Origin of the sequence: Curtobacterium poinsettiae (genome assembly GCF_025677645.1) — a bacterium.
GTDB lineage: Bacteria > Actinomycetota > Actinomycetes > Actinomycetales > Microbacteriaceae > Curtobacterium > Curtobacterium poinsettiae_A.
The window spans coordinates 2,393,137-2,449,425 of record NZ_CP106879.1; the positions used below are offsets into that span (position 1 = coordinate 2,393,137).

The following is a 56,289-nucleotide window of genomic DNA, read 5'->3' on the forward strand; positions in this document are numbered from 1 at the left end:
GGGCGCAGCCGCACGTCGAGCAGGGACCCGGGATGGTCGACCGAGGCCCCGGAGACCCGGGGGACCCCGGCCAGGCGCAGGAGGAGCGCGAGGGGCAGGGGCGACTGGTGGAAGGACGTCAGGACGACGGCCTCGTCGGGCTGTTCCTCGGCGACCAGCGCGCGGAACTCGGCGAGCAGGGGGTCGTCGATCGGGCGTGCGGTCTCAGTGACCCACGGTGCCGCCCACACCCGCACCCGGTCGATACCGGGCAGCAGGTCGGCGGCCGGCGCCCCCTGCGGTCCGCAGAGCATCGTCACGTGCGCGGCACCGGCGGCGACGGCGCGCACCGCCGGTCCGGCGACCAGGACGTCGCCGAAGGAGTCGAGTCGGGCGACGAGGACGCGCCGACCGGCGCTCACGCCCGGTCCGCCACGCTGCCGACGTGCTCGAGCACCAGGGTGACGGCCTCGTCCAGGTCCGCGGCGACGGTGTCGGCCTCGTCGATCTCCTGACGGCGGGTGCGCGGGGTGGGCACGAGGATCCCCTGCGCGCCGGCGTTCCGGGCGGCCTGCACGTCGGCGCCGATGTCACCGACGACGACGATCGACTCCGGCGGGATGCCGAGCCGCTCGGCGGCGTCGAGGACCATCCCGGGCCGGGGCTTCCGGCAGGCGCAGTCGTCACCGGCGTCGTGCGGGCAGACGCACCACACGTCGAACGGGCCGACGAGCTCGTCGACCCGGGCGTTGGTGGCGTCGACCTGTTCGCGCGTGGCCATGCCCTTCGCGATCACCGACTGGTTCGTGACGACACCGAGCCGCAACCCGGCGGCACGCGCCCGGTCGAGGGCGCGGCGGGCACCGGGGACGGGGACGACCAGGTGCGGGTCGGCGTTGTACGGGACGTCCACCACGAGGGTGTCGTCGCGGTCGAAGAGCAGACCGCGGATGACGCGGTCCGGTGCGAGGGCCATGCTCCCTGATTACCGGTCGACGGCCGGGGACCGCCCCAGGAAGAGCCGCGGAGCGCGTTCTCGGCAGGACCGTCAGCGTGCCGGGTCTACCGTCGCGGCGGTGACCGCCCTCGAGAACCTGCCCGACCCCGACGGACGCCCGGAACTGCTCGTCCTCCGTGCCATCAAGCTCGGCGACCTGCTCGTCGCCGTCCCCGCACTGCACGCGCTCCGCCGCGCCTTCCCCGACCACCGCATCACCCTGGCCACCACGGCATGGCTGGCACCGGTCGTCGAGCTCGTCCCGGCGGTGGACGTGCACCTGGCCCAGCACGGTCTCGACCACCCGATCGCGGTGCCGGACGGTGCGGTGGACGTCGCCGTCAACCTGCACGGCGCCGGCCCGGAGTCCTCGGACCTCGTCGCCGCGCTCGGCCCGCGGCGGGTCATCGGCCACGCCGACCCGACCCACGGCTACGAAGGCCCGGAGTGGCCCGACGACGTGCACGAGCGCGACCGCTGGGCGGACCTGCTGACGTGGCACGGCATCCAGGCGGACGCGACCGAGGTGCACATCGACCGCCCCGCCGAGCCGCCGGTGGTCGCCGACGCGGCCGTCGTGCACGTGGGTGCCTTCCACGGTGCGCGGCACTGGCCGACGGACCGCTTCGCCGACGTGGTGCGCGGACTGCAGGAGCGCGGTGCCGACGTGGTCCTGACGGGAGGCTCGGACGACGTCGTGCGTGCCCGTGCCGTCGCCGACGCGGCCGGTCTGGCGCCGGAGGCGGTGCTGGCCGGCACCCTGGACCTGCAGGCCTTCGCCGCGGTGATCGCCGCGGCGCGGCTCGTCGTCACGGTCGACACCGGCGCTGCGCACCTGGCGACCGCCTACGGGGTGCCCTCGGTGGTGCTGTTCGGCCCGGCACCGCCCGAGGCGTGGGGCCCGCCGTCGACCGGCCCGCACATCGTGCTCACCGACGCCTCGGTCCGTCGCGGCGACGTCTTCGCCGAGGACCCGGACCCGGCGATCCTGGCCGTGACCGCGGACGACGTCCTGGCCGCGGTGGACCGGCTCCGGGTGACCGCTCAGGCGGCCGGGCGGTAGCGTCGACCGAGAGCCACCCGGACCTGCCGGATGCTCGGAGGGAGTCCTTCGTGTTCGAAGCCGCGAACATCCGTGACTGGATCGGTCTGCCCGTCGTCGACGAGGCCGACGACAAGGTCGGCACGCTCGAGAGCATCTACTACGACACCGCCACGTCCGAGCCGGCGTTCGGTGCCCTGACCACCGGCGTGGTCGGGTTCCAGAAGCTCGTCTTCGTGCCGCTGTTCGGCGCCACCGTCGCCCCGAAGCACCTGCGTGTGACGTTCCCGAAGAAGCTCGTCAAGGACGCCCCGTCGATCCCGACCGACGGCGAGCTCGACGCAGCGACCGAGCCCGAGCTGTTCCAGCACTACGGGCTGGAGTACCGCACCGGCAGCGGTGGCGAACGCCGACTCGGACGCCGCTGAGCCCGTCACGCCCCACCGACCCTCCCGGTCCGACCGACCGATCCGCCGCACCCGCCCGGAGGCCGCAACTGCTCCGCACAGCCCGTACGACGCTGCTCGCTGCCCTGGCGACCGTCGCCGTCGTCGGGCTCGTGGTGGGGGGTGTCGCGGCTCCGGGGCCGGTGGGGGCCGCGTCGGCCGCGCCGATGTGGCCCGTCCCGCAGCCCTACCCGGTGCCGGACGACCCGACCGTATCGCTCGCCGACCTCCCGCCGGGCAGCGAGTACGTCGCCCTCGGTGACTCGTACTCGGCCGGCTACGGGCTCGGCGACCGGACCCGGCTGCCCACGAGCGCGTGCGTGCAGTCCGCCCGTGACTACCCGCACCGGCTCGCGGCGCGCTTCGGCCTCGACCTGACCGACGTCACGTGTGCGGGCGCCACCAGCGAGGACGTCACGACCGGACACCAGTTCAAGGGCGTCCCCCCGCAGATCGAGTCGCTGTCCTCGCGCACTCGGCTCGTGACCCTGACCATCGGCGGCAACGACGCGGACCTGTTCGGCACGGCCGCGTCGTGCCTGGCGATCTCGGCCGACGGCCCGGTGTTCTCCGGACGTGACGCGCCGTCGTGCAGGAGCACGCTCGTGCAGGACGGTGAGGACCAGCTCAGCGTGAAGATCCAGTCGCGGGTCGCGCTCGGCATCGCCGACACCCTCGCAGCGGTGCAACGGGCCGCGCCGAACGCCGTCGTCGTGTTCCTCGGGTACCCGGCGATCTTCCCGGACGCCGAGCACACCCCGGCGAAGGGCTGCTTCCGATCGGCGCTCGACCTCGGCACGCTCGCCGGGTCGTTCCCCTCGGACACCTTCCCCTTCACCGACGACGACGTGGCGTACCTGCACGGCGTGCAGGAGGAGCTCGATGCGGTGTCCGCGTCCGCCGCCGACGCCGCCGGGGTGCGGTTCGTCGACGTCCTCGAACGCACCGAGGCCCACTCGGCCTGCGCCCCGGCGGACGAGCGCTACGTCGCAGGCGTCAGCCTCACCGGCTCGAGCGACCTGCGGCGCATCGATCTGCAGGCCGGCGCCCTGCACCCCAACGGCCGCGGTGTCGCGTACCTCACCGACCAGATGGCCGACGCGATCCGGGAACTCGCCGGCTGACCCGTCCGGACCCCGCGGTGTCCGCGTGGGCCGCCGGTGGGACGACGCAGACCGGTGCCGCCGTCTCACGCACCACGTCGTGGAGCAGTGCGCCCGAGAGCACCCGCACGTGTCCCCGTCCGAGCACCACGAGCGACGCCCGCCGCGTGCGCGACGCGATGGCGTGCCCCGGGTGTCCCTCCACGAGCAGTGGCCGGACGCGTACCGCCGGGAACCGCGCGGTCAGGTCCTCGGTGACCCGCTGCAGCAGTTCGGCGTTCCGGGCGCGCCACCGCAGGGGGTCCTCGGCGAAGTCGGTGAGCCCGGTCCGGGTCAGCACGGGCATCTCCCACGCCCGGAGCAGCGTCAGTCGCCGGTGCAGCCGGACGGCTTCGGTGACGGCGATCGAGACGGCCCGTTCGTCGATCGGTTCCTCGACGGCCAACACCACGTCGCCGTCGATCGGGTGCGGGCCCTCGGGGACGACCACGGTCGGCACGGCCGCGTGGATCGCCACGCGCGCCGGATCGCCGCCGGCGGTCGAACCCCGTCGGCTCCGGAACGTCCCGATCACCAGCAGGTCGCCGCCGTCCGACTCCTCGACCAGGGCGGTGGCGAACGGCCCGGCGTGCCGGTGCACCTCGACGGTGGCTCCGGGCAGGGCTGCGCGAGCGGCCTCGGCGAGGCGGTCGGCGACGGGTCCGGGGCCCTCGATCGCCGGGTCGGCGCCGATGATCCGGACCCGCTCGATCCCGCTGTCCGCGCGGGCGACGATCCACCGCAGCGCCTCGTCGTGCGGCATCGCGGCGTCCGCGGCCAGCGTCACCGTCGTCCATCGTTCGTCCATCCCGATCGGCCTCCTCCATCGCAGGTCCTCCGGGGGCGTCACACGGCGCTCCGTGCGCCACACGGTACTCCCGGCGGGACGTGGGGAACCGGCGGTGGGGCCGGGCGCGTCGGGTGGTACGTGGCGCGCGTGTGGTGATCCGGGCCTCCCGGCCGGGTCTGCGTAGTCTCGGGGCGTGGTCGTGAGCGCCGGACTGTTGCTGCACCGGACCGGTCCGTCCGGGCCCGAGGTCTTCCTCGCGCACATGGGCGGGCCGTTCTGGCGGAACCGGGCGCGTGCCTGGTCGATCCCGAAGGGGCTGGTCGAGGCGGGCGAGGAGCCGGTCGGCGCCGCGCTGCGCGAGTTCGCCGAGGAGATCGGCGTGCCCGCCCCGGTGACCGCCGCCGACGTCACCGACCTGGGGGAGTTCCGGCAGGCGTCGGGCAAGCGCGTGCGGGTCTTCGCGGCCGAGGCGTCGGCGTTCTCGCTCGGCACCGTGCGGAGCAACACCGTGCGGCTCGAGCTGCCGCGCGGGTCGGGGCGGTTCGTCGAGGTGCCCGAGGTGGACGACGCACGGTGGGTCGGCCTCGACCACGCGCGGGAGCTGGTGGTGGCCGGGCAGGTCGCGGCGCTCGACGCCCTGGTCGCGCTCCGTCCTTGACGCGCCGTTCGATTTTGTCGCGGGGTCACGAACTGTCGTCCGGCGGCCCTGCAAGCGACACTTCTCGGCCCCTCGGGGATCGGCGCGCGGCAGGTCGTGACCGCTCGGCTGGACCGTCTTGCTCGTGTCGTGCCCCGGACACGAGCCGCGCCCGCTGGTGCGCAACCGCCGCCGCACGGACCACCTGCAGGACTGACCGAGCGGCGGGCGTGGCGGGCGGAGGCGGAGGTCGCACGACACGCCGCCCGCGTACGCCGAGGGGTCACGAACCGTCGCCAGACGAGCTCGCAAACGACAGTTCGTGCGACCCCGGCGCCCTGCCGACGGCATGTCCTGACCACTCGGCGACCGCGCCCGTGATCCGCGCCGGCGCTCGTGCAGCCCCTAGCGCGTCCGCGGCCGCCGCACCGAACCCGTGGCGACGCCGATCGACCCCGTGACCGTCTGGATCGCCCGCCCGACGACCGGCACCGACGTGGTGACGACCGCGAGCGACGACGTGATGGCCTCGATGGACGAGGTCGACAGGTGCTCCTGCGTGTGCGTGTGCACCGGGAACCCACGGCGCGCCAGCACGACGACCCCGAGCGCCCCGACCAGCACCGCGGCACCGGCGAACGGCAGGTACTGCAGCCCGACGATCCCGAGGGCCTGCCCACCGAACGCCGCCCCGCCGGCGATGCCGATGTTCGACGCCCCGTTGACCAGCGCGCCGGCGATGTCGGGGGAGACGCCCCCGGCACGGATCGCCGCGGCCATGAAGAGCGTGCCGGTCGTGCCGTTCGCGGCCATCCAGACGCCCGCGACGACCATCGTCCCGATCAGGGAGCCGTGCACGAACGGCATCGTCGCGAAGGCCACGGCCATCACGGCGACCGAGGCGATCAGCGTCTGCCGGGGCGCACGGTCGACGAACATGCCGGCGAGCCAGAGCCCGACGACACCGGTGCCACCGAGCACGAGCAGCGCACCGCTGACCATGCCGGCGTCGAGCCCGGCGTCGATCGCGTACGGCCCGATGTAGGTGTAGACGACGTAGTGCCCGCCGAACAGGAGCATGTCGGCGATCACGACGGACAGCAGTCCGGTGCGCGCCCAGGCCTTCGGCGACCCGATGTGCGGCGACGAGGCACCGCGGACGGCGGGCAGGAACAGCAGGGCGACGACCGCGAGTGCCGCCGCTGCGACACCGACGGAGAACACGGCCTGGCGCCAGCCGATGTGCTGCGCGACCCAGGTCGCAACCGGCACGCCGAGCACGAACCCGAGCGAGCTGCCCGAGTACACGAAGGCGATCGCCCGGCCGGCCAGCCGCGGCGGCACGATCCGGGTGGCGTACGCCGAGGCGACCGAGAAGAACAGCGCGTGCGCGATGCCGCCGACGACGCGTCCGGCGCAGACCACGGCGAACGACGGCGCGAGCGCGACCATCAGGTTCGACACGGTGTAGCCGACGAGCGTGGCGACGAGCACGGTCTTGCGGGGCAGCTTCGCGGTGAACGCGGTGAGCGGCAGCGCGAGGAGCGCGACGGCCGCGGCGTACACGGTGATGACGATGCCCATGGTGGCCTCGGTCACGCCGAGGTCGGCGCTCATCGTGCCGAGCAGCCCGACGGGCATGAGCTCGGTGGTGATGGCGAAGAACGTGGCCAGTCCGAGCACGGCGATGCCGACGATGGACTGACTGGTGACGGTGATCGGCCGCGTGTGGGTCGACACGGCCGAGGTGGTGGTGTTGGTGGACACGCTGCTGACCTCCTCCGAGGCACGGTGGAGCGCGCGACGATGCCGATCGTTCTGACGGCGGTGACCGGGAGGGTCTGCGGGGCGCGCTCGCTGGCGGATGTGGATGATGTGGGTACGACTCCACGACGAGTGCGCTCATCCAGTGTTGCACGACGGAACGGCTCTCGCGAGGGCATCCAGCAAAAACATCGGAGCGCTCCAACGAAACACTCAGCTACGCCGTCGCCGCTCAGTACTCGTTCGTCACGCGCCCCTGGACCCCGCCGCCGCGCAGCTCGATCGTCAACGTGCCGCTCCTGGACTGCGCCGACATCGACACCGATCCGTGCAGCGCCGCCTGCCGCGGGAAGCACGCCGTCGACGACTCGATGCGGTCCGCCGTCGCCACCAGGCAGATCGTCGACCGGTCCGTCCCGATGCCGGCCCAGACGTTCCAGGGCGTCTCGGCGGTCCCGCCGTCGAGCGCCCGGTTCGTGAAGACCAGTCGCGTCGTGTGGAGACTCACCGGGGCAGCGACCGGCCCCGGCAGCTGGTCGGCGTACGTCTGCGGGACGTCGAGCAGCTGTTCGAGCGTGATCGTCCCCGCCGTCGGCGTGACGCTCGGTGCCGCCGCGACGTCCGGTCGCGCGGTCCCGACGAGGGTCCCGGCGGCGAACGCGACGCCCACCGCCGCAGCCGCGCCGCCCGCGATCCAGGCCCGTGGCCGTTCCGTCCACAGCCACCGACGCCACCGGGTCCGTCCGGTCGGCTCGGCCTGGAGGCCCGGCTCGTCCCCGCCGCCGCCCCTCGCGTCGGAGACGTGGTCGTCCCCACCGCCGTCGGTCGCCTCCGACACGTCGGCTCCAGTCGGCACCGCCGCCGGACCGGCGGGCGAGGACACAACCGCCGCGTCAGCGGGCGAGGACACGGGAACCGGCACCGGCACCGGGACGGGCCCTGGATCCGATCGCGTCGCGGACGGGACCGACGTCCGGACCGGACCCGGGCCTCCCGGCAGTGGATCCCGCGCCGTCGACCCCGCACGCACGCGGGGTCGTCGTCCGCGTTCCAGGTCCTGCAGCGCGATCCGGGCGCGCGCCGCGTCCGCCGGGCTCGATCCTGCTCCCCAGGCGACGGCCTCGAGCCGTGCCCGTTCCGCTGCCACGTCGTCGTGGGCCATGCGCACTCCCGCTCTGCCGGTCGCGTGGACAGGTCCATCGTGGCACCGCCGAGCCGTGCGCGCGCACCCAGAACGAGGGAGTAGGGGTGGTGCATGAGCACCGATCCCATGCCGCAGCACGACGCCGACGCCGAGACCCTCGAACCGCTGAGCCACGACACCCAGTCCGGCGAGGCCGACTACGTCGCGACCAGCCCCGGCGGCGCCGGCACGGAACGTCACGTGCCGACCGCCGACGAGGAGCAGGGCCGCGGTACCGAGTACGACCCGGTCGACCAGGGACCGCAGCAGGAGGGCCAGGGCGGCTAGCGGACCACGCGTCGCAGCACGGCGCGTTCGCCGTACGTCCAGGTCGCACTCGTCACGACGTAGAGCGCGGCGGCCAGCGGTGCGATCGCCGCGAACACGACCGTGACGAACGGCACGTACCGACCCACGGCGGCGGTCGCGGCGGCGCCGGGGACGCCCGGTTCCGGTGCCGGCACCGGGTTCCAGTGGGCGTTCGACCGGCGGCTGAGCTCGACGACGACCGCCAGCACCGCCAGCAGGACCAGCACCACCCAGGCGTGCACCCACAGCGGCGTCGTCAGGGTGACGACGAGCGAGTGGCCGAGCGGGACCCCGACGAGCGTCGCCTCCAGCAGGGCGTTCGTGGTGCCGCCGATCGAGGCGTGCGTGAACAGGGCGTAGACGAGCGACACGACGGGCGCCTGCGCCAGGACGGGCAGGCAGCCGGCCAGCGGCGAGACCTTCTCGTCGGTGTACAGCTGCTGCACCGCTCGCTGCAGGCGCTGGGTGTCGCGGCCGTACCGCTTCCGCAGCGCCGCGAGCTGTGGTGCGAGGCGCCGGCGGTCCCGCTCGGCCCGCACCTGCAGCACGGACAGCGGGACGAGCACCAGGCGGACGGCCAGGGTGAGGAGCACGACGGCGATCGCCGCGGCGAACGAGCCGGCGACGGGGGAGAGCGCCGCGGTGAGGGCGGTGACGAGGTCCGCGCCGCCGTGCAGCAGCGGGCCGATGAGGGGCAGGGTGGACAGGTCCATGACGGTTCCGATCGGTGGTGGGTCAGCGGGGTGCGCGAGCGGCCCGGCCACCGGTCGGTGGTCAGGCCGGGGTCGCGACCCCCGGTGCCCGTGAGCGGACGTGGCCGTCGGCGTCGGGGTGGCTCCACCCGATCCGGGTGACCAGGTCGGGTACCGCCGACCGGTCCGACACGGACGCCGATCCGACCCCGAGGACGGCTGCCAGCACCGCGACGAGCAGCCGGGCGACGACGACGGCCACGGCGACCGCGGTCAGCCCGAGTGCCGCAACGGCCAGCAGAGGCAGCACCCCGGCGGCCGGGTCGCCGAGCACCAGCGCGGCGGTGGCGCGGAGCAGCAGCAGGACGGCGGTCATGGTCCGTTCAGCGTAACGCCCGCGTGCCGTCGAGGACCGGAAGGTGCGGCGGGGGAGGATCACGGCATGACCGCAGGTTCGCCGAGCACCCCAGCGACCGTCGCGCTCGAGGCGGCCGGGGTCCCGTACACGCCGCATGTGTACGAGCACCACGAGAGCGCCACCAACTTCGGAGAAGAGGCGGCCGCCGCCCTCGGGCTGCGCGAGGAGCAGGTCTTCAAGACCCTCGTCGTCTCCGTCGACGGCACCCTCGCCGTCGCGATCGTGCCGGTGGCGAACCGGCTCGACCTCAAGGCGATCGCCGCAGCCGTCGGGGGCAAGAAGGCGACGCTGGCCGATCCCGCCCTCGCCGAGAAGCGCACGGGCTACGTGGTCGGCGGGATCAGCCCGGTCGGCCAGAAGACCCGGCTCCGCACCGTGCTCGACGAGTCGGCGCTGTCGTACGCGAGCATCTTCGTGTCCGGCGGACGTCGAGGCTTCGACGTCGAGGTGGCACCGACGGACCTCGCGCGGATCACCCAGGCGGTCGCAGCACCCATCGCGCGGACCTGAGTCGGGTCGCCGCAAGTTTTTTCGGCACCCGGGAATGACCCGGGCCCTCCTGCGTTGCATTGAGTCGAAGGCACTCAAGTTCTCCAGGAGGTCCCTTTGCCAGAGACGTTCGGCCCGACCGGTAGCAACGACTCGTTCGACGAGTTCCTCGCCCGCCTGCTCGCGGCACAGCGCACCGGTGACCAGCAGCGCGTCCGCGCGTTCGGTCGACCGGTCGACATCACCCGGCTGCTCAGCCGCCGGACCCACGAGCTGCTCCAGCACACCGCCGAGTACGCGGTCGCGCAGGGGCAGCGCGAGATCGACGCACTGCACATCCTGCAGGTGCTCGTCCGCACCGAACCGTTCGACGCCGTCGTGCGTTCCGCCGGGGTCGACCCTCAGCGACTCGCCGAGGAGATCGAGCAGCGCCTGCCGATGGCGCACGAGCCGCTGGCCGAGCAGACCGGACGCCCGGCACTGACCGGCACCGCCCAGCGCATCCTCGTCGAGGCGACGCAGGCAGCGCGGGGCTTCGGCAGCACCTACACCGACCCCGAGCACGTCTTCTTCGCGCTCGTGATGGACCAGGAGACCGTGACCGGCCAGCTGCTCGCCAGCGCCGGGATCACCCCGCAGGTCATGCAGGACTACGCGGCACAGGCTGCCGCCGCCGCGAGAGAGGGGCGCCCCATGCCCGGAACACCCGATGCCGTCGGTACCGACCAGGCCACCGACAGCGACACCCCGACGCTCGACCAGTTCGGCACCGACCTCACCGAGCGCGCCCGTGACGGGCACGTCGACCCGGTGATCGGCCGCGCCGACGAGATCGAGCAGACCGTCGAGATCCTGCTCCGTCGTACCAAGAACAACCCGGTGCTGATCGGTGAGCCCGGCGTGGGCAAGACCGCGATCGTCGAGGGCCTCGCCCAGCGCATCGTCGACGGTGACGTCCCCGCCCTGCTGCAGGGCAAGCGGGTCGTCGCGCTCGACCTGCCCGGCATGCTCTCCGGCACCCGCTACCGCGGCGACTTCGAGGAGCGCCTCACCAAGGCGATGGACGAGATCGCGGCGCACGCCGACGAGCTCATCGTCTTCGTCGACGAGCTCCACACCGTCGTCGGCGCCGGTGGCGGCGGCGAGGGCGGCTCGATGGACGCCGGCAACATCCTCAAGCCCCGGCTCGCCCGCGGCGACCTGCACCTGGTCGGCGCGACGACACTCAACGAGTACCGCCGGATCGAGAAGGACGCCGCGCTCGAGCGCCGGTTCCAGCCCGTCACGGTGGGGGAGCCGACCGTCGAGGACGCCGTCGCGATCCTGACCGGCCTCGCCCCGCGCTACGAGGAGCACCACGGCGTCGCCTACACGCCCGAGGCACTCCGCGCCGCCGTCGAGCTCTCGCACCGCTACGTGACCGACCGGCACCTGCCGGACAAGGCCATCGACCTCATCGACCAGGCCGGTGCACGCCGTCGCCTCGCCCTGTCGGGCGACGTCGACGTCGAGGCACTGCGTGCCCAGGTCGCCGACCTGACGGCCCGCAAGGACCGCGCGGTCGCCGAGGAGCACTACGAGGAAGCGTCCGACCTGCGTGACGAGATCGTCGGACTGGAGGCCCGGATCACCGCCGCCTCGTCGGCGGACGCAACCCGCCCCTCCCGTCAGGAATCCGCGGACACGTCGATCACGGAGGCCGACATCGCCGCCGTGGTGTCACGTGCCACCGGGATCCCGGTGACCCGCCTCGGCTCGGCCGACAAGACGCGGCTCGCAGCGCTCGAGTCCGAGCTGCACGACCGCGTCGTCGGCCAGGACGACGCCGTGCGGGCGATCGCCAAGGCGGTACGGCGCAGCCGGACCGGCATGGGCGACCCGCGTCGTCCGGTGGGCAGTTTCCTGTTCCTCGGCCCGACGGGTGTCGGCAAGACCGAACTCGCGAAGGCCCTGGCGTCGTCGCTGTTCGGTGACGAGTCCGCCATGCTCCGCTTCGACATGAGCGAGTTCGGCGAACGCCACACCGTCTCCCGCCTGGTCGGTGCCCCTCCCGGGTACGTCGGCTACGACGAGGCCGGCCAGCTCACCGAGCGTGTCCGTCGCAACCCGTACTCGGTGATCCTGCTCGACGAGGTCGAGAAGGCCCACCCGGACGTCTTCAACCTGCTGCTGCAGGTCCTCGACGACGGCCGGCTCACCGACGGGCAGGGGCGGACGGTCGACTTCCGGAACACCGTGGTCATCATGACGTCGAACATCGGCTCGGAGTTCCTGGCCTCCCGCTCGGGAGCGCTCGGGTTCTCCCCGGTCGGTGCGACGGAGGGCTACGCCGAAGACGACCTGCGGGCCCGCGTGATGGGCAAGCTGCGCGAGGCGATGCGGCCCGAGTTCATCAACCGCATCGACGAGATCGTGCTGTTCCGCAAGCTCGACCGGTCCCAGATCGCGTCGATCGTGTCGCTGCTGCTGCAGGACACGGCGCTCCGGCTGGTCGCACAGGACATGCTCCTGTCGGTGTCCGACGCGGCGGTCGACTGGCTCGCCGAGAACGGGTACGAGCCGGAGTACGGCGCCCGCCCGCTCCGTCGGCTCATCCAGCGCGAGGTCGACGACCGCATCGCGACCCTGGTGGTCGAGGGTGGGGTCGCCGCGGGTGACAGCGTGCGGATCGACGTCGAGGGCGACTCCCTGACGGCGAGCGTCGCGGAACACGCGGCGGTCTAGTCCGGTCGCACACGCAGACGAGGGCCCGGTACCGATTCGGTACCGGGCCTTCGGCGTGCGCGGACCGCCGCGGTGCGCGCCGCCGCCGCGCACCGTGCATGCTCCGTCACACGGTGCGAGGTTTCTCGCACCGTGCGCGCCTGCGATCCGGCACCGAGCGCGCAGGCTGCCACCGGTCCGCCGGCGGCGCACGGTGCAGCCGGGAGGCCCGGCGCCGGAGCACGACGGGAACTCGGCACGCAGCCTGCTCGTCGCCACGAGAACACCAACCTCGCACCGTGATCACCCTGTTCGGGAATGCAATTCCGGATGTTTTCCGGAAAAGGGGTTGCGCTCCGAATTGCGGTGCCGATAGTGTTCACTCGTCGCGAACGGTCGAACATTCGACCCGGACGACTCCGCCAGCTCGAGACCGAAAGGGGGCCGACCATGATGATCTCCGCAACCACTCCGTTCCGTGGAATCCGAGGACGCGTCGGTACCCCGTTCCGCGTCCGCTGACCCGGAGCGTCCCACTCTCCTGACACCCGTGCCTCCGGGCACCGTGCGCTGAGCCGATCAGGCCCGCGCAGCACCGGTTCGTTCATCCGCTGAACGGCTCGACGGCTCGTTGACACGTGCCGCCCGATCTGCGCGGACGACGCCGGAAGAATGTCGGTGGACAGTGTGACGCTCTCGGTGTCGTCGAGCATTCCGCGATCGTTGTCCGAACATTTCCGGACCATCCCGGAATGCATTCTCACGCAATCAATTCCTGCTGCCCGCAACCCGGGCGGATTCGTCTGCCCGACACCCGGGCAGCTCTGCCGTGCCCTGAAGGGGAACACCGTGTCCACGAAGACCACCACCCGTCCACCCGATACCCGCGCGGTGCGCCGCCGGGTCTCACTCGCCGACCGCATCGCACTCCGAGTCGGGATGTCGCTCATCATCTGGAGCCGTCGCACCCGCAATGAGCGGGCCGAGGTCGACCTCGCCACGCTGGCTCGCCTCGAGCGCGAACGCCGGCAGCGCGAGGCCGACTGGATCACCCAGGGCGCCGCCATGCGGATGTGGCGCTGACCCGCGGCGCTGCGTCGCCGGCACTGTCGTCGGCGTCACGCCGGCGCCGGCGCCAAGCACGCACAGTGCGTCGTTCCGGAGCCCGTGCGGACTGAACGGCTCGGTGCGAGGAAACGACCTCGCACCGAGCCGCCTTCGGCGGACCGTCCGATGGAACCCGCACGGTGCAGCGAACGGTCGACCCCGCACGAGGAGACCACCCTCGCACCGTGCGGGGCGTCCGGACGCACCCCGGGCCTCCCGTACCGTTGGTGGGTGACCGAAACCGCTGCTGCACTCGTCGAACGACTCACCGCCCTCGTGCCGGACTTCCCGAAGCCGGGGGTGCTCTTCCGTGACGTGACGCCGGTGTTCTCCGACGCCGTCGCGTTCGGCCGCGTGTGCGAAGCACTCGCGGCACCGTTCGCGGTCGGGGCCGGGTTCGACGCCGTCGCCGGCATCGAGGCCCGGGGCTTCGCACTGGCCGGGGGCATCGCCGCCCAGCACCAGGTCGGCGTGCTCACCGTGCGCAAGGCAGGCAAGCTCCCCGGCGAGGTCCTCAGCGAGCAGTACGCGCTCGAGTACGGCGAGGCCGAACTCGAACTGCGCCCCGGCCAGCTGCCCGCCGGCACGCGGGTGCTCGTCGTCGACGACGTCCTGGCCACCGGCGGGACCGGCGCGGCGACCATCACCCTGCTCGAACGGGCCGGGTACCAGGCCATCGGGTTCGCCGCCCTGCTCGAGCTCGACGGCCTGAACGGTCGTGAGCGCCTCGAGCCGCGCCTGCCCGTCGCGACGCTCGGCGCCGTCCCGGCCTGATCGCGGGCAACTGCGCGGTCGGGGCCGCATCCGTTCTCTCCACAGGCGCGTCCCGGCGTCCGCGCGCGAGCACGTCTCGCACTAGTCTTGACGCACCATTTCGATCGAGGAGTCCCATCATCGTGACCGAGTCAGTCGCACCCGCGCCCGCCGAGCTTCCCCAGGCACCCGAGCCCCGGACCGCGACGACGACCACGACCGGCACCGAGCTCTTCGACGGTGAGCGCGGCGTCGTCGCGATCCGCGTCGACGGTGTCCTCAAGGACCTCGCGGCCGACGTGCAGGCCGGCGAGACCGCCGAGGCCGTCACCCTGCAGGAACAGGATGGGCTCGACATCCTCCGGCACTCGGCCGCCCACGTGCTGGCCCAGGCCGTGCAGCAGATCAACCCGGACGCGAAGCTCGGCATCGGTCCGCCCGTCACCGACGGCTTCTACTACGACTTCGACGTCGCCGAGCCCTTCACCCCCGAAGACCTCAAGGCGATCGAGAAGGGCATGGACCGCATCGTCAAGCAGGCCCAGCGCTTCCGACGCGTGGTCGTCACCGACGAGCAGGCGCGCGAGCTGATGGCGGGGGAGCCCTACAAGCAGGAACTCATCGGCCTCAAGGGTGCGGCGTCCGACGGCGACTCCGGCGAGAGCGTCGAAGTCGGTGCCGGCGAGCTCACCGTCTACGAGAACGTCGACCCGAAGTCGGGCGAGGTGCTCTGGCAGGACCTCTGCCGCGGCCCGCACGTCCCGCACACCCGCTGGATCGGCAACGCCGCCAAGCTCATGCGCGTCGCCGCTGCGTACTGGCGCGGCTCCGAGAAGAACCCGCAGCTGCAGCGCATCTACGGCACCGCCTGGCCCGACAAGGACCAGCTCAAGGCGTACCTCGTGCGCCTCGAGGAAGCCGCCAAGCGCGACCACCGCAAGCTCGGCGCCGAACTCGACCTGTTCTCGTTCCCCGACGAGATCGGTTCCGGCCTGGCGATCTTCCACCCGAAGGGCGGCATCATCCGCCGCGAGATGGAGGACTACTCGCGCCGTCGGCACGAGGAGAACGGCTACTCGTTCGTCTACACGCCCCACATCACCAAGGGCGACCTGTTCGAGACCTCCGGGCACCTCGGCTGGTACAAGGACGGCATGTTCCCGGCCATGCACATGGACGAGGCGAGGGACGAGGACGGCAACGTCACGCGGCAGGGTGCCGACTACTACCTCAAGCCGATGAACTGCCCGATGCACATCCTGGCGTACCGGTCGCAGCCCCGCTCCTACCGCGACCTGCCGCTCCGGATGTTCGAGTTCGGCACGGTGTACCGCAACGAGAAGTCCGGCGTGATCCACGGGCTGACCCGGGTGCGCGGCCTGACCCAGGACGACGCGCACATCTTCACCACGCAGGAGAAGATGAAGGAGGAGCTCACCACGACCCTCGCGTTCGTGCTCTCGCTCCTGCGCGACTACGGCCTCGACGACTTCTACCTCGAGCTGTCGACGAAGGACCCGGAGAAGTACGTCGGCGACGACGAGGTCTGGGACGTCGCGACGGAGACCCTGCGTCAGGTCGCCGAGGAGTCTGGCCTCGAGCTCGTGCCGGACCCCGCCGGTGCGGCGTTCTACGGCCCGAAGATCTCGGTCCAGGCCCGCGACGCCATCGGTCGCACCTGGCAGATGTCGACCGTGCAGCTCGACTTCAACCTGCCCGAGCGCTTCGGCATCGACTACACCGCGGCCGACGGCTCCCGCCAGCGTCCGGTGATGATCCACCGCGCGCTGTTCGGCTCGATCGAGCGCTTCTTCGGGGTCCTCACCGAGCACTACGCGGGCGCGTTCCCGGCGTGGCTGTCACCCGTCCAGGTCGTCGGCATCCCGGTTGCGGCCGAGTACGGCGACTACCTCGACGAGGTCATCGCGAAGCTCCGCGCCCACGGCGTCCGCGCCGAGGTCGACCACTCGGACGACCGCATGCAGAAGAAGATCCGCACCCACACCAAGGCGAAGGTGCCGTTCCAGCTCATCGCCGGTGGCGACGACCGTGACGCCGGTGCCGTCAGCTTCCGCTTCCGTGACGGCCGCCAGGACAACGCGGTGCCCGTCGACGAGGCCGTGGACCGCATCCTCACCGCGATCCGCGAGCGCGCACAGGTCTGATGCCCGACGAGCAGGACCCGCTGGTCATCCGGGACGCCGCCACCGCGGCGGCCGTCCCGGATGCCTTCCAGCGTCTGTGGAACCCGCACCGGATGGCGTACATCGACGCCGGCCGCGAGGGCGAGGGCCGCGGCCACCGCGACGACTGCCCGTTCTGCGAGGCGCCGCACAAGACCGACGAGGACGCCCTCATCGTCGCGCGCGGCGAGCACGCCTACGTCCTACTCAACCTGTTCCCGTACAACAACGGCCACCTGCTCGTCTGCCCGTACCGGCACGTCCCGCTCTACGACGAGGCGACCCCGGACGAGCTGCGCGAGATGGGCGAGCTCACGCAGACCGCGATGCGCGTGCTCCGGCAGGTGTCCCACTGCGACGGCTTCAACATCGGCATGAACCAGGGCGAGGTCGCCGGAGCGGGCATCGCCGCGCACCTGCACCAGCACATCGTGCCGCGGTGGGCGTCCGACGCGAACTTCTTCCCGATCATCGCCCGGACGAAGTCGATGTCGCAGATGCTCGGCGAGACCCGCCGACTCGTCGCCGAGGGCTGGCCCGCACAGCACTAGACTGTCGGCATCATGAGCGACAGCAGCAGCACCCCGAGCACCCCCGGCACCTCGATCACCGGCTCCGACCGCGTCAAGCGCGGACTCGCGGAGATGCTCAAGGGCGGCGTCATCATGGACGTCGTCGACGCAGAGCAGGCCCGCATCGCGGAAGAGGCCGGCGCGACCGCCGTCATGGCCCTCGAGCGCGTCCCCGCCGACATCCGCGCCCAGGGCGGCGTGGCCCGCATGTCCGACCCGTCGATGATCGAGGAGATCATCGCCGCCGTGTCGATCCCGGTCATGGCGAAGGCCCGCATCGGTCACTTCGTCGAGGCCCAGGTCCTGCAGGAGCTCGGCGTCGACTACATCGACGAGTCCGAGGTCCTGTCGCCGGCCGACTACGTCAACCACATCGACAAGTGGAAGTTCACCACCCCCTTCGTCTGCGGTGCCACCAACCTGGGCGAGGCACTCCGTCGCATCACCGAGGGCGCGGCCATGATCCGTTCCAAGGGCGAGGCCGGCACGGGTGACGTGTCCGAGGCCACGAAGCACATCCGCACGATCAGCAAGGAGATCGCGGCGCTGCGCAACCTGCGTGACGACGAGCTCTACGTCGCCGCGAAGGAGCTCCAGGCCCCGATCGACGTCGTGCAGGAGGTCGCCCGCACCGGCAAGCTCCCCGTCGTGCTCTTCACCGCCGGTGGTGTCGCCACCCCGGCCGACGCCGCGATGATGATGCAGCTCGGTGCCGACGGCGTGTTCGTCGGGTCCGGCATCTTCAAGTCCGGCGACCCGGCCAAGCGTGCCGCGGCGATCGTCAAGGCCGTCACCTTCCACGACGACCCGAAGGTCATCGCCGAGGTGTCCCGTGGGCTGGGCGAGGCGATGGTCGGCATCAACGTCGCCGACGTCCCCGCGCCGCACCGCCTCGCCGAGCGCGGCTGGTGAGTGCTCGGCCCCGGATCGGGGTCCTCGCGCTGCAGGGCGACTTCCGTGAGCACATCGCGTCGCTGACCGAGCTCGGCGCCGACGTGGTGCCGCTCCGTCGACCGGAGGAGATCGCGTCGATCGACGGCGTCGTGATCCCCGGCGGCGAGTCGAGCGTGATGGACAAGCTGTCCCGCGCGTTCGGCGTCGCCGCGCCGCTGTCCGAGGCGATCCGCGGGGGACTGCCGACGTACGGCACGTGTGCCGGCATGATCATGCTGTCGTCGCGGATCGCCGCCGGGATCCCGGGGCAGCAGACGCTCGACGTGCTCGACACCACCGTGCGGCGCAACGCGTTCGGCGCACAGAACGACTCGTTCGAGACCGACATCCCGATGCCCGACCTCGGCGATGCGCCGGTACACGCGGTCTTCATCCGCGCACCGGTGGTCGAGCAGCACGGCGACGACGTGCACGTGCTCGGTGCCCTGCCGGACGGCCAGGTGGTGGCGGTGCAACAGGGCAACGTCATCGCGAGTGCGTTCCACCCGGAGGTCGCGGGCGAGGACCGCTTCCACCGGCGCTTCCTGGACCTGGTGCGCAGCGCCTGAGGCGTGACCATCCACCCGCCGCACCGGCGGGACGGGAGCCGCGCCGCGCCTCCAGGCCGGTGTTCGGCCCACAGGGCCGCTAAACTGAGCGGGACTTTCCGCAAGACGCAAGGAGAACCGTGTCCGGGCATTCCAAGTGGGCAACGACCAAGCACAAGAAGGCGGTCATCGACCAGCGCCGTGCCAAGTCGTTCGCCAAGCTGATCAAGAACATCGAGGTCGCCGCGAAGATGGGCGGTGCCGACATGTCCGGCAACCCGACCCTGGTCGACGCCGTGCAGAAGGCGAAGAAGACCTCGGTCCCCAACGACAACATCGACCGCGCGGTCAAGCGCGGTGCAGGTCTCACGGGCGAGACCATCGAGTACACGACGATCATGTACGAGGGCTACGGCCCCAACGGCGTCGCGATGCTCATCGAGTGCCTCACGGACAACAAGAACCGTGCCGCGGCCGAGGTCCGGACCGCGATGTCGCGCAACGGCGGCACCATGGCCGACCCGGGCAGCGTCGCCTACAACTTCTCGCGCAAGGGCGTCATCTCGGTCACGAAGACCGACGGCCTCGACGAGGACACCGTGATGACCGCGGTGCTGGACGCCGGCGTCGAGGACGTCATCGACCAGGGCGGCGGCTTCGAGATCATCACCGAGGCGAGCGACCTGGTCGCCGCCCGCACCGCACTGCAGGACGCCGGCATCGACTACGACTCCGCCGACGCCGAGTTCGTCCCCGGCCTCAAGGTCCCGGTCGACGCCGAGACCGCCCGCAAGGTGTTCCGCCTGATCGACGCGCTCGAGGACTCGGACGACGTGCAGAACGTCTACTCGAACTTCGACATCCCCGCGGACGTCCAGGCCGAGCTCGACGAGGACGAGGGCGAGTAGCCGTGCTCCGTGTGCTCGGGGTGGACCCCGGGCTCACCCGGTGCGGCGTCGGCGTCGTCGAGGTCGCACCGAACCGGCGCGCACGACTCGTCCACGTGACGGTCGTGCGCACCCCACCGGACATGCCGCTCGAGCAGCGGCTGCTCCGGATCGCCGACGGCATCGCCGCCGAGATCGACGAGCACCACCCGGATGCGGTCGCCGTCGAGCGGGTGTTCGCGCAGGCGAACGTCCGCACCGTGATGGGCACCGCGCAGGCTGCCGGCCTGGCGCTGCACGCCGCGGCCGCCCGCGGGCTGCCCGTCGGGCTGCACACCCCGTCCGAGGTCAAGGCCGCCGTCACTGGCTACGGCAACGCCGACAAGCGTCAGGTGCAGACCATGATCGCGCGAGTACTCGGGCTGGACGAGGCCCCGAAGCCGGCCGACGCCGCCGACGCGCTCGCGTTGGCCGTGTGCCATGCCTGGAGGCTCGGATCACCCGACGCCGCCGGCTCGCGTGCCACGAACCTCACCCCGGCACAGCGCGCCTGGCGGGACGCCCAGGGCGGCACCGTCGACTCGCCGCTGGCCCGTGCGGCCGCCGCCGCGGCCCGCCCGCAGCGTGGCAGGACGGCGTCGTCGGTGGGCGGCCCTAGGCTCGGAGCATGATCGCGAGTCTCCGGGGTACCTGCATCGACATCGCCGGTTCGGCCGTGGTGATCGAGGTCGGGGGAGTCGGGTACGCCGTCACCGTGACCCCTGCGCACGCGCTGACGATGCGCCACGGTTCCGAGGTGTTCGTGCGGACGGCGATGATCGTGCGCGAGGACGAGCACCTGCTCTTCGGCTTCGAGTCGACCGACGCGCTGCAGGTGTTCGACCTGCTCCGCGGCGTCTCCGGCGTCGGCCCGAAGTCCGCGATGGGCGTCCTGGCCCACATGGACCCGGTACAGATCGCGAACGCCGTCGCGAACGAGGACGACGGCGCGTTCCGCAAGGTCTCCGGCATCGGCCCGAAGACCGCCAAGCTCATCATCGTCGCGCTCTCCGGCAAGCTCGTGGCCTTCGAGCAGGCCGCTGTGGTCGCTGCAGCACGTGGAACCGCAGTCCACCCCGCCGCGGTGGACGTCGTCTCGGCGCTCATCGGCCTCGGCTGGCGCGAAGACGCGGCACGGACCGCGGTCGACGACGCCGTGGCCAACGAGCCGGGTGCCGCCGCGATGGGCACCCAGGCCCTGCTCCGCGCCGCCCTCGGCGCCCTGCGACCCGCGGCAGCCGGCCGGTGAGCGGCATCACGTCCGCCGGCGCCGAGTCGCAGGAGGAACTCGCCTTCGAAGGTGCGCTCCGTCCGCGCTCGCTCGACGAGTTCGTCGGGCAGCGCAAGGTCCGTGGGCAGCTCGACCTGCTCCTCAAGGCCGCGGGCATGCAGGAGCGCACGCCCGACCACATCCTGATGGCGGGTCCTCCCGGCCTCGGCAAGACCACGCTCGCGATGATCGTCGCGCACGAGACCGGGCGACCGCTGCGCATGTCGAGCGGGCCGGCGATCCAGCACGCCGGTGACCTCGCAGCCGTGCTGTCGTCGCTCGTGCCGGGCGAAGTGCTGTTCATCGACGAGATCCACCGCATGGCCCGCTCGGCAGAAGAGATGCTCTACCTGGCGATGGAGGACTTCCGCATCGACGTGATGGTGGGGAAGGGTGCCGGTGCCACGAGCATCCCGCTCGACCTCGCACCGTTCACGCTCGTCGGTGCCACCACCCGGGCCGGCCTGCTGCCGAACCCGCTGCGCGACCGCTTCGGGTTCACCGCCCACCTCGAGTTCTACGAGAAGGACGAGCTCGAGCAGGTCCTGATCCGTGCGGCTCACCTGCTCGAACTCGACATCGACCGGACCGCCCTGCGTGAGATCGCCGGACGCTCCCGTGGCACCCCGCGCATCGCGAACCGCCTGCTCCGCCGGGTGCGCGACTACGCCCTCGTGCACCGCACCACCGACGGCATGGCCGCGGTCCGGGGTGCGCTCGACCTGTACGACGTCGACGAGCTCGGCCTCGACCGGCTCGACCGAGCCGTCGTCGAGACCATGCTGACCCGGTTCGACGGGGGCCCGGTCGGCCTCAACACCCTCGCCGTCAGCGTCGGCGAGGAATCCGAGACGATCGAATCGGTCGTCGAACCGTTCCTCGTCCGTGTCGGCCTGGTGACCCGCACCCCCCGCGGGCGCATCGCGACACCGCGGGCCTGGCGACACCTCGGCCTCACCCCGGGGCAGGGCGACGGGGCGCAGCCGGGGCTCTTCGACGACCCGGAACCCACCGCCTGACCGCCGATCAGTCGGGTGACATGCCACGGACACCGGCGTGCCCTAGACTGCTACGGCCCGAAACCGAGCAACCAGAGAAGGCAACGCATCATGGGTCAAGAAGTCATCCTCATCGTCATCGTCGTGGCGTTCGCGGCCTTCATGTTCTACAACAGCCGCAAGCGCAAGAAGCAGCAGGCCGAACTCGTGGACAAGATGGTCCCGGGCGCCAAGGTCATGCTGTCCTTCGGCCTCTACGGCACGCTCCTCTCCGTGAACGAGGAGAAGGTCACCGCTGACGTCGAGATCGCGCCGGGGACCATCGTCACCGTGCACCGTCAGACCCTGTCGCGCGTCGTCGACGACAACGCGTCCGACGTCGAGACCACCACGACCACCGAGGACGAGCCGAAGCCGGTGGCCGAGCTCAACGGCGAGCCGGTCTACGGCGAGCGGGTCGACACCGACCGTGTCGACGAGACCGACGCCACGAAGCGCAAGTCCGACGACTGACGCCCTCGGCCGCCGGGTCGTCTGACCCGGCGGCTTCCCTCTGCCGTCGCACGGTGTGCCGACGGTCCTGAACAGAAAGACGAGACGACCGGTGGCACGATCGACACCCGTCAAGAAGGCGCTGCGCTCGCTCACCTGGTTGGTGATCCTGATGGCGATCCTCGCCGGCCTGAACACCGCCGCGTCGATCCTCGCCGGCTCTTCGAAGGACGACAGCGACAAGTGGTACCAGGGCGCGAGCTGGGTCCCCGAGCTGGCTCTGGACCTGCAGGGCGGCACGCAGCTGACGCTGGCGGCGCAGAACACCGAGGGTGACTCCGTCACCTCGCAGCAGCTGCAGCAGGCGGTGAACATCATCCGCCAGCGCATCGACGCCACCGGTGTCTCCGAGTCGGAGATCAACACGCAGGGTGCGAACAACATCGTCGTCTCGATCCCGGGCCGCCCGGACAAGGCAACGATCGACCGGATCGAGGCGGCCGCCAAGCTGACCTTCCGCCCGGTGCTCTTCACCGAGGCCGCGACGAACTCCGCGGTCGGTGACGACGGCAAGGGCACCGCATCGCCGACGCCGTACTCGCCGCCGGCCTCGCTCGCCGCGACGCCGAGCGCGAAGCCGACCAACGCGAGCGACCTGAACTGGGTCACGCCGAAGCTGCAGGACCTGTACACCAACTACAACTGCGCGGCGCCGGACGACGTCACCACGGCGCCCGACGACGAGCCCCTGGTCACCTGCGACCAGGACGGCGCGGGGAAGTACATCCTCGGCCCGGTCGAGGTCTCCGGTGCCGACATCAGCAACGCCACCTCGGGTCTCGCCACCGACTCGCAGGGCACGTCGACGGGCCAGTGGGCCGTCAACCTGACGTTCAACGGGGAGGGCTCGAAGGACTTCCGCACCGTCACGAACCGTCTCGTCTCGCTCCAGCAGCCGCAGAACCAGTTCGCGATCGTGCTCGACGGTTCGGTCATCACCGCTCCGACGACGAACTCCGCGATCACGAACGGCAAGGCGCAGATCACCGGCTCGTTCACGGCCGAGTCGTCGAAGACCCTGGCGGACCAGCTCAAGTACGGTGCGCTGCCGATCAACTTCCAGGTGCAGTCGAACGAGAACATCTCCGCGACGCTCGGCACCGCGCAGCTCATCGGTGGGCTCGTCGCCGGCCTGATCGGGCTGATCCTGGTCATCATCTACTCGGTCATCCAGTACCGGGCACTGGCCTTCGTCACCGTGCTGTCGCTCGGGATCGCCGCGGTACTCACCTACCTGGTGATCGCGATCATGTCGTGGCGCGTCGACTACCGCCTGTCCTTGGCGGGTGTGGCGGGTCTGATCGTCGCGATCGGCATCACGGCGGACTCGTTCATCGTCTACTTCGAGCGCATCCGCGACGAACTCCGTGACGGCCGGGCCCTCGAGAGTGCGGTCGAGTCCGGCTGGAAGCGTGCCCTCCGGACGATCCTGGCGTCCGACGCGGTGAACTTCCTCGCCGCCGTCACGCTCTACGTGCTCGCGGTCGCCGACGTGAAGGGCTTCGCGTTCACGCTGCTCCTCACGACGCTCATCGACATCGTGGTGGTCGCGCTCTTCACCCACCCGATGATGCAGCTCATCGCCCGCAGCCGGTTCTTCGGCGAGGGGCACCGGTTCAGTGGTCTCGACCCGGCAGCACTCGGTGCCGTCTACCGGGGGCGCGCGCAGTTCCGCGCACCCGTCGTGGACGGCAAGCGCCAGCGCAGTGCCGGTGAGGCACAGCGCCGACAGACGATCGCGGAGCGGAAGGCCCAGCAGGCCTCCGGCGACAACGGCTCGACGCCGGACGGGAAGGACGACTGATGGCCAGCTTCAGCCAGTTCGGCAGCGACCTCTACACGGGGAAGCGGTCGTACGACATCATCGGGCGCCGCAAGACCTGGTACCTCATCGCCCTCGCGATGATCGTGATCTCGCTCGTCACCCCGTGGCTCCGAGGCGGGTACCAGCTCGGCATCGAGTTCACCGGCGGCTCGGAGTTCACCATCTCCGACGTCAAGACGCTCGACCAGAACATCGCCACCGAGACCGTCGAGGACGTCGTCCCGGAGTCGATCCCGCGCGTCTCGCAGCTCGGCACGCACGGCATCCGAGTCCAGACCGGGCAGCTCACCGACCGGCAGACGACCGAGGTGCAGGACGCCCTCGCGAAGGCCTACGACGTCCCGGAGAGCCAGGTCGCCGCGACCTTCATCGGCGCAACGTGGGGTGCCGACGTGCTCGCGCAGGCCATCCGTGGTCTCGTGATCTTCCTCGCCCTCGCCGCGGTCTTCATGACGCTGTACTTCCGCACCTGGAAGATGTCGCTGTCCGCGATGGCGGCGCTGCTGCACGACCTGCTCATCACGGCCGGCGTGTACGGCATCGTCGGGCTCGAGGTCACGCCTGCGGCGGTCATCGGGTTCCTGACGATCCTCGGGTACTCGCTCTACGACACCGTGGTGGTCTTCGACAAGGTGCGTGAGAACACCGCGCAGGAATCGATCCGGACGTTCAAGCAGTCGGTCAACCTCGCGGTGAACCAGACCCTCGTCCGATCGATCAACACCTCGGTCGTGGCACTGCTGCCGGTCGCGGCGATCCTCTTCATCGGGTCGTACGTGCTCGGCGCCGGTACCCTGCGCGACATCTCGCTCGCGCTGTTCATCGGCATCATCGTCGGCACCTACTCGACGATCTTCATCGCGTCGCCGATGTACGCGCAGCTGCGCGAGAACGAGCCGAAGATCAAGGAGTCGGACGCCAAGAAGACCGCGGCGGCCGAGAAGCGCCAGCGTGAGGTCGACGCGGCTGAGGCGAACGTCTGATGCCCATCGAGATCCAGGAGATCGACGTCGCCGAGGCCCAGCGCCGCATCGAGGCCGGAGCCCGCCTGTTCGACGTCCGCGAGCAGGGGGAGTGGGACGAAGTCCACGCTCCCCAGGCCACGCTCGTGCCGATGTCGGAGTTCGTGGACCGCTGGCAGGAGATCGACGGTGGCGACCAGCCGGCCATCGTCGTCTGCCACTCGGGCGGCCGTTCGTCGCGCATCGTCGCGGCGCTCGAGCAGTCGGGGGTCCCGGCAGTCAACCTCTCCGGCGGCATGCTCGCCTGGGAGCAGGCGGGGGCACCGGTGGAACGCGACGCCCAGGGCGAACCGCGTCACGGGCACTGACCAGGGACGCGTAGTCTTGTCGGATCGAGCTCGGATCGAGCTCTCGGACCGAGTCCTGGGAGGCGCATCATGACGGACACCCGCGAAGAGCCGTCCGCGCCGAGCCGCCCGGGATCCGCCCCGCGGCCGTCGAGCCCGATCGGTCCGAACACCACCGGCAACCTCGGTTCCCTCCGCTCGCTGCTGCCGCGCCTGTTCTCGCGTGCGCAGCCGGCCGGTGCCGTGGACACGTTGATCCGCACGGTCCGCTCGCACCACCCCAAGGCCGACGTGACGCTCATCGAGCGGGCGTACTCGGTCGCCGAGCGCGCGCACGACGGGCAGAAGCGCAAGTCCGGTGAGCCGTACATCACGCACCCCGTCGCGGTCGCGCAGATCCTGGCCGACCTCGGCATCGGCACGATCACCATCGCGGCCGCGCTCCTGCACGACACCGTGGAGGACACCGACTACCAGCTCGACCAGCTGCGGGCCGACTTCGGCGACGAGATCGCGATGCTCGTCGACGGCGTCACGAAGCTCGACAAGGTCAAGTACGGCGACAGCGCGCAGGCCGAGACCGTCCGCAAGATGGTCATCGCCATGTCGAAGGACATCCGCGTCCTCGTCATCAAGCTCGCCGACCGCCTGCACAACGCCCGTACGTGGGGCTTCGTCGAGTCGACCTCCGCCACGCGCAAGGCGAAGGAGACGCTCGAGATCTACGCGCCGCTCGCACACCGGCTCGGCATCCAGATGATCAAGCTCGAGCTCGAGGACCTGTCGTTCGCGGTCCTGCACCCGAAGCTCTACGTCGAGATCGACAGCCTGGTCAAGGAACGCCAGCCGAAGCGCGAGCAGTTCGTCCAGAACGTCATCGGGACCCTGAAGAAGGACCTGAAGGCCGCCAAGGTCCGTGGTGACGTCATGGGCCGGCCGAAGCAGTACTACTCGATCTACCAGAAGATGATCGTGCGGGGTCGTGAGTTCGACGAGATCTACGACCTCGTCGGCATCCGCGTGCTCGTGCCGACCGTGCGCGACTGCTACGCCATGCTCGGATCGGTGCACGCCCGGTGGACCCCGCTGCCCGGTCGCTTCAAGGACTACATCGCGACCCCCAAGTTCAACCTGTACCAGTCGCTGCACACCACGGTGCTCGGACCGCAGGGTCGCGCGGTCGAGATCCAGATCCGCACGCACGAGATGCACCAGCGCGCCGAGTTCGGTGTCGCCGCCCACTGGAAGTACAAACAGCGCGCTGCCGGCCGTGACGCCGGCACCTCGTCGACCACGGACGACCAGGACATGGCGTGGCTCGCCCACATCACCGACTGGCAGGCCGAGACCAGCGACCCTGGTGAGTTCCTGGACTCGCTGCGCTACGAGATCGGAGCCAAGGAGACCTACGTCTTCACGCCGCAGGGCAAGGTCATCGGTCTCCCCGCCGGAGCCACCCCGGTCGACTTCGCCTACGCGGTGCACACCGAGATCGGCCACCGCACCATGGGTGCGAAGGTCAACGGCCGCCTCGTCCCGCTCGAGAGCCAGCTGTCGAGCGGCGACGTCGTCGAGATCTTCACGTCGAAGAACCCCGACTCCGGCCCCTCGCAGGACTGGCTGCAGTTCGTCCGCAGCCCCCGCGCGCGCAACAAGATCAAGCAGTGGTTCACCAAGGAGCGCCGCGAAGAAGCGATCGAGCAGGGTCGCGACGCCATCGCCCGGGCCATGCGCAAGCAGAACCTACCGCTCCAGCGCATCATGAGCCAGGACAGCATCGCCGAGGTCGCCTCGTCGATGCGGTACGAGGACGTCTCCGCCCTGTACGCCGCCATCGGCGAAGGACACGTCTCGACCCAGTCGGTGATCGAGAAGGTCCTCGGCAACGTCCAGACCGAAACCGAGACGGACGAACCGGAACTCGCGTTCCCGCGCCAGGTCACCAGTCGACAGCTGCGCACGAGTGACAGCGGCGTGCTGGTCCGCGGTGCGCCCGACATCCTCGTCAAGCTCGCGAAGTGCTGCACGCCGGTACCGGGCGACCAGATCGTGGGCTTCATCACCCGCGGCCAGGGCGTCTCGGTGCACCAATCGTCGTGCACCAACGTGAAGTCGCTCATGAACGAACCCGACCGGATGATCGAGGTCGAGTGGGCCCCGTCGTCGAAGTCGGTGTTCCTGGTGCAGATCCAGATCGAGGCGCTCGATCGGTCGGGCCTGCTCAGCGACGTCACCCGGGTGCTGACCGACCACCACGTGAACATCCTGTCCGCGACGGTGTCGACCTCGTCCGACCGTCTCGCGCTCAGCCGGTTCGTGTTCGAGATGGGCGACACCATCCACCTCGACCGTGTGCTCAACGCGGTGCGACGCATCGACGCCGTCTACGACGTCTACCGCGTCAGCGCCGGCTAGCGGCGGGGCCGCGCGCGGCCCGTCCGTCGACCGGTCACGCACCGTCGGCTGCGGCCCCGCCAACCGACGGTCCGCGACCACTCGGCGAACGCGAGCGGGGTGTCCTGGCCGCCCCCACGCGCCCGGCCGGAGGCCCGTGGCAGCCCCGACCCGCGCCTCCCGCCCGTCGACCGGTCACGACCCGTCGCACGGGAACCGTCGACCGGTCACGAACCGTCGGCCGCGGCCCCGCCAACCGACAGTTTGTGACCGTCCGGCGAACGTGAGCGGGGTGTTGTGACCACCCGCGCCCCCAACCCCCAGCCCGCAACCCCCGACCACCGCACTACCGGACCGCACCCCCAGCCGCGTCCTGCAGCCCCTGCAGGCCCCGCAACCGCCGCTCGGCCTGCCGCACCATCGGGATCGTCCCGAGGGACCGCAGGCGCGTCTGCAGCTCAGCAGCGGTGACTGCCCCGATCGCGAGCAGCCCGTGCACGGCCATCGCCTCGGCCACCCCGAACGCACCAGCCGAGGGGCCCGGCGTCCGGAGCAGGTCGACCGCGGTCCGCGCCGGCAGCGTGACCCGCAGCCGCGAGAGCTCGGCGGTGTCGGCGACGTCGATCCGCACCTCCCGCAGGCGGACGTCCGGACCGACGTGCACGCGGACCTGCGGCGGGATGCAAGCCTCGAGCGGCGCCGACGGCCGGGACACCGCACCCCAGATCCACGCGGCGGTCAGGCTGCAGGCGATCAGGCGCGCGTCCCGCAGGACCCAGGCGGCAGCGGCGGCACGCAACGACGGCGTCTGCGGTTCGGCAGGGGAGGCCCAGCAGGGACCGACGGCGACCAGTTCGCCGGCCAGGACGGCCGCACGCAGCTCGGGTTCCGGCCAGTCGTCACTGGTCAGGAGTCGCGGGCGGGGCACCCGCACATCCTGCCCGACCTGCGGACGCGGCCGACAGGCCTGTGGACAAGCCACGGACCGGCCGGGAGGCGCGTGGCAGCCCGCACCGCGCCTCCCGGCCGTCGTCGGTCATGTCCAGGGCGTGAGCCGCGTCGACGACGCGACCACCCGCCGGCCGCGCGCCGGACCGGGCCCGGCCGGGAGCGACGCGCGCGCTCAGCGCAGGACGTCGGCGCGGTGCACGAGCGCCGCCGCACCGATGAGCGGACCGTCCTGGGACAACCCCGTCGGCACGATCTGCACCTTCGTCACGAACCCGAACTCGACGCGCTCCGCCACGGCCTGCCGGGCGTACTCGAACAGGTCCGGCGTGACGTGCGAGAACCCGCCGCCGATGGCGACGATCTCGAGGTCGACCAGGCTCGTGGCGGCGGCGATGGCCTGCCCGAGGGCACGGCCGCTCCGCTTGACCGCGGCGACGGCGATCTCGTCGCCGGCGGCGTACGCGGCCGAGAGCTCCTCGCCGGTCGTGCCGGCGAAGCCCTGACGACGTGCCCAGGCCACGGTCTTCGGGCCGCTGGCGATCGCCTCGAGGCAACCGGTGCCCCCGCAGGCGCAGGGGTCGTCGTAGCCGCCGCACTCGACGTGGCCGATGTGTCCGGCGTTGCCCGTCGGTCCGCTGACGGTGCGACCGTGCAGGATGAGCCCGCCGCCGACACCGGTGGACACGATCATGCCCATGACGTGGTCCGAGCCCTGGGCCGCGCCGACCCAGTGCTCGGCGAGGGTGATCGCCAGGCCGTCCATGCGGAGCGTCACCGGGACGCCGCCGGGCACGAGCGCCGCGATCCGGTCGCGCAGCGGGTGGCCGCGCCAGACCGGCATGTTGAGCGGGGAGACGAGGCCGTGCTCCTCGTCGACGGGCCCGGCGGAACCGATGCCCACGCCGACGAGCGTCGCGTCGGCCGGCAGCGCGCCGAGCGCGGCCGTGACGACCTCGTCGACGGCGGCCTGCAGCTCGTCGGAGGTGCGCTGCGGCCCGGTGGGGCTGCGGAACCGGGTCGCCGGGAGCACGACGCCCTGGTCGGTGACGAGCGCGGCCTCGACCTTCGTGCCGCCGAGGTCGACGGCCAGGGCGAGGGCGGGGGACTGGGGTGCGGTGCTGGACATGCGCGCTCCGATGCGGCGGTCTGGAGGCACGGTGCGGGTCGCCGACGCGTCGTCGCGTCCGGTGGGCACCGGCCTGGTCGTGGTGGGTCGTGCTGGGTGGGGTGGGTCAGGTGGGCTGGACGCGCCGGGTCAGCTCGGTCCGCTCAGCTCGGTCGGCCCAGCCCGGTCCGTTCAGTAGGACGTCGTGTCGTCGCCGAGCGCCGAGGCGGCACCCGTCTCGGCGCGGTGCGCGACCTCGTCGAGGATGCGGGCGGATGCGCTCGTGCCGATGCGGTCGGCACCCGCCTCGACCATCTCGAGCAGGGTGTCGAGCCCGCGGACGCCGCCGGACGCCTTCACGCCGGTGTCGGCACCGACCGTGCGGCGCATGAGGGCGATGTGCTCGGCCGTCGCGCCGCCGCCGGCGAACCCGGTCGAGGTCTTCACGAAGGCGGCCCCGGCGGTCTGTGCCGCACGCGACGCCGCGACGATCTCGTCGTCGGTCAGGAACGCGGTCTCGAGGATCACCTTGACGACGGTGTCGCCGGCGGCGTCGACGACCGCGCGGACGTCCTGCTCGACGCGCTGCCAGTCACCCGACTTCGCGGCACCGATGTTCTGCACCATGTCGAGCTCGAACGCGCCGTCGGCCAGGGCCTGCAGCGACTCGGCGACCTTCGCGGCGGTGGACGTGGTGCCGTGCGGGAAGCCGATCACGGTGCCGACGCCGACGCCGGTGCCCGTGAGACGCTCGACGGCGTGGGCGACGTCGCTCGGACGGACGCAGACGCTGAAGACGCGGTGAGCGGCGGCTTCGTCGAGCTGGGCGTCGACGTCCGCGCGGGTGAGTTCGGGCTTCAGGATCGCGTGGTCGATGAGGCCGCGGACGGCATCGACGGTGACGGGGAAGGCTGCGTTGTCCACCCGGCAAGCCTACCCGTCAGGCGTGCCGCGTAGCGTGCAGGGCATGCAGGTCCTCGTCACCGGCGCCACCGGGTACATCGGTGGTCGTCTCGTCCCTCGTCTCCTCGAAGCCGGCCACTCCGTCCGGGTGTTCGTGCGCAACCCCCGGAAGCTCCAGGACGTCCCGTGGAGCAGCGACGTCGACGTCGCGGAGGGTGATCTCCAGGACGCCGACGCGGTGCGCGCCGCCGTCGACGGGATCGAGGCGGTCTACTACCTGGCCCACGCGATGGGGGCCGACGGCGACTTCGAGTCGGCCGAGCGCGAAGCCGCCGAGACCATGGCGAGCGAGGCGAACGCGGCTGGTGTCAGCCGGTTCGTCTACCTGGGCGGGCTCCACCCCGACGGCGAGCTGTCCAAGCACCTCCGCAGCCGCAAGGAGGTGGGCGAGATCCTCCTCGGCTCCGGCGTGCCGACGGTCGCGTACCAGGCGGGCGTCGTGATCGGCTCGGGCAGCACCTCGTTCGAGATGATCCGGCACCTGACCGACGTCCTGCCGTGGATGCCCGCGCCGCGCTGGGTCCGCAACCACATCCAGCCGATCGCCGTGCGCGACGTCCTGTACTACCTGGTGGCCGCGCTCGACGTCCCCGCCGACGTCAACCGCACCTTCGACATCGGCGGCCCCGACGTCCTGCGGTACGGCCAGATGCTGAACGGCTACGCGGTCGAGGCGAAGCTGCCCCAGCGCCCGATCACGGTCCTGCCGGTGCTCACCCCGCGTCTCGCCGCGCACTGGTTCAACGCCGTCACCCCGATCCCGCGCAAGCTCGCGACGCCGATCATCGAGTCGCTGCAGTTCGAGTGCGTGCAGCGCGAGCACGACATCGACGACGTCGTGCCGCAGCCCGAGGGCGGGCTCACCTCGTACCGGCGGGCCGTCCGTCTGGCGCTCAACAAGATGCGGTCCGGTCAGGTCGAGACGAGCTGGCGCAGCGCGACGCTCTCGAGCGCCTCGGCCGACCCGATGCCGAACGACCCCGACTGGGCCGGGCACACGGTCTACGTCGACGACCGGAAGCGGCACTCCAGTGCGTCCGCCGAGGACGTCTGGCGCGTCGTCGAGTCGATCGGCGGCGAGAACGGCTGGTACTCGTTCCCGCTCGCCTGGGTGGCCCGTGGCTGGATGGACAAGATCGCCGGCGGTGTGGGGCTGAACCGCGGTCGTCGTGACCAGCAGCGCCTCGAGCAGGGCGACGCGCTCGACTGGTGGCGCGTCGAACGCCTGGAGCGCGGCCGCTACCTGCGGCTCCGCGCCGAGTTCAAGTCGCCCGGCCGTGCGTGGCTCGAGATGACCGTCACGCCGAACCCCGACGGTGGCAGTGACTACCACCAGCGGGCGATCTACTTCCCGCAGGGGCTCGCCGGGCGGCTGTACTGGTACGGCATCCTGCCGTTCCACGGCATCATCTTCCCCGGTATGGTCGAGCGCATCACCGCCGCCGCCGAGCGGGAGTCCGACCACACCGAATCCACGCAGCGCAACCGGACGCAGCAGACCGGGACCCCTGAGCCGGCGCACGAGGAGGCAGCATGACCGACGACCGCAGCCCCGTCCTCTTCCTGGGGGACAGCATCACCGAACAGGGCGACTGGGACACGTGGCTCCCCGACGAGCACACGCTGAACCAGGGCATCGGTGGCGACACGACCGACGGCGTGCTGACGCGCCTCGACGCCGTCGTCGCCGAACAGCCCGAGGTGATCGTGCTGCTCATCGGCACGAACGACTTCGGCAACCACCGCGCCAGCGCCGAGCACGTGGTCCGCAACGTCGAGACCATCCTCGTCACGCTCCGCCGCGAGCTGCCGGGCGTGCGCCTGCTGCTCGTGTCGATCCTGCCCAGGCAGGCCGAGTACGCCGCGAAGATCGAGCAGGCCAACCGGCACCTCCGTCAGTTCGTCGCGACGTGTCACGCGCAGTACCTCGACGCCTGGCCAGCCCTGGCCGACGGCGACCACCTCGACGCCCGTTTCACCGAAGACGGCCTGCACCTGACCGAAGAGGGCTACCGCGCGCTGGTCGGTGAACTGGTGCCGGCGCTCGAGCGTGTCCGTGACCTGCCGCCGATGTCGCGGTCGATCCAGGCGATCGACCTCGACGGCTCCGCGGACTGATGGCCGCACGCAAGGGGCGGCCCCCGGTGGGGTCGTCCCAGCACGGCGTGCCCGCCGGGTCCCCTCGACCCGCAGCCGCCGCACCGGCCAACGGCGCCCGGACCACGCCACCCTTCACCCGCCCCGCACTGGCGCCGTCGATGATCGCGGCGATCGTGCTGCTCGCGTGTGTCGCCATCGTGGACTCGTCGGGCTTCGTCTTCGCCCGCTGGGGTGTCACGGTGCTCGCGCTCATCGTGCTCGTCTTCAGCGTGCGCGGGAAGGCCTGGTGGGCTGCCCTGCTCATGGCCGCCGTCGCCGTCTGCTGGAACCCGCTCGTCACGGTGCCGATCCCCGGACAGGTGTGGGCAGCACTGCAGCTGGTGGCAGCCGCGCTGTTCATCGTGGTGGGCATCGTCGTCAAGGTGCCCCGCGAGTCGGACGGACGGTAGGATCGGCAGGTCGGGTACAGGACCCGACCGCACGACCCGAAGGGCATGGATGAACGACGAGACCGAGCCGGTGACCGAGAGTCCTCTGCTGAACCCTCGACCGTCCTCCGGCGGTCTCGACCGATCCGACGTCGTCGTCCGCAAGGGGCGCCTGACGCTCATCAACGGACACCTCACACCGCAGCAGTCGATGATCGAGGACCTGCTGTTCCTCGACGACGCGCTCACCGGGGCTGACGTCGACCACCTGCTCATCCGCGGCAACGACCAGCGTCCGGTGATCGCCCTCGACGAGCGTGACCGTCAGCGCGCCGAGAGCGCCGTGATGTCCGCGGCCGTCAACGAGCCCTTCTACGCGAAGCCCCCGGGCAAGCCTGCCGTGCTCGTGCAGGACGACGGACTCGGCTCCGTCGAGGAACCCGTGCTCCGCGTGTTCCGACCGCGGCTCGAGCCCCTCGGGCGTCTGCGGTACGGCGCAGAGACGAGCGTCCAGCTCGAGTTCTGGCGGGTCACCGACACCGAGGTCCTCGCACCCGTCGAGAACGCCCTGATGCGGCGCAGTCTGCCGATCGAGGAGTTCGTCCTCGTCGACATCGAGCGCTACGGCCGCACCTGGCGCACCGTCGAGCACATGTTCGACGACCACGTCTCGGACATCCGCTTCCCGATCGACATCGTCTTCTCGTGGGTCGACGGCAACGCCATCGAGTACCAGCGTGCCCGCCAGGCCGCGCAGTCGAACGCCGTCCTGGGGGAGGGCGACGATGCCCCGGCCCGGTTCCGGCAGATCGACGAGCTGAAGTACGCGCTCCGCTCGGTGCACACCTTCGCGCCGTGGATCCGCCAGATCTACATCGCGACGGACTCCCCGGCACCGCACTGGCTCGCCGAGCACCCGAAGGTCCGGATCGTCCGCAGCGAGGAGTTCTTCGCTGACCCGTCGGTGCTGCCGACCCACAACTCGCAGGCCGTCGAGTCGCAGCTGCACCACATCCCGGGCATCAGCGAGCACTTCATCTACTCGAACGACGACATGTTCTTCGGGCGCCTGACGGACCCGTCGATGTTCTTCAGCCCCGGATCCGTGACGAAGTTCATCCTCGCCACCACCCGCATCGGGCTCGGGTCGAACAACCCCGCACGCAGCGGTTTCGAGAACTCCGCCCGCGTGAACCGTCGCCTGCTGCAGCAGCGCTTCGGTGCGGTGACGACCCGGCACCTCGAGCACGCTCCGACGCCCCTGCGTGCCTCGATCATGACCGAGATGGAGCACGAGTTCGCTGACGAGTTCGCGTCGACGGCAGCCTCGCGCTTCCGGGCCGCGGACAACATCTCGGTGACGAACTCGTTGTACCACTACTACTCGCTGCTCACCGGGCGCGCCATCGTGCAGGAGAACGCCGACGTCCGGTACATCGACACGACGATGCAGTCCGGGCTCCGGTCGCTCGACGAGCTGCTGAAGAAGCGGAACGCCGACTTCTTCTGCCTCAACGACGGCAGCTTCCCGGAGGTCAGCGACGACGAGCGCACGCAGCGCGTGACGGACTTCCTGGAGCGCTACTTCCCGTTCCCCGCACCGTGGGAGCGCCCCAGCGATCAGGACGCGCCAGCGGCCTGCTGAGGCGCTCCGGGCGAGCCTGCGAGCCCGGTCCCACGGGGCGATCAGGAGGCGCCAGCGGCCTGCTGGGGCGCTCCGGGCGAGCCTGCGAGCCCGGTCCCACGCCGGAACCCAGCCACCGGGTTGGGCCCTCCATCGGCCTCGACCGGTCGCCACATCCCGCCACCCCCACGCCGACCGGTCACAGACCGTCCCCTCCAACCAACGGAACGTGACCACGCGTCGCAGGCCGAGCGGTGTGTCCCGACCACCCCGTGTGTCGGGTGGCGCGAGTCGGCGCCGCCACGAGCCTCCCGGCCGTCCTGCGTGCCGTCGGGACGTACACGCCGGCGCGCGGTCAGGGCACCCCGCCGGTTGCCCGCCGAACGGTCACGAACCGTTGCGTGCGGTGCCGCCAGACGACGCATCGTGACCACGCGACGTTGCACGCGTGGGGAGTCGTGACCGCTCGTCGCTCGGGGCCTAGGACGCCCGCACCCGCCTGGTGAGCAGAAGAGGTCGGGTCCGCATGACGGACCCGACCTCTTCTGCACTCGTGGTGCGCGACTCCTCGCGCGCGGCGCTACCGGTGAACGGGGGAGACGGGCACCGAGTCGAGCGTGAACACCGGGATGCTCGAGGTGACCGGTGCCGGCTCGACAGCCGCCGGGATCGTCACGCCGTGCGCGGCGAGTTTCGCTTCGGTTTCGAGCGCAGACACGGGCTGTCCGACGGTGGCGTAGTGGCCGATCGGCACCACCGAGTGGACGACGTTGCGCCCGTAGACGTGCACGAGGTTGAACGACTGCGCACCGTCGCGGCCGCGGGTACCGCCCTGGTACTCGGTGAGGTCCTGGGTGTAGCAGGTGGCGCTGGCGACGGACACCGGGATGCCGGCGAACACGGCACTGGTCGAGTAGTGCAGGTGACCGGCGATGATGGCGAGGACGTCGCTGCCCTCGACGACTTCGGCAAGGGCCTGCTGGTCGCGCAACTCGACGAGGACGGTGAGGTCTTGGACGCTCGGCACCGGCGGGTGGTGCATCGCCAGGATGGTGCCGTGCGGCGCTGCCTCGGACAGGACCTCGGCGAGCCAGTCGAGCTGGTCGGGGGAGACCTCGCCGTGGTGGTGACCGGGCACGCTCGTGTCGAGCGTGATCACACGGAGACCGTTGACGTCGTACACGAAGTCGACCGGGCGATCGGTGGGCTGCAGGCCGAAGAGCTCCTGACGGAAGGCGCCGCGCTCATCGTGGTTGCCCATCGCCCAGATGATCTGCGCACCGATCCGCCGGGCGGCCGGCTCGAGGATCTCGCGCACACGGGCGTACGCGCCCGGCTCGCCCTTGTCGGCCACGTCGCCGGTGACGACGATCGCTTCGGGACGCGTGCCCGAGGCTTCGATGTCAGCGACGATCTGCGTGAGCCGGGCGGCGGAGTCGACGTCGCCGTACAGGTCGCGGTCCCCGGAGACGAGGTGCGTGTCGCTGAGGTGGAGGAGGAAGTGGTTCGGCCTGGGGTGTTCGGCCGTCCGGCTGTCCATCGGGGTCTCATTCCGTTGGCGGATGCGTGGTGCAACACGTTGCCACACCGTCCTGGACGAGTCCAGCACGCGAGGGTGAACCAGCCGTGAACTGGGGGCGGCGTGTTGCCCTGCGCACGAAGAAACCCCCGCCACTTCGTGACGGGGGTTGCTTCGTGCGCTACCGATCAGTGATCGCCGGGGCCGACCTGGGGAGCCTGGTGACCACCCTCGAGGTTCGGGCCGTGGTGCGCGGCGTGCGCTGCTTCGAGCTCGGCCTTCGAGACCGGCTCGATGCGGTCTTCGAAGAAGAAGCGGGACACGCCGGCGCGGACCTTCTGCAGACCCGTGATCTTGCCCTTGGCGTTCGGGCGGATCATGAGCGGCTTGTACTCGTTGAACTGCAGGAGCTTCCACCGCTCGTACTCGTCGAGCTGCTCGTGCACCTCGATGTACTCGCCGTGGGGGAGTCGGACGATGCGCCCCGACTCGTAGCCGTGCAGGACGATCTCGCGGTCCTTCTTCTGGAGGGCGAGGCACACGCGCTTGGTGATCCAGAAGGCGATGAACGGACCGAGGACCGTCGTTGCCTGGATCACGTGGATCACGTGTTCGATCGACACCAGGAAGTGCGTCGCGATGATGTCCGACGAGGCTGCCGCCCAGAGGCTGGCGTAGAGCGTGATGCCAGCGGCACCGAACGCCGTGCGCGTCGGGGCGTTGCGCGGACGGTCGAGGATGTGGTGCTCACGCTTGTCGCCCGTGACCCACGCCTCGATGAAGGGGTAGAGCAGGATCGCCAGGATGAGCAGCACCAGGACCGCGATCGGCGCCAGGATGTTGAACGACACCGTGTAGCCGAACCACACGACCTCCCAGTGCGGCGGGACCAGTCGGAGCGCGCCGTCGGCGAAGCCGATGTACCAGTCGGGCTGGGTACCGGCGGAGACCGGGGAGGGGTCGTACGGGCCGTAGTTCCAGATCGGGTTGATCGTGAACAGCGACGCGATGAGGGCCAGGATGCCCGCGACGATGAAGAAGAACCCACCGGCCTTCGCGGCGAACGCCGGGAGGATCGGGACACCGACGACGTTCTCGTTGGTCTTGCCGGGACCCGCGAACTGCGTGTGCTTGTTGATCACGACGAGCACGAGGTGGACACCGAGCACCGCGACGAGGATCGCCGGCAGCAGCAGGATGTGCAGCGTGTACAGGCGGCCGACGATGTCGGTCCCCGGGAACTCGCCACCGAACAACAGGTAGGCGATCCAGACGCCGATCACCGGGACGCCCTCGATCATGCCGACGATGATCCGCAGCCCGTTCCCGGAGAGCAGGTCGTCGGGGAGCGAGTAGCCGGTGAAGCCCTCGGCCATGGCGAGGACCCAGAGCAGGAACCCGAAGACCCAGTTGAGCTCACGCGGCTTGCGGAAGGCACCGGTGAAGAACACTCGGGCCATGTGCAGCATGATCGACGCCACGAACAGCAGGGCCGCCCAGTGGTGGACCTGTCGGACGAAGAGCCCGCCGCGGATGTCGAACGAGATGTCGAGCGTGGACTGCAGGGCCGTCGACATCGCCACACCCTTGAGGGGGACGTACGAGCCGTTGTAGACGACCTCGGTCATGGACGCCTGGAAGAAGAACGTCAGGAAGGTCCCGGAGAGCAGCACGACGACGAAGCTGTACAACGCCACCTCGCCGAGCATGAAGCTCCAGTGGTCCGGGAAGATCTTGCGGCCGACTTCCTTGACGAGGCCCGAGATGCTGGTGCGCTCGTCGATGTAGTTGGCGACCCCGCCGATGATGCGGGATCCGCGCTCCGGCGCCGGCTTGTTCGTCGACGTGTTCGGTGCGGTGGTGGTGGTGCTGGTCATCAGCGTTCACGCTCCCAGAAGGACGGTCCGACCGGCTCGTGGAAGTCGCTCTGGGCAACCAGGTAGCCGTCGTCGTCGATCGCGATCGGAAGTTGGGGGAGGGGGCGTGCTGCCGGACCGAAGATGACCTCGCAGTTGTTCGAGACATCGAAGGTGGACTGGTGGCACGGGCACAGCAGGTGGTGCGTCTGCTGTTCGTAGAGCGCGACGGGGCAACCGACGTGAGTGCAGATCTTGGAGTACGCGACGATGCCGTCGTAGCCCCAGTTCTCGTGACCCTTGGACGGGTTGAGGTCCTTCGGGTCGAGACGCATGAGGAGGACGGAGGCCTTGGCCTTCTCCTCCAGCATGTGCTCGGACTCGAGCATGCCCTCGGGGATGACGTGGAACACCGAACCGATGGTGACGTCGGAGGCCTTGATCGGCAGACCCGTCGGGTCCTTCGTCAGGCGCAGGCCCTGCTTCCAGAAGGTGTGGCGGAGCAGTTCGTTGGGGTCCTCGGCCGGAGCGAGGTCACGGACCAGGACGATGCCGGGGAGCGGGAACGCGGCCAGGGCACCGATCATCGAGTTGCGGATCAGCTTGCGACGGCTGAAACCCGACTCCTTGTCGGCGAGCTGGAACGCCTCGACCGCCTTGGCACGGGTCGCATCGGTGCCGCGGGTCCCGTGGCGGAGCTCGGTGATCTCGCGGTCGACGACGAGCGACTTCGACCAGTAGACGGCACCGAGGCCGAGGGCGAGGAGCGCGAGGGCGATCGACAGGCCCAGGAAGAGGTTCGCAGTACGGACCGTTCCGAAGTCGCTCGGGTCGATCGGGAAGGCGACGTAGGCCGCGATCGACAGGACGCTGCCGACGATCGACAGGTAGAAGTACGCGGCGACCTGGCGCTCGGCCAGACGCTGCTTCTTCGGGTCGACGTCGGTGCGACGCGGGCGGTGCGGCGGCTCGCCCGGGTTCTCGAACGGGTCGACGGGGAGGACCGCGATCCCGGGGGAGGTGGTCGTGCCGTGCTTCTCGACAGCCGAGGACGAGTTCAGCGTCTCGTCGTCGTGCTCTGCCATGGTGTTCCCTTCAGTGTCGTTCGACACGGACGATCAGTTGGACTTCGCGGTCAGCCAGACGGTCATCGCGACGACCGCGCCGAGTCCGAAGATCCAGATGAACAGACCCTCGGCGACCGGCCCCAGGGAGCCGAGTGCGAAGCCACCGGGGGACTTGTTGTCCTGCACGTACTTGAGGTACGTGATGATGTCGGCCTTCTGCTCCGGCGTCAGGTTCAGGTCGTTGAAGACCGGCATGTTCTGCGGGCCGGTGAGCATGGCCTCGTAGATGTGCTTGCCGGAGACCGTCTCGAGGTTCGGGGCGTACTTGCCCTCGGTCAGCGCACCGCCGGCGCCGGCCACGTTGTGGCACATGGCGCAGTTGATGCGGAACAGCTCGGCGCCTTCGGCAGCGTCGCCGTCCTCACCGTTGGTGAGCTCGGTGGACGGGACCGACGGGCCGGGGCCGAGGGAAGCGACGTACTGCGCGAGCGCGTCGACCTGCTCGTCCGTGAACTGCGCGGGCTTCTCTTCTGCCTGCGGGCCCTGAGCGGCCATCGGCATGCGGCCGGTGCCGACCTGGAAGTCGACCGAGGCGGCACCGACACCGATGAGGGACGGGCCCTCGCTCGTGCCCTGCGCGGAGAGACCGTGGCAGGTGGCGCAGTTCGAGGCGAAGAGCTTCTCGCCCTCGTTCACCTGCGACTGGCTCGACGCGGCGACGGTGCTCGTGCTGTCGTCGGCGTTCGCCGTGGAGCTGAACAGTGCGTACGCGCCACCGGTGGTCATGAGACCCACGACGATGAGCGACACGGTCGCCATCGGTGAACGGCGGCCCTTCTTGGACTTGGTTCTGTTGAACATGTGCTGGGGGGTGTCCAGTTCCTACTTGAGAAGGTAGATGACGGCGAAGAGGAAGATCCACACGACGTCGACGAAGTGCCAGTAGTACGACACGACGATGGCGGTGGTCGCTTCCTTGTGACCGAAGTTCTTGGCGGCGAAACCGCGGCCGAGCGTCAGCAGGAAGGCGATGAGGCCACCGGTCACGTGGAGTCCGTGGAACCCGGTGGTCATGTAGAACGCCGAGCCGTAGGCGCTGGAGGAGAGCGTCACGCCCTCGTGCCAGAGGTTGGCGTACTCGAAGATCTGGCCGCAGACGAAGATCGCGCCCATCGCGTAGGTGACGAAGAACCACTCCGTCATGCCCCAGTGGCGCGGGTTCCAGCTCGTCCGGTGCACCTGGAAGCGCTCCGCAGCGAACACCGCGAACTGGCAAGCGAAGCTGGACAGCACCAGGATGATCGTGTTCACGGAGGCGAAGGGCACCTCGAGCTTCGCGGTCTCGGTCGCCCAGAGCTCAGGGGACGTGCTGCGGAGCGTGAAGTAGATCGCGAACAGGCCGGCGAAGAACATGACCTCGCTGCCCAGCCACACGATCGTCCCCACGGCCACGGCGTTCGGCCTGTTGAGGGCCGGACCGCTGGCTGATCTGGAGAGAGAGGTGCTAGTCACGTCCTCCATTATGGCCGAAACCCCCGACAGTGTTTTCGCAGGAGACTGGCGGGTCTCTCGAATTCACTACGATCGAGCCATGCCTGACGCACTTTCTTGGCCAGCGGTGATCAGCGCGCTCATGGCGCGCGAAGACCTGACGATCAGGCAATCCACATGGGCCATGGAGGAGATCGTGCACGGGCGGGCCACCCAGGCACAGATCGCAGCCTTCGCCGTGACGCTCCGCGCGAAGGGCGAGACCGTCGACGAGGTCGTCGGGTTCCGCGACGCGATCCTGGACGCCGCGGTTCCGCTCGACGTCGACCCGATGGCGCTCGACATCGTGGGCACCGGTGGCGACGTGGTCGGCACCGTGAACGTCTCGACCATGGCGGCCATCGTGATCGCGGCTGCCGGGGTCCCGGTCGTCAAGCACGGCAACAAGGCCAGCTCGTCGAAGTCCGGCTCGAGCGACGTGCTCGCCGCCCTCGGACTCGATCTCACGATGGACGCCGCGCGTGTCGCGGACACCTTCCGGCGTGTCGGGCTGACGTTCGCCTTCGCCAACGCGTTCCACCCCGGTTTCGCCCACGCAGGCCCGGTCCGGCGCGAGATCGGCGTGCCGACGGTGTTCAACTTCCTCGGTCCGCTCGTCAACCCCGCGCGGTGTGAGGCCAACGCCGTGGGCGTCGCCCAGCTCGATCTCGTCCCGATCATCACGGGCGTGTTCCAGACGCGTGGCGCGACGGCCCTCGTGTTCCGCGGCGACGACGGTCTCGACGAGCTGACCACCACGGGGCACAGCCACATCTGGGAGGTCACCGGCGGCCGCGTGACCGAGCACGACCTCGACCCGCGCGACCTCGGCATCGCCCGGGCACGCACCGAGGACCTGCTCGGCGGCGACCCGGAGCACAACGCCGCCGTCGTCCACCGGGTGCTCGCGGGGGAGACCGGACCCGTCCGCGACATCGTCCTGCTGAACGCCGCGGCCGGCCTCGTCTCGTTCCGGCTGGCACAGGACCCGAACGAGTCCGACCGGCCGATCCTGCAGCGCTTCCGCGAACAGCTCGTCGTCGCAGCCGAGGCGATCGACTCGGGCGCCGGTGCGCGCAAACTGGCTGATTGGGTCGGCGTAGCTCCCGCCGCGTAGTCCGCGCCGCTTCCGCCCGGCTCGCACCATGCGCGGTGCGTCGCCCGGTGCGAGCCTGGCGGCTCGGTGCTGCGCTGCGAGCGCGCACCGATCGGTCAGCGCTGCACCCGGTGAACAACCGCGCACCGCGCCGTACCGTCGACCACCCGAACACCCGACCACTCGACGCCCGGCCGACCGCGACCGGCCCGCAGGAGACGCAACGCACAGGAGGCCCGGTGCCGGTTCCTGGAACCGGCACCGGGCCTCCCGTCGGTGCGATCAGTGCACGCGGTCAGCGTGCGCCTGCAGTGTCACTGCACGTCGTTACTGGACGTCCTCGTCGACCCAGTCGAAGGTCTTCGTGACGGCCTTCTTCCACAGACGGAGCGTGCGCTCGCGCTCGGCGTCGTCGAGCTGGGGCTCCCAGCGCTTGTCCTCCTGCCAGTTGGCACGGAGCTCGTCGAGGTTGGCCCAGAAGCCGACCGCGAGACCGGCAGCGTAGGCCGCACCGAGCGCGGTCGTCTCCGCGACGACCGGACGGACGACCGGCACGTTGAGGATGTCGGCCTGGAACTGCATGAGCTCGCTGTTCGCGGTCATGCCGCCGTCGACCTTGAGCTCGGTCAGGTCCACGCCGGAGTCGGCGTTGACCGCGTCGAGCACCTCGCGGGTCTGCAGCGCCGTGGCCTCGAGGGCGGCACGGGCGATGTGGCCCTTGTTGACGTAGCGGGTGAGGCCGACGATGGCACCGCGGGCGTCCGGGCGCCAGTACGGCGCGAAGAGCCCGGAGAACGCCGGTACGAAGTACACGCCACCGTTGTCCTCGACGGTCTTGGCCAGGGCCTCGACCTCCGGGGCGCTCCCGATCAGACCGAGGTTGTCGCGGAGCCACTGGATGAGCGAGCCCGTGACGGCGATCGAACCCTCGAGGGCGTAGTGCGTCTCCTGGTCGCCGAGCTTGTAGCCGACGGTGGTGAGCAGGCCGTTCTCGGAGCGGACGATCTCGGTACCGGTGTTGAAGATCAGGAAGTTGCCGGTGCCGTAGGTGTTCTTCGACTCGCCCTGGTCGAACGCGGCCTGACCGAAGGTCGCGGCCTGCTGGTCGCCGAGGATGCCGGCGATCGGGACCTCGCGCAGCAGGCTCGAGGACTCGACGTGGCCGTAGACCTCGGAGGAGCTGACGATCTCGGGGAGCATCGACTTCGGCACGCCGAAGTCGGCGAGGATGTCGTCGCGCCACTGCAGCGTCTCGAGGTCCATGAACAGCGTGCGGGACGCGTTCGTGACGTCGGTCTTGTGGACGCCGCCGTCGACGCCACCGGTCAGGTTCCAGAGGACCCAGGTGTCGGTGGTGCCGAAGAGCAGGTCGCCCGCCTCGGCCTTCTCACGAGCACCCTCGACGTTCTCGAGGATCCACATGATCTTGGTCCCGGCGAAGTACGTCGCGAGCGGCAGGCCGACGATGGCCTTGTACTTGTCGGTGTCGCCGTCGGCGAGCTTGTCGACGAGCGCCTGCGTGCGGGTGTCCTGCCAGACGATCGCGTTGTAGATCGGCTTGCCGGTGGTCTTGTCCCACACGACGGCGGTCTCGCGCTGGTTGGTGATGCCGACGGCTGCAACGTCGTGGCGCGTGATGTCGGCACGCGACAGTGCCTGACCGATCACCTCGCGGGTGTTGTCCCAGATCTCGGCGGGGTCGTGCTCGACCCACCCGGCGCGCGGGAAGATCTGCTCGTGTTCCTTCTGCCCGGTCGAGATGATCGAACCGGAGTGGTCGAACACGATTGCTCGGGTCGAGGTCGTGCCCTGGTCGATGGCGACGATGTAGTCGGCCATTGGTGCTCCTTACGGGTGTGTTCGGTGCGGGTGCGTGTTCGGTCGTGCGGAACGGCCGTCCACGCCTTCGGGGTGGGGGTGGGTCAGCTGACGACGGGCAGCAGGGCGTAGGACAGCCCGGCGGCGAGGGCGCCACCGATCAGCGGTCCGACGACCGGCACCCAGGCGTAGGCCCAGTCGCTCGAGCCCTTGCCCTTGATGGGCAGGAAGGCGTGCGCGATGCGGGGGCCGAGGTCACGGGCCGGGTTGATGGCGTAGCCGGTGGGGCCACCGAGGCTGACACCGATCGCGATCACGAGGAACGCGACGGGGATCGCACCGAGCTCCGACGGGGTCTGCCCGTTGGTGAACGCGATGACGACGAAGACCAGCACGAAGGTGCCGATGATCTCCGTGACGAGGTTCCAGCCGTACGAGCGGATCGCGGGGCCGGTCGAGAAGACGCCGAGCTTGGCGGCCGCGTCGGGCTCCTCGTCGAAGTGCTGCTTGTAGGCGAGCCAGACGATGACCGCACCGATGATCGCGCCGATCAGCTGGGCGAGCCAGTAGAGGAACATCTCGCCGACGGTGATGTTGCCGAGGATCGCCTGCGCGAGGCTGACCGCGGGGTTGAGCTGTCCGCCGGACTTGTAGGACACGGTGACACCGGCGAAGACCGCGAAGCCCCAGCCGATCGTGACCATCAGGAACCCGGCTCCGAAGCCCTTGGACTTCGCCAGCGAGACGGCGGCGACGACGCCGCCACCCAGGATGATGAGCATCGCCGTACCGACGAGCTCGGACAGGAAATTGACGCCGATGCCGTCCATCGGTGACCTCCAGTGCGTGAGGGTGGGGGTCCGGCCGTGCTGCGCCGCACTCCCCGTTGAGTGATTGAGGCCAACCATAGTGATGCGGTTCACGGCCCGGCGATGAATTCGTGAGCGAAGTGCGGCATCGTGCACGAACGTGCAGGACGAGTGTCCCCAGCACGATCCTGACCCGGTGACGCGTCCTCGGCACGCTGCACGAACGTGCATCGTGACCGGACGGCCGCTCGTGCCGCCGATGTAGATTGGGCGCACTCCGGTCGACGACGCGCGGTGTGACCGCCACGGTTCGACCCCGTACCCGTGGAGGCACCGCATGAAGAAGCTCATCAACGACCCGCAGGCCGTGGTCGAGGAGACCGTCCGGGGCTTCGCCCGGGCACACGCCGGGCACGTCGTCCTGGTCGAGGACCCGATCCACCTGCACCGCGCTGACGCACCCGTCGCCGGCAAGGTCGGGATCGTCAGCGGCGGTGGCAGCGGCCACGAGCCGCTGCACGCCGGCTTCGTCGGGTACGGCATGCTCGACGCCGCGGTGCCCGGCCCGGTGTTCACGAGCCCGACGCCCGACCCGATCGTCGCCGCGACGAAGGCCGTCGACGGCGGTGCGGGCGTGCTGCACATCGTGAAGAACTACACCGGCAACGTGCTCAACTTCGAGACGGCCGCCGAGCTCGCGGCGATGGACGACGTCCGCGTCGAGTCCGTCGTGGTGGATGACGACGTCGCGGTGCAGGACTCCCTGTTCACCGCCGGCCGTCGCGGTGTCGCCGGGACCGTCGTGGTGGAGAAGTGCGCCGGCGCCGCCGCCGAGCGCGGGGACGACCTGGACGCGGTCGCCGCGGTGGCCCGGCACGTCAACGACGTCACGCGGTCGATGGGGCTCGCGCTGGCGTCTGGCACCGTCCCGCACGCCGGGGAGCCGTCCTTCGTGCTGGCCGACGACGAGGTCGAGCTCGGCATCGGCATCCACGGCGAGCCGGGCCGCGAGCGGATCGCGATGGCACCGGCGGACGAGCTGGTCGACCGCGTGCTGGAACCGATCCTGACCGACCTCGACGCCCCGGCCGGCTCGTCGCTGCTGCTCCTGGTGAACGGCATGGGCGGCACCCCGCTGTCCGAGCTCTACATCGCCTACCGACGCGCCGCCGAGGTCCTCTCCGACCGCGGCTACCAGGTCGCGCGTAGTTCGCGCGTCGGCGACTACGTCACGTCCCTCGAGATGCAGGGGTTCTCGCTCACCGTCACGGTGCTCGACGACGAACTCACTGCCCTCTGGGACGCCCCGGTGGAGACCCCGGCCCTGCGCTGGGGACGCTGACCGACCGCGACTGCGGCCGACCACAGTCACTCGACCACCGGACCACGACACCGGGCCCGCCGGGCCGGACACACGAAGGGAACCGCATTGGCGCTCGACACCGCATGGGCCATCGACTGGGTCCGTCGCACCGCCGCGACGATCGACGAACACCGCGCCGAGCTCGTCACGCTCGACCGCGAGATCGGGGACGGCGACCACGGCGAGAACCTCGACCGCGGGTTCCGGGCCGTGCTCGAGGCCGTCGACTCCGGGTCCTTCGACACCCCGGGTGCCGTGCTCAAGACCGTGGCGACGAAGCTCATCTCCACCGTGGGCGGGGCGGCCGGCCCGCTCTTCGGCACCGCCTACCTGAAGGCGGCGCAGGCCGCCGGTGACGCGGCCGAACTCGACGCGGACACCCTCGTCGCCGTCCTCACCGCCGCCCGCGACGGAGTCGTGTCCCGCGGCAAGGCCACGGTCGGCGACAAGACGATGGTCGACGCGTGGAGCCCCGCGGTCGACGCCGCAGCAGCGGCTGCCGGCGCCGGCGACGACCCGAAGGCCGTCCTCACCGCGGCAGCCGACGCCGCCGCGCAGGGTGCGGCGGACACCGAGCCGCTCGTCGCCCACAAGGGCCGCGCGAGCTACCTCGGCGACCGCGCGATCGGGTACCGCGACCCCGGTGCGCAGTCGACCGCGTACATCCTGCGCGCAGCGGTGGACGCAGCGTGACCGTCGGCATCCTGGTCGTCTCGCACAGCGCGGCGATCGCGACCGGCACCGTCGAGCTGGCCCGGCAGATGGCGGCGGACGTGCCGCTCGTCGCCGCGGGCGGCACGGACGACGGCGGCATCGGTACCTCGTTCGAGGCGATCTCCGCGGGCATCGAGGAACTCGCCCAGGCGGACGCCGTCGTGGTGCTGTGCGACCTCGGCTCCGCCTACCTGACGACCGACACCGCGCTCGACTTCCTGGACGACGACGTCCGAGCCCGCGTCCACGTGTCGCCGGCCCCGCTGGTCGAGGGCACGGTGGCGGCTGCGGTCGCCGCCCAGACGGGTGGCGACGCCGACGCGGTGCTGGCCGCCGCGGCATCGGCCGCGGGTTCCGAGGCGGACGCGAGCAGCGCCTCCCTTCCGACCGGTGACCAGCCTGGAGGCGCGGGGCCGGCCGACGGGGCTGCTCCCGTCGACGGCGCGTCCGGCGCCGACCGCGTCAGCGCGTCGGTCGAGCTGGTGAACGAGACCGGGCTGCACGCCCGGCCCGCCGCGGAGTTCGTGAAGACGGCGGCGAAGTACGACGCGAGCGTGCACGTCAACGGCGTGGACGCGAAGAGCCTGCTGGCGATCATGGCCCTGGCGCTGCCGAAGGGTGCGACGGTGTCGGTCGACGCGACCGGGCAGGACGCGCAGGCCGCGGTCGACGCCCTGGTGGAACTGGTCCGGTCCGGCTTCGGCGAGTGACGCCGCCGCCGGGGGAGACCCCGGCGGCGGTGCCCGCCCGGTCACCGGATCGAGATCGTCCCCGCCAGGTCGAGGTCCGAGGGGCCGCCGGTGACCCCGGCGTCCGCGAGCAGGGTGGCACCGAACACGGCGCTCCAGAACGTGCGGGCGTCGCGGGCGACGCCGCTCGGGCTCGTCCAGCCCTGATCGTCGACGACGCGTTCCAGGTAGCGCTCGGACTGCCGGAACAGCACGGCGAGCAGCAGTCGCACGCGCTCACGCTGCGCCGGGTCGTCCCCGGCGGCCCCGAGCGCCCGGACCACGAGCGGGGTCGACGGCATCGCGAGGGCGGTGCGAGCGAGGACTTCCCGGAACGACTCCGGCGAGCGGGCTCGCCGGCCGGCCGCCTGCAGTCGCGTGGTGTCGCGGAGGAACAGCGCGAACGCGGCGTCGAGCACCAGGCGGTCCTTCGAGCCGTAGTGGTGCGTGATCTGGTTCGGGTAGACACCCGCGGCCCGGGCGACCTCGCTGACGGTGACGCTCCGAGTGCCCGCACTGAGCAGTCCGGCCGTCGCCGCGAGGATCTTCGCCCGTGTCGCCGCGCCGCGTGCCGTTCCGGGGCCGTCCGCCGTGGTTGCCATGTCGGAATTGTACGTGGTACAACTCAACTTGCTCAACGTACAAGAGGAGTTCCCGTGGACATCGTCATCACCGGCTACGGCGCGGTCTCACCCTTCGGCCACGGCGTCACGCCACTCTGGGACGCCCTGGTGGCCGGTCGCTCCGGCGTCCGCGCCCTGCACCGCGACGGAGCGCTCTGGCAACAGGTGCCGATCCGGGTCGGCGCCGATGCCGCCCTCGACGCCGACGGAGCGCTCGGGCGGGTCCGTGCGAACCGTCTCGACCGCAGTCAGCAGCTGGCACTCGTCGCCGCGGACGAGGCCTGGGCCGACGCCGGTGCCCCCGCGGTGGAGGGCGACCGACTCGCCGTGGTCATCGGCACCGGGATCGGGGGAGTGGAGACGCTCCTGGACGCCCACGACGTGCTCGGTGCGTCCGGTGCCCGGCGGGTCTCACCGCGCACGGTGCCGATGCTCATGGCGAACGGTGCCGCCGCGCAGATCAGCATCGCGTACGGGGCGCGAGGCGGCGCCTACACGACGGTGTCGGCCTGCGCCTCGGGGGCCGAGGCCATCGCCACCGCCGCACGACTCATCGCCACCGGTGAGGCCGACGTGGTCATCACCGGCGGGACCGAGGCCGCCGTCACCCCGGTGACGATGGCATCGTTCGCCCAGTCACAGGCCCTCGCGAAGCCCGACGGCGACGACCCCACCACCCTGTCACGGCCGTTCGACGCCGACCGCCGCGGCTTCGTCCTCGGCGAGGGCGCCGGCATCGTCGTGCTCGAGCGTGCCGACCACGCCGCGGCCCGAGGACAGCGGTCGCACGGCTCGCTCGCCGGATGGGGGATCACCTCGGACGCGCACCACATCACCGCACCGCTGGCGGACGGCAGCGAGCAGGAGCGGGCCATGCGCGCCGCGATCCGGATGGCGGGACTCACCGGCGGCGACGTCGACCACGTGAACGCGCACGCCACCGGCACCCCCGTCGGCGACGTCGGCGAGGCGGCCGCCATCAGCCGTGCTGTGGGGACCGGCGCGCTGGTCACCGCGCCGAAGAGCGCGATCGGGCACATGTTCGGCGCCGCCGGAGCCGTCGAGGCGATCCTGACCCTGCGGGCGCTCGAGACCGGCACCGTGCCGCCGACCCTGAACCTCGACCGGCTCGACCCCGCGGTGGACCTCGACGTCGTCTCCGGCGCAGCTCGGACCGCGCCGCTCCGTGCCGCGTTGAACAACTCGTTCGGGTTCGGCGGTCAGAACGCGTCGCTGGTGTTCACCGCGGCGTGAGCTCCTGCAGGCCCGTGACCCGGAGCAGGTCGAGCTTCGCGGCGTCCTCGGAGCCCGGCACGACCGTGTAGACGACGATCCGCAGGTCACCGCCGGGAACGCTCAGCACGTCGCAGTCGATCTCCACCGGCCCGACGGGCGTGTGCACGACCTTGCGGCTCGCACGGTGCTCGGCGATCCGGCCGGTCTCCCAGCGGCGGGCGAACTCGGGGGACTCCCGCAGCAGCCGTTCGACCAGGTCCGCGAGGTCACGGTCCGCCGGGTAGCGGCCGTACGCCTGCCGCAGGTCGGCGGCGAGGTCGCTCGAGAACTCCTCCTGGTGCTCGTCGTCCCAGTCCACCCCGTCGCGCTCCTGCATGAAGTGCCGCCAGACCAGGTTGCGATCGAGCCCGACGTACCGCGAGGGGTCGCCGTTCACCGCGGCCCACAGCTCGTTCCAGAGCACGATGTCGTGGGTCGCCGTGAACACCGCGAGCGGGACGTCGCCGAGCCGGTCCACCAACCGCTGCACGCCCGGCGTGATGTGCCGCGGCACCACCTGATGCGACGGCGGGGCGACGCCGGCCACCCGGCACAGGTGGTCCCGCTCCTCGGACGACAGCCGGAGCGCCGTCGCGAGGGCGGCGAGCAGCTGCGGCGACGGGTTCGTCGCCCGGCCCTGCTCGAGGCGGACGACGTAGTCGACGCTCACGCCCGCCAGCGCGGCGAGCTCCTCGCGGCGGAGCCCCGGGGTCCGTCTGCCGGGGCCGGCCGGCAGGCCGACCGCCTCGGGACGCACCCGGTCACGCCAGGAACGCAACACGTTCGCGAACTCGCTCATGTCCACCATCATCACCCCGCGCCTCCTGTCCGTCCTGGTACTGCCGGTCCCACCGTCGCACCGTGCCTGGGGGAGCCGGGTCGGCGGGGGCAGGCTGGACGCATGACAACGACACTGATCACCGGGGCCAACCGCAGCCTCGGACTCGAGACCGCACGCCGACTGCTCGAAGCCGGCCACACCGTCTACGCCGGCATGCGCGACCCGGCCAACGGCGACGACGCCCGCGCCCTCGGCGCACACGTCGTGCAGCTGGACGTCACCGACCAGGCCAGCATCGACGCGGCGATCGCGACGATCCCCGAACTCGACGTCCTCGTGAACAACGCCGGGATCCTCGGCACCTCGTTCGGGGTCGACGACCTCGACGCGAGCGCGATGGCGACCGTGCTCGACACCAACGTCACCGGGATCGTGCGGGTGACCCAGGCCGCGCTGCCCCTGCTGCGACGCTCGGCAGCACCCGTCATCGTGAACGTCTCGTCGGGGGTGGGGTTCCCGCGCTGGCTGACGACGCCGGGGCACGACGAGTACGGGGTGCCGGCGGTGCCGTACGCGGCGTCGAAGGCGGCCGTGATCGCGCTGACCGTGCAGTACGCGAAGAACCTGCCCGGGTTCCGGGTGAACGCGAGCGACCCGGGCTACACGGCGACGGAGTTCAACGGGTTCGGCGGACACCAGACGATCACCGAGGGCACCGATGCCACGGTCATGCTCGCGACGATCGGCACCGACGGGCCGACGGGGGAGTTCCACAACCGCGAGGGCCGGATCGAGTACTGACGGACAGCGCCGGCGTCAGTCGTGCACGTCGGCACCGAACCCCGGCCCGGGGCGCATCATCCAGCCGTCCGGGTCGGGCAGCGGGCGGAACCCGAACCGTTCGTACAGCCCGTGGGCATCCGCGGTGAACAGGGCGAAGCGCTTCAGGCCGAGCGGCTCGACCGCCTCGGTCACGCCGCGCACGAGTTCGATCCCGACGCCGCGGCCCCGGGCATCGGGGTCCACGAACACGTCGGCGAGCCACCCGAAGGTCACGCCGTCGGTGATCAGCCGCGCGTAGCCGAGCTGCTCGCCGGTCGTCGCGTCGTACACGCCGAAGTTCCGGGAACCGGCGATGATCGCATCCTGCGTCGCACGGTCACGCCCGCGAGCCCAGTAGGACTCCTCGCTGAGCCAGCGGTGCACGCGGTCGACGTCGAGGTCGGCGGGGTCGGCGGAGAAGCGCAGGTCGGTCACGTGACGAGTCAACCGGCGGACGCGCCTGCGACGCAACGGCCGATCGGGGTTCCGTGGACCGCTCGGGCGGGCGGTCGGGAGGCCGTCGGCCTGGAGGCCCGTGGGGACCCCGGCGCGCGGGTCGCGTCGGGCGGTTGGTGGCGCTGGTCCGCTGTCGGGCGTCCGGCGTCCGGCGTCCGGCGTGCGACGTCCGGCGTCCGGCGTCTGTCAGGATGGCCGCATGCGCGCCGTCCAGTACGCCCAGTTCGGTTCCGTCCCCTCGATCGTCGACCTGCCGGAGCCGGTCGCGCCCGAGCACGGCGTCGTCGTCCGGGTGGCGGCCACCGGTGTCTGCCGCAGCGACTGGCACGCATGGAAGGGCCACGACGACGCCGTCCGGCTGCCGCACGTGCCCGGGCACGAGTTCGCCGGCGTCGTCGCCTCCGTCGGTGCGGGCGTCCAGCGCTTCGCGGTCGGCGACCGGGTCACGGCTCCGTTCGTGTTCGCCTGCGGGACCTGCGCCGAATGCCTCGACGGCGCCACCCAGGTGTGCACCGCCCAGCAGCAGCCCGGGTTCGACCTGCAGGGCTCGTACGCGGACTCCCTGGTCGTCCCGCACGCCGACCTCAACCTCGTCGCGCTGCCCGACGCCGTGGACTTCGCGGTGGCGGCGGCGCTGGGCTGCCGGTTCGGCACCGCGTTCCACGCCCTCCACGCCCGGGGGCGCGTCGCCGCAGGGGAGTGGGTCGTGGTCTACGGCTGCGGGGGAGTCGGGCTCTCCGCGGTCATGGTCGCCGTGGCCGCCGGCGCGCACGTGGTCGCTGTCGACGTCTCCGCGGCCGCACTCGAACGCGCCGCCGCCCTGGGTGCCGACACCGTGCTGATGGACGCCGATGCCGTCACCACGGTCCGATCCCGCACGGGTGGCGGAGCGCACGTCTCGCTCGACGCCTACGGCAGCCGTGCCACCTCCGTCGCCGCCGTGGCGTCCCTGCGTCCGCGCGGCCGGCACGTGCAGGTCGGGCTGCTGCTCGACGACGAAGCCGCTCCGGCGATCCCGATGGGGCGGGTGATCGCGGACGAACTCGAACTGCTCGGCAGCCACGGCGCGGCGGTCGGGGAGTACGGCGCGATGCTCGACGCCGTCGTGGCCGGACGACTGCGTCCGGAGGAGACGATCGGCCGCACGATCGGCTTCGACGACCTGCCCGAGGCGCTCGTCGCGATGGACCGACCAGCGACGTCGTCGGGCATGACCGTCGCGGTGTTCTGAGGCTCGGAGCGTCCCGTCAACCCTCGGTCCGCGCGTCCGCGCCCCGGCGGATGCGGAGCACGACCGCGCCGATGACGAGCACTGCCAGGATCCCGACGACCCCGAACAGGAGTGCCGGGCCGCCGTGGCCGTGCGCGTGCGTTCCGGCACCCGTGTTCGGTGCGGCTCCCGCTGCCGCTGTCGTCGGTTCCGAGGATGATGTGGGCGCGGTCGTCGGGCTCGTCGTCGTGGGTGGGACGGTCGGGGATGCGACCGGTTCCACCGAGAACGCGAGCTGCCCCTCGATCGGATGGCCGTCGGGGGAGACGTACCGCCAGACGAGGGTGTGCGGGCCGGGGGAGAGCGACACCGCCTTGGACATCGAGGTGCCGTCGACGGCCACCGCTCCGGAGGACTCGTCGGTCCCGCCGTCGTCGCGGACCTCGATGCGCAGGCCGGCTTGGAGCCCGGCAAGCGGCGCCTCACTGAAGGTGAGTGTCACTCGCTCAAGGTCGGCAGCCACCGTGGCGCCGTCCGCCGGATCACTCGAGGTCAGTGCTGCGTGCGCCGACGCAGGTGTCGTCCCGATCAGCACGAGGAACGCGGACAGGGCGACGGCGAACAGGACCCGGGGCGTCGCAGCTCGTGAGCGGCGTTGGTCATCTCGGTGAGCGTGCACGCGTCCACGCTAGGGAAGCAATGTCGAGCGTCCCGTCAGCCGAGCGGGGCCACTCGCAACCTCTGAGTTGACATAATATGCATTATCGGCGCACGGGTGGGACGTCGGAACACGCACGGTGAGCAGAAGAGGTCGAGTCCTATGCACGGACTCGACCTCTTCTGCTCACTGGATGACGACGGCGTCAGTCGGCGGGCTGCGTCGGGACGTCGTCGGCGTCGATCTCGAGCGCTGCCGGCTCGCCGCCCTGTTCCTCCAGGGTGTCCTGGTCGGTGTCGGGCTGCTCCGGCGACTCGGTCTGGGTGGTCTCTTCGGCTGGGTCAGGCTGGCTGTAGCTCATGGGCGGCACGGTACGCCCGCGTTCCTGAACAGCTGCACGCTCGGCGCCGGAAACCGACAGCGGGCGCGTGGCGACTCCGCCACGCGCCCGCCACGTCAGGGCGATCAGCGTCAGTTGTTGATCGCAGGTACGACGATCGTCAGAGCGACGATGATGAAGATGATCGACAGCACGAGGCCGATGACGCTCAGGATGATGCCAGCGAGCACCATGCCTCGGCTGCCGGCGTTCCGGCGACGGGCGACGAAGCCCAGGACCAGGCCGATGATGCTGGCGATGAGCCCGACCCAGACGAAGAGGAACGAGAAGACGACGCCGACGATGCCGAGGACGAGCGAGCCGACGGCGATTCCGTTGCCGCTGTTGGTCGCAGGTGCGTTGCCGGGGTTGGACATGGTGGAGCTCCTTCTGGTCAGGACGCCGATCCAGGCCGGGTAGCCGATCGTGAGCGTCGTTCAGAACGCTAGTCCCCACACACGGCTGATGCCCAGATTCGCGCCCGGAGCCTGTCCCCCGGCTCAGGCTCCGACGTACGCCGCCAGGTGCTGCCCCGTCAGGGTCGTCCGTGCCGCCACGAGTTCGGCGGGCGTCCCCTCGAACACGATCCGTCCGCCGTCGTGCCCGGCGCCCGGCCCGAGGTCGATGATCCAGTCGGCGTGCGCCATGACCGCCTGGTGGTGTTCGATCACGACGACCGTTCGTCCGGCGTCGACGAGCCGGTCGAGCAGACCGAGCAACTGTTCGACGTCGGCCAGGTGCAGGCCCGCGGTCGGCTCGTCGAGCACCACGACACCGCCGCGGTCACCGAGGTGCGTCGCGAGCTTGAGCCGCTGCCGCTCTCCCCCGGACAACGTGGTGAGCGGCTGTCCGATCGTCAGGTACCCGAGCCCCACGTCGGCGAGTCGGGCGAGGATCGTGTGGGCCGCCGGCAGACCGGACTCCCCCGCCGCGAAGAACGCCAGCGCGTCGGTGACGGACATGCCGAGCACCTCGCTGATGTCCTTGCCGCCCAGGTGGTAGCCGAGCACGGACTGGTCGAAGCGCTTGCCGTCGCACTCGACGCAGGGGCTCGCGACGCCCGCCATCATGCCGAGGTCGGTGTACACGACACCGGCACCGTTGCACGCCGGGCATGCACCCTCGGAGTTGGCGCTGAACAGTGCGGGCTTGACGCCGTTGGCCCTCGCGAACGCCTTCCGGATCGGCTCGAGCAGGCCGGTGTACGTCGCCGGGTTGCTCCTCCGCGAGCCACGGATCCCGCTCTGGTCGATGGCGACCACGTCGTCGCGCCGGGCCAGCGACCCGTGGACGAGCGTGCTCTTGCCTGAGCCTGCGACCCCCGTGACGACGGTGAGCACCCCGGTGGGCACGTCCACGTCGACCTCGTGCAGGTTGTGGGCGGATGCGCCGCGGATCTCGATCGCCCCGTCCGGACGACGGACCTCGGACTTCACGGTGACGCGGTCGTCCAGGTGCTGACCGGTCACGGTCCCGCTGGCACGCAGACCGTCTACGGACCCCTGGTAGCAGAGCGTCCCACCGCCGGAACCGGCACCGGGCCCGAGGTCGACGACGTGGTCGGCGATCGCGATGACCTCGGGCTTGTGCTCGACGACCAGGACGGTGTTGCCCTTGTCGCGCAGCCGGACGAGCAGCTCGTTCATCCGCTCGATGTCGTGCGGGTGCAGCCCCGTGCTCGGCTCGTCGAAGACGTACGTGACGTCGCTGAGCGAGGAGCCGAGGTGCTTCACCATCTTCACGCGCTGCCCCTCTCCCCCGGACAACGTGCCCGTCGGGCGGTCGAGCGACAGGTAGCCCAGTCCGATCTCGACGAAGGACTCGAGCAGGGCGCGGAGCCCCTCGAGCAACGGCCCCACCCCCGGGTCGTCCAGACCCCGCAGCCAGGTGACGGCGTCGGTGATCTGCATCGCGCAGACGTCTGCGATGCTGCGGCCCGCGATCTTCGACGAGCGGGCGGTGTCGTTCAACCGGGTCCCGTCGCAGGCCGGACACGTCGTGAAGGTCACCGCACGGTCGACGAACGCTCTGATGTGCGGCTGCATCGCCTCGCGGTCCTTCTGCAGGAACGACCGGCGGACGCGGTGCACGAGCCCCTCGTAGGTCATGTTGATGCCGGCGATCTTCTGCTTCGTCGGCCCGCGGTACAGGAAGTCCTGCCGCTCCTGCTCGGTGAAGTCGCGGATCGGGGTGTCCCGGTCGAAGTAGCCCGATTCGGCGTACAGCCGCACGTTCCAGCCGTCGGTCCCGTACCCGGGGATGGTGAGCGCGCCGTCCCCGAGCGACTTCGTGTCGTCGAACAGCTGCGTCAGGTCGATGTCGTTCACCAGCCCCCGGCCCTCGCAGTCCGCGCACATGCCGCCGAGCCGCGTGAAAGAGACCCGCTGGGCCTTCGCGTCCGCACCCTTCTGCACCGTGATCGCTCCCCCGGCCGTCACGGTGGCGAGGTTGAA

General features: G+C 70.9%; 57 protein-coding genes (2 of these 57 cut by a window edge). 33 read left to right on the forward strand and 24 right to left on the reverse strand.

Annotated elements, in window-relative coordinates:
* Nucleotides 1-401: the beginning of a glycosyltransferase family 9 protein gene (locus OE229_RS11510; RefSeq protein WP_262138110.1), read on the reverse strand. The gene continues 679 nt to the left of window position 1, outside the view; the window shows 401 of its 1,080 coding nt (coding positions 1-401); it begins with the start codon at nt 399-401; its stop codon lies off the left edge, out of view.
* Complete coding sequence (locus OE229_RS11515) at nt 398-955, reverse strand: D-glycero-alpha-D-manno-heptose-1,7-bisphosphate 7-phosphatase (RefSeq protein ID WP_262138112.1); 558 nt, start codon at nt 953-955, stop codon at nt 398-400. The genes OE229_RS11510 and OE229_RS11515 overlap by 4 nt, the downstream gene beginning before the upstream one ends.
* A 100-nt stretch (nt 956-1,055) precedes the next feature.
* Here OE229_RS11515 and OE229_RS11520 point away from each other — a divergent pair, with 100 nt between their 5' ends.
* From OE229_RS11520 to OE229_RS11530, 3 genes are all read left to right on the forward strand, one after another.
* Nucleotides 1,056-2,039, forward strand: coding sequence for a glycosyltransferase family 9 protein (locus tag OE229_RS11520; RefSeq protein WP_262138113.1), 984 nt, complete (start codon nt 1,056-1,058; stop codon nt 2,037-2,039).
* A 50-nt stretch (nt 2,040-2,089) separates the two neighbouring features.
* Nucleotides 2,090-2,446, forward strand: coding sequence for a PRC-barrel domain-containing protein (locus OE229_RS11525; RefSeq protein WP_209134416.1), 357 nt, complete (start codon nt 2,090-2,092; stop codon nt 2,444-2,446).
* Between the two features lie 185 nt (nt 2,447-2,631).
* Nucleotides 2,632-3,588, forward strand: coding sequence for an SGNH/GDSL hydrolase family protein (locus tag OE229_RS11530; protein ID WP_262138114.1), 957 nt, complete (start codon nt 2,632-2,634; stop codon nt 3,586-3,588).
* Here OE229_RS11530 and OE229_RS11535 read toward each other — a convergent pair.
* Nucleotides 3,545-4,414 carry a universal stress protein gene (locus tag OE229_RS11535; protein WP_262138116.1) on the reverse strand — a complete coding sequence of 290 codons (870 nt, stop codon included), beginning with the start codon at nt 4,412-4,414 and terminating at the stop codon, nt 3,545-3,547. The two genes, OE229_RS11530 and OE229_RS11535, sit on opposite strands and share 44 nt — an antisense overlap.
* Nucleotides 4,415-4,589: 175 nt before the next feature.
* Here OE229_RS11535 and OE229_RS11540 point away from each other — a divergent pair, with 175 nt between their 5' ends.
* The gene (locus tag OE229_RS11540; protein ID WP_262138118.1) at nt 4,590-5,054 is read left to right on the forward strand and encodes an NUDIX domain-containing protein; all 465 of its coding nucleotides are present in this window, start codon (nt 4,590-4,592) and stop codon (nt 5,052-5,054) included.
* A gap of 384 nt (nt 5,055-5,438) precedes the next feature.
* Here the strand turns inward: OE229_RS11540 and OE229_RS11545 are convergent, their stop codons facing one another.
* Together OE229_RS11545 and OE229_RS11550 are read right to left on the reverse strand one after the other, a co-directional pair.
* Nucleotides 5,439-6,800 carry an MFS transporter gene (locus OE229_RS11545; protein ID WP_259577842.1) on the reverse strand — a complete coding sequence of 454 codons (1,362 nt, stop codon included), beginning with the start codon at nt 6,798-6,800 and terminating at the stop codon, nt 5,439-5,441.
* A 229-nt stretch (nt 6,801-7,029) separates the two neighbouring features.
* Nucleotides 7,030-7,635 (reverse strand): hypothetical protein, encoded by a 606-nt coding sequence (locus tag OE229_RS11550; protein WP_262138119.1) that lies wholly within the window; start codon nt 7,633-7,635, stop codon nt 7,030-7,032.
* Nucleotides 7,636-8,052: 417 nt separating this feature from the next.
* On the opposite strand from OE229_RS11550, the gene OE229_RS11555 reads away from it, so the two are divergent.
* Nucleotides 8,053-8,268: a hypothetical protein gene (locus OE229_RS11555; protein ID WP_027465592.1), complete on the forward strand. Its 216-nt coding sequence runs from the start codon at nt 8,053-8,055 to the stop codon at nt 8,266-8,268.
* Here OE229_RS11555 and OE229_RS11560 read toward each other — a convergent pair.
* Together OE229_RS11560 and OE229_RS11565 are read right to left on the reverse strand one after the other, a co-directional pair.
* Nucleotides 8,265-9,002, reverse strand: coding sequence for a YidC/Oxa1 family membrane protein insertase (locus OE229_RS11560; RefSeq protein ID WP_262138121.1), 738 nt, complete (start codon nt 9,000-9,002; stop codon nt 8,265-8,267). The genes OE229_RS11555 and OE229_RS11560 overlap by 4 nt on opposite strands.
* A 61-nt stretch (nt 9,003-9,063) precedes the next feature.
* Nucleotides 9,064-9,357 carry a hypothetical protein gene (locus OE229_RS11565; RefSeq protein ID WP_182065001.1) on the reverse strand — a complete coding sequence of 98 codons (294 nt, stop codon included), beginning with the start codon at nt 9,355-9,357 and terminating at the stop codon, nt 9,064-9,066.
* A 66-nt stretch (nt 9,358-9,423) separates the two neighbouring features.
* Here OE229_RS11565 and ybaK point away from each other — a divergent pair, with 66 nt between their 5' ends.
* The 17 genes from ybaK (at nt 9,424) to OE229_RS11650 (ending at nt 27,982) form a co-directional block, all read left to right on the forward strand.
* Entirely contained in the window at nt 9,424-9,909 is a 486-nt protein-coding gene (ybaK, locus tag OE229_RS11570; protein ID WP_262138122.1) for a Cys-tRNA(Pro) deacylase, read from the forward strand.
* A 96-nt stretch (nt 9,910-10,005) separates the two neighbouring features.
* Entirely contained in the window at nt 10,006-12,612 is a 2,607-nt protein-coding gene (locus tag OE229_RS11575; RefSeq protein WP_262138123.1) for an ATP-dependent Clp protease ATP-binding subunit, read from the forward strand.
* An 828-nt stretch (nt 12,613-13,440) separates the two neighbouring features.
* Nucleotides 13,441-13,674 (forward strand): hypothetical protein, encoded by a 234-nt coding sequence (locus OE229_RS11580; RefSeq protein WP_209134407.1) that lies wholly within the window; start codon nt 13,441-13,443, stop codon nt 13,672-13,674.
* A gap of 255 nt (nt 13,675-13,929) precedes the next feature.
* A complete protein-coding gene (locus OE229_RS11585; RefSeq protein ID WP_017887364.1) occupies nt 13,930-14,472 on the forward strand; it encodes an adenine phosphoribosyltransferase in 543 nt (180 codons plus the stop codon).
* Nucleotides 14,473-14,594: 122 nt separating this feature from the next.
* Nucleotides 14,595-16,616 (forward strand): threonine--tRNA ligase, encoded by a 2,022-nt coding sequence (gene thrS, locus OE229_RS11590; protein WP_414648651.1) that lies wholly within the window; start codon nt 14,595-14,597, stop codon nt 16,614-16,616.
* Entirely contained in the window at nt 16,616-17,185 is a 570-nt protein-coding gene (locus OE229_RS11595; protein ID WP_262138124.1) for an HIT family protein, read from the forward strand. Before thrS ends, OE229_RS11595 begins: the two co-directional genes overlap by 1 nt.
* Nucleotides 17,186-17,197: 12 nt before the next feature.
* Nucleotides 17,198-18,118, forward strand: a complete 921-nt coding sequence (pdxS, locus tag OE229_RS11600) for a pyridoxal 5'-phosphate synthase lyase subunit PdxS (protein ID WP_259577847.1) — start codon at nt 17,198-17,200, stop codon at nt 18,116-18,118.
* Entirely contained in the window at nt 18,112-18,708 is a 597-nt protein-coding gene (pdxT, locus tag OE229_RS11605; RefSeq protein WP_247737801.1) for a pyridoxal 5'-phosphate synthase glutaminase subunit PdxT, read from the forward strand. Before pdxS ends, pdxT begins: the two co-directional genes overlap by 7 nt.
* 119 nt (nt 18,709-18,827) lie before the next feature.
* Entirely contained in the window at nt 18,828-19,595 is a 768-nt protein-coding gene (locus OE229_RS11610; protein ID WP_017887357.1) for a YebC/PmpR family DNA-binding transcriptional regulator, read from the forward strand.
* A 2-nt stretch (nt 19,596-19,597) separates the two neighbouring features.
* Nucleotides 19,598-20,245, forward strand: a complete 648-nt coding sequence (ruvC, locus tag OE229_RS11615; protein ID WP_259577849.1) for a crossover junction endodeoxyribonuclease RuvC — start codon at nt 19,598-19,600, stop codon at nt 20,243-20,245.
* The gene (gene ruvA, locus OE229_RS11620) at nt 20,242-20,862 is read left to right on the forward strand and encodes a Holliday junction branch migration protein RuvA (protein ID WP_209134403.1); all 621 of its coding nucleotides are present in this window, start codon (nt 20,242-20,244) and stop codon (nt 20,860-20,862) included. The genes ruvC and ruvA overlap by 4 nt, the downstream gene beginning before the upstream one ends.
* The gene (gene ruvB / locus OE229_RS11625; protein WP_182065012.1) at nt 20,859-21,902 is read left to right on the forward strand and encodes a Holliday junction branch migration DNA helicase RuvB; all 1,044 of its coding nucleotides are present in this window, start codon (nt 20,859-20,861) and stop codon (nt 21,900-21,902) included. The genes ruvA and ruvB overlap by 4 nt, the downstream gene beginning before the upstream one ends.
* 90 nt (nt 21,903-21,992) lie before the next feature.
* On the forward strand, nt 21,993-22,394 hold the full coding sequence (locus OE229_RS11630) for a preprotein translocase subunit YajC (protein WP_051596726.1): 402 nt from the start codon (nt 21,993-21,995) through the stop codon (nt 22,392-22,394).
* 91 nt (nt 22,395-22,485) lie between these two features.
* Nucleotides 22,486-24,237, forward strand: a complete 1,752-nt coding sequence (gene secD, locus OE229_RS11635; RefSeq protein ID WP_262138127.1) for a protein translocase subunit SecD — start codon at nt 22,486-22,488, stop codon at nt 24,235-24,237.
* The gene (secF, locus tag OE229_RS11640) at nt 24,237-25,241 is read left to right on the forward strand and encodes a protein translocase subunit SecF (protein WP_259577853.1); all 1,005 of its coding nucleotides are present in this window, start codon (nt 24,237-24,239) and stop codon (nt 25,239-25,241) included. Before secD ends, secF begins: the two co-directional genes overlap by 1 nt.
* Nucleotides 25,241-25,588 carry a rhodanese-like domain-containing protein gene (locus tag OE229_RS11645; RefSeq protein WP_259577854.1) on the forward strand — a complete coding sequence of 116 codons (348 nt, stop codon included), beginning with the start codon at nt 25,241-25,243 and terminating at the stop codon, nt 25,586-25,588. Before secF ends, OE229_RS11645 begins: the two co-directional genes overlap by 1 nt.
* 69 nt (nt 25,589-25,657) lie before the next feature.
* Nucleotides 25,658-27,982 (forward strand): RelA/SpoT family protein, encoded by a 2,325-nt coding sequence (locus tag OE229_RS11650; RefSeq protein WP_228513657.1) that lies wholly within the window; start codon nt 25,658-25,660, stop codon nt 27,980-27,982.
* A 325-nt stretch (nt 27,983-28,307) separates the two neighbouring features.
* Here the strand turns inward: OE229_RS11650 and OE229_RS11655 are convergent, their stop codons facing one another.
* From OE229_RS11655 to deoC, 3 genes are all read right to left on the reverse strand, one after another.
* Nucleotides 28,308-28,889, reverse strand: a complete 582-nt coding sequence (locus OE229_RS11655; RefSeq protein ID WP_262138130.1) for a hypothetical protein — start codon at nt 28,887-28,889, stop codon at nt 28,308-28,310.
* A 195-nt stretch (nt 28,890-29,084) separates the two neighbouring features.
* Nucleotides 29,085-30,038, reverse strand: coding sequence for an ROK family protein (locus OE229_RS11660; protein WP_262138131.1), 954 nt, complete (start codon nt 30,036-30,038; stop codon nt 29,085-29,087).
* Between the two features lie 171 nt (nt 30,039-30,209).
* Nucleotides 30,210-30,941 (reverse strand): deoxyribose-phosphate aldolase, encoded by a 732-nt coding sequence (gene deoC, locus OE229_RS11665; protein WP_111223670.1) that lies wholly within the window; start codon nt 30,939-30,941, stop codon nt 30,210-30,212.
* Between the two features lie 43 nt (nt 30,942-30,984).
* Here deoC and OE229_RS11670 point away from each other — a divergent pair, with 43 nt between their 5' ends.
* Genes OE229_RS11670 through OE229_RS11685 form a run of 4 tightly spaced genes read left to right on the forward strand, consistent with a single transcriptional unit; the run spans nt 30,985 to nt 35,153 of the window.
* Nucleotides 30,985-32,517, forward strand: a complete 1,533-nt coding sequence (locus OE229_RS11670; RefSeq protein ID WP_247737742.1) for an SDR family oxidoreductase — start codon at nt 30,985-30,987, stop codon at nt 32,515-32,517.
* Nucleotides 32,514-33,098, forward strand: coding sequence for a GDSL-type esterase/lipase family protein (locus OE229_RS11675; protein ID WP_182065018.1), 585 nt, complete (start codon nt 32,514-32,516; stop codon nt 33,096-33,098). Before OE229_RS11670 ends, OE229_RS11675 begins: the two co-directional genes overlap by 4 nt.
* A complete protein-coding gene (locus tag OE229_RS11680; protein WP_182065019.1) occupies nt 33,098-33,529 on the forward strand; it encodes a DUF6804 family protein in 432 nt (143 codons plus the stop codon). The genes OE229_RS11675 and OE229_RS11680 overlap by 1 nt, the downstream gene beginning before the upstream one ends.
* A gap of 49 nt (nt 33,530-33,578) precedes the next feature.
* Nucleotides 33,579-35,153, forward strand: coding sequence for a stealth family protein (locus OE229_RS11685; RefSeq protein ID WP_262138133.1), 1,575 nt, complete (start codon nt 33,579-33,581; stop codon nt 35,151-35,153).
* A gap of 559 nt (nt 35,154-35,712) precedes the next feature.
* On the opposite strand, the gene OE229_RS11690 is transcribed toward OE229_RS11685, so the two are convergent.
* The 5 genes from OE229_RS11690 to ctaE form a co-directional block, all read right to left on the reverse strand.
* Nucleotides 35,713-36,672, reverse strand: coding sequence for a phosphodiesterase (locus OE229_RS11690; protein WP_259577855.1), 960 nt, complete (start codon nt 36,670-36,672; stop codon nt 35,713-35,715).
* 167 nt (nt 36,673-36,839) lie between these two features.
* On the reverse strand, nt 36,840-38,528 hold the full coding sequence (gene qcrB / locus OE229_RS11695) for a cytochrome bc1 complex cytochrome b subunit (protein ID WP_071403835.1): 1,689 nt from the start codon (nt 38,526-38,528) through the stop codon (nt 36,840-36,842).
* Nucleotides 38,528-39,592, reverse strand: coding sequence for a cytochrome bc1 complex Rieske iron-sulfur subunit (qcrA, locus tag OE229_RS11700; protein WP_027465615.1), 1,065 nt, complete (start codon nt 39,590-39,592; stop codon nt 38,528-38,530). Before qcrA ends, qcrB begins: the two co-directional genes overlap by 1 nt.
* 33 nt (nt 39,593-39,625) lie before the next feature.
* A complete protein-coding gene (qcrC, locus tag OE229_RS11705) occupies nt 39,626-40,435 on the reverse strand; it encodes a cytochrome bc1 complex diheme cytochrome c subunit (RefSeq protein ID WP_182065022.1) in 810 nt (269 codons plus the stop codon).
* 21 nt (nt 40,436-40,456) lie between these two features.
* Nucleotides 40,457-41,095 (reverse strand): aa3-type cytochrome oxidase subunit III, encoded by a 639-nt coding sequence (gene ctaE, locus OE229_RS11710; protein ID WP_027465617.1) that lies wholly within the window; start codon nt 41,093-41,095, stop codon nt 40,457-40,459.
* Between the two features lie 70 nt (nt 41,096-41,165).
* On the opposite strand from ctaE, the gene trpD reads away from it, so the two are divergent.
* Nucleotides 41,166-42,221, forward strand: a complete 1,056-nt coding sequence (gene trpD / locus OE229_RS11715) for an anthranilate phosphoribosyltransferase (RefSeq protein ID WP_182065023.1) — start codon at nt 41,166-41,168, stop codon at nt 42,219-42,221.
* A gap of 306 nt (nt 42,222-42,527) precedes the next feature.
* Here trpD and glpK read toward each other — a convergent pair whose 3' ends face one another.
* Together glpK and OE229_RS11725 are read right to left on the reverse strand one after the other, a co-directional pair.
* Nucleotides 42,528-44,039, reverse strand: a complete 1,512-nt coding sequence (gene glpK, locus OE229_RS11720) for a glycerol kinase GlpK (RefSeq protein WP_182065024.1) — start codon at nt 44,037-44,039, stop codon at nt 42,528-42,530.
* An 83-nt stretch (nt 44,040-44,122) separates the two neighbouring features.
* Nucleotides 44,123-44,848, reverse strand: a complete 726-nt coding sequence (locus tag OE229_RS11725; protein ID WP_182065025.1) for an MIP/aquaporin family protein — start codon at nt 44,846-44,848, stop codon at nt 44,123-44,125.
* Nucleotides 44,849-45,164: 316 nt separating this feature from the next.
* On the opposite strand from OE229_RS11725, the gene dhaK reads away from it, so the two are divergent.
* From dhaK to dhaM, 3 genes are all read left to right on the forward strand, one after another.
* Nucleotides 45,165-46,169, forward strand: coding sequence for a dihydroxyacetone kinase subunit DhaK (dhaK, locus tag OE229_RS11730; RefSeq protein ID WP_263344490.1), 1,005 nt, complete (start codon nt 45,165-45,167; stop codon nt 46,167-46,169).
* 87 nt (nt 46,170-46,256) lie between these two features.
* Entirely contained in the window at nt 46,257-46,883 is a 627-nt protein-coding gene (dhaL, locus tag OE229_RS11735) for a dihydroxyacetone kinase subunit DhaL (RefSeq protein ID WP_182065027.1), read from the forward strand.
* A complete protein-coding gene (gene dhaM / locus OE229_RS11740) occupies nt 46,880-47,614 on the forward strand; it encodes a dihydroxyacetone kinase phosphoryl donor subunit DhaM (RefSeq protein ID WP_262138140.1) in 735 nt (244 codons plus the stop codon). Before dhaL ends, dhaM begins: the two co-directional genes overlap by 4 nt.
* Before the next feature lie 41 nt (nt 47,615-47,655).
* Here the strand turns inward: dhaM and OE229_RS11745 are convergent, their stop codons facing one another.
* Entirely contained in the window at nt 47,656-48,234 is a 579-nt protein-coding gene (locus OE229_RS11745) for a TetR/AcrR family transcriptional regulator C-terminal domain-containing protein (RefSeq protein ID WP_262138141.1), read from the reverse strand.
* A 54-nt stretch (nt 48,235-48,288) separates the two neighbouring features.
* Here OE229_RS11745 and OE229_RS11750 point away from each other — a divergent pair, with 54 nt between their 5' ends.
* Nucleotides 48,289-49,509 (forward strand): beta-ketoacyl-[acyl-carrier-protein] synthase family protein, encoded by a 1,221-nt coding sequence (locus tag OE229_RS11750; protein WP_262138143.1) that lies wholly within the window; start codon nt 48,289-48,291, stop codon nt 49,507-49,509.
* On the opposite strand, the gene OE229_RS11755 is transcribed toward OE229_RS11750, so the two are convergent.
* The gene (locus OE229_RS11755) at nt 49,496-50,329 is read right to left on the reverse strand and encodes a helix-turn-helix domain-containing protein (protein ID WP_262138145.1); all 834 of its coding nucleotides are present in this window, start codon (nt 50,327-50,329) and stop codon (nt 49,496-49,498) included. The two genes, OE229_RS11750 and OE229_RS11755, sit on opposite strands and share 14 nt — an antisense overlap.
* Before the next feature lie 102 nt (nt 50,330-50,431).
* Here OE229_RS11755 and OE229_RS11760 point away from each other — a divergent pair, with 102 nt between their 5' ends.
* A complete protein-coding gene (locus tag OE229_RS11760) occupies nt 50,432-51,112 on the forward strand; it encodes an SDR family NAD(P)-dependent oxidoreductase (RefSeq protein WP_262138146.1) in 681 nt (226 codons plus the stop codon).
* Nucleotides 51,113-51,127: 15 nt separating this feature from the next.
* Here the strand turns inward: OE229_RS11760 and OE229_RS11765 are convergent, their stop codons facing one another.
* Nucleotides 51,128-51,568: a GNAT family N-acetyltransferase gene (locus OE229_RS11765; RefSeq protein ID WP_259577864.1), complete on the reverse strand. Its 441-nt coding sequence runs from the start codon at nt 51,566-51,568 to the stop codon at nt 51,128-51,130.
* Between the two features lie 220 nt (nt 51,569-51,788).
* On the opposite strand from OE229_RS11765, the gene OE229_RS11770 reads away from it, so the two are divergent.
* Entirely contained in the window at nt 51,789-52,820 is a 1,032-nt protein-coding gene (locus tag OE229_RS11770) for an alcohol dehydrogenase catalytic domain-containing protein (RefSeq protein WP_262138148.1), read from the forward strand.
* 16 nt (nt 52,821-52,836) lie between these two features.
* Here the strand turns inward: OE229_RS11770 and OE229_RS11775 are convergent, their stop codons facing one another.
* The 4 genes from OE229_RS11775 to OE229_RS11790 all read right to left on the reverse strand — a co-directional run.
* Nucleotides 52,837-53,478, reverse strand: a complete 642-nt coding sequence (locus OE229_RS11775) for a copper resistance CopC family protein (protein WP_182065035.1) — start codon at nt 53,476-53,478, stop codon at nt 52,837-52,839.
* A gap of 184 nt (nt 53,479-53,662) precedes the next feature.
* Entirely contained in the window at nt 53,663-53,818 is a 156-nt protein-coding gene (locus OE229_RS11780) for a hypothetical protein (RefSeq protein ID WP_182065036.1), read from the reverse strand.
* A gap of 110 nt (nt 53,819-53,928) precedes the next feature.
* Nucleotides 53,929-54,213, reverse strand: coding sequence for a DUF4190 domain-containing protein (locus OE229_RS11785; protein ID WP_209081424.1), 285 nt, complete (start codon nt 54,211-54,213; stop codon nt 53,929-53,931).
* Between the two features lie 123 nt (nt 54,214-54,336).
* A protein-coding gene (locus OE229_RS11790; RefSeq protein ID WP_262138149.1) for an excinuclease ABC subunit UvrA crosses the window boundary here: on the reverse strand, nt 54,337-56,289 show its 3' portion. 441 nt of this gene lie beyond the right edge of the window; the window shows 1,953 of its 2,394 coding nt (coding positions 442-2,394); the start codon falls outside the window, past its right edge — the gene reads right to left on this strand; it ends in the stop codon at nt 54,337-54,339.

Excerpts from the sequence above, each read along its gene's own strand:
- OE229_RS11780 (WP_182065036.1), bottom strand. The coding sequence starts at position 53,818 with ATGAGCTACAGCCAGCCTGACCCAGCCGAAGAGACCACCCAGACCGAG.
- qcrA (WP_027465615.1), bottom strand. The coding sequence starts at position 39,592 with ATGGCAGAGCACGACGACGAGACGCTGAACTCGTCCTCGGCTGTCGAG.
- OE229_RS11745 (WP_262138141.1), bottom strand. The coding sequence starts at position 48,234 with ATGGCAACCACGGCGGACGGCCCCGGAACGGCACGCGGCGCGGCGACA.
- ybaK (WP_262138122.1), top strand. The coding sequence starts at position 9,424 with ATGACCGCAGGTTCGCCGAGCACCCCAGCGACCGTCGCGCTCGAGGCG.
- OE229_RS11690 (WP_259577855.1), bottom strand. The coding sequence starts at position 36,672 with ATGGACAGCCGGACGGCCGAACACCCCAGGCCGAACCACTTCCTCCTC.
- ruvA (WP_209134403.1), top strand. The coding sequence starts at position 20,242 with ATGATCGCGAGTCTCCGGGGTACCTGCATCGACATCGCCGGTTCGGCC.
- OE229_RS11630 (WP_051596726.1), top strand. The coding sequence starts at position 21,993 with ATGGGTCAAGAAGTCATCCTCATCGTCATCGTCGTGGCGTTCGCGGCC.
- qcrC (WP_182065022.1), bottom strand. The coding sequence starts at position 40,435 with ATGTTCAACAGAACCAAGTCCAAGAAGGGCCGCCGTTCACCGATGGCG.
- OE229_RS11565 (WP_182065001.1), bottom strand. The coding sequence starts at position 9,357 with ATGACCGCCGTCCTGCTGCTGCTCCGCGCCACCGCCGCGCTGGTGCTC.
- OE229_RS11515 (WP_262138112.1), bottom strand. The coding sequence starts at position 955 with ATGGCCCTCGCACCGGACCGCGTCATCCGCGGTCTGCTCTTCGACCGC.
- OE229_RS11785 (WP_209081424.1), bottom strand. The coding sequence starts at position 54,213 with ATGTCCAACCCCGGCAACGCACCTGCGACCAACAGCGGCAACGGAATC.
- OE229_RS11530 (WP_262138114.1), top strand. The coding sequence starts at position 2,632 with ATGTGGCCCGTCCCGCAGCCCTACCCGGTGCCGGACGACCCGACCGTA.
- secF (WP_259577853.1), top strand. The coding sequence starts at position 24,237 with ATGGCCAGCTTCAGCCAGTTCGGCAGCGACCTCTACACGGGGAAGCGG.
- OE229_RS11660 (WP_262138131.1), bottom strand. The coding sequence starts at position 30,038 with ATGTCCAGCACCGCACCCCAGTCCCCCGCCCTCGCCCTGGCCGTCGAC.
- OE229_RS11670 (WP_247737742.1), top strand. The coding sequence starts at position 30,985 with ATGCAGGTCCTCGTCACCGGCGCCACCGGGTACATCGGTGGTCGTCTC.
- pdxS (WP_259577847.1), top strand. The coding sequence starts at position 17,198 with ATGAGCGACAGCAGCAGCACCCCGAGCACCCCCGGCACCTCGATCACC.
- ctaE (WP_027465617.1), bottom strand. The coding sequence starts at position 41,095 with ATGGAGGACGTGACTAGCACCTCTCTCTCCAGATCAGCCAGCGGTCCG.
- OE229_RS11645 (WP_259577854.1), top strand. The coding sequence starts at position 25,241 with ATGCCCATCGAGATCCAGGAGATCGACGTCGCCGAGGCCCAGCGCCGC.
- OE229_RS11760 (WP_262138146.1), top strand. The coding sequence starts at position 50,432 with ATGACAACGACACTGATCACCGGGGCCAACCGCAGCCTCGGACTCGAG.
- OE229_RS11770 (WP_262138148.1), top strand. The coding sequence starts at position 51,789 with ATGCGCGCCGTCCAGTACGCCCAGTTCGGTTCCGTCCCCTCGATCGTC.
- OE229_RS11560 (WP_262138121.1), bottom strand. The coding sequence starts at position 9,002 with ATGGACCTGTCCACCCTGCCCCTCATCGGCCCGCTGCTGCACGGCGGC.
- OE229_RS11650 (WP_228513657.1), top strand. The coding sequence starts at position 25,658 with ATGACGGACACCCGCGAAGAGCCGTCCGCGCCGAGCCGCCCGGGATCC.
- OE229_RS11685 (WP_262138133.1), top strand. The coding sequence starts at position 33,579 with ATGAACGACGAGACCGAGCCGGTGACCGAGAGTCCTCTGCTGAACCCT.
- qcrB (WP_071403835.1), bottom strand. The coding sequence starts at position 38,528 with ATGACCAGCACCACCACCACCGCACCGAACACGTCGACGAACAAGCCG.
- OE229_RS11680 (WP_182065019.1), top strand. The coding sequence starts at position 33,098 with ATGGCCGCACGCAAGGGGCGGCCCCCGGTGGGGTCGTCCCAGCACGGC.
- dhaK (WP_263344490.1), top strand. The coding sequence starts at position 45,165 with ATGAAGAAGCTCATCAACGACCCGCAGGCCGTGGTCGAGGAGACCGTC.
- OE229_RS11675 (WP_182065018.1), top strand. The coding sequence starts at position 32,514 with ATGACCGACGACCGCAGCCCCGTCCTCTTCCTGGGGGACAGCATCACC.
- OE229_RS11755 (WP_262138145.1), bottom strand. The coding sequence starts at position 50,329 with ATGAGCGAGTTCGCGAACGTGTTGCGTTCCTGGCGTGACCGGGTGCGT.
- OE229_RS11535 (WP_262138116.1), bottom strand. The coding sequence starts at position 4,414 with ATGGACGAACGATGGACGACGGTGACGCTGGCCGCGGACGCCGCGATG.
- OE229_RS11595 (WP_262138124.1), top strand. The coding sequence starts at position 16,616 with ATGCCCGACGAGCAGGACCCGCTGGTCATCCGGGACGCCGCCACCGCG.
- glpK (WP_182065024.1), bottom strand. The coding sequence starts at position 44,039 with ATGGCCGACTACATCGTCGCCATCGACCAGGGCACGACCTCGACCCGA.
- OE229_RS11555 (WP_027465592.1), top strand. The coding sequence starts at position 8,053 with ATGAGCACCGATCCCATGCCGCAGCACGACGCCGACGCCGAGACCCTC.
- trpD (WP_182065023.1), top strand. The coding sequence starts at position 41,166 with ATGCCTGACGCACTTTCTTGGCCAGCGGTGATCAGCGCGCTCATGGCG.
- OE229_RS11725 (WP_182065025.1), bottom strand. The coding sequence starts at position 44,848 with ATGGACGGCATCGGCGTCAATTTCCTGTCCGAGCTCGTCGGTACGGCG.